The organism is Synergistetes bacterium HGW-Synergistetes-1, assembly GCA_002839185.1.
Taxonomy (GTDB): domain Bacteria; phylum Synergistota; class Synergistia; order Synergistales; family Synergistaceae; genus Caenicola.
The window spans coordinates 1-57,671 of record PGXO01000009.1; the positions used below are offsets into that span (position 1 = coordinate 1).

Below are 57,671 nucleotides of genomic sequence, written 5' to 3' on the forward strand. Positions count from 1 at the left end.
TGGTCGGAGAGATCCGCGCCATCAAGGTGGTGTGCTAGCCATGACAGAGAAAAAGAATGTCATCTGTCGCTGTGAAGAGATAGAGATCGACGAGATCCGCAAGTGGATCGATGCAGGCTATACAAATTTTGAAGAACTTAAGAGGATCCTCCGCGTAGGCATGGGACCCTGCCAGGGCAGAGGCTGCCGCGACATAATCCTTCGCGAGCTCTCCAAGGCAACAGGTAAACCAGTAGCAGAGCTTCTGCCTGGAGTTATCAGGCCTCCGGTGAAACCGGTCAAAGCCAAACTATTGGCCGAAGATAACGAATAGGAGGTAGGGTGCTATGACTGTAAAAACAGCGGATGTAATTATAGTAGGCGGAGGAGTTCACGGAGCATCCACCGCGTATGAACTGGCAAAAGCCGGTGTAAATGTAGTTCTTTTTGAAAAGGAATATCTTGGTTCCGGCGGTTCAGGCCGCTCAGCGGCCGGTCTTCGCCAGCACTTTGGAACGGAGACCAACCTCCACATGGCCAAATACAACCTTCAGGTTTTCCCGACACTTGAGGAAGAGCTTGATACAGGTATGTCACTTGAGTTTACTCAGTGGGGATACATGTGGGTAGCATATGCAGATACAGTTCTTGCTCAGCTTCAGAAGAACGTAGACCTGCAGAGAAGCCTGGATATCCCTTCAGTCATGATGAAGCCTGATGAAGTCAAAGCCCGTTGGCCGTATCTCTGCATGGACGGTATCATCGGCGTTGCATTCTGCGGCGATGACGGACACATCAACCCTCAGACGCTGACTCTCTCATATGGTCACGCTGCCCGCAGACTGGGCGCAACAGTTAAGACATATTGCCCGGTAGTGAAGCTTCTTGCAGAAAACGGCAAGATAAAGGGTGTAGTTACAGAAGACGGTGAAGAGTGGCATGCTCCTAAAGTCCTTCTCTCTGCAGGACCATGGTCAACACCATTGGCAGCAACTATAGGCGTGGATCTTCCCGTTTATGCAGAACGTCACAATCTGCTCATAACAGAGCCAGTAGAAGTTTTTGACTGTCCGATGGTCCTCTGTCTTGATGACGGCGCATATTTCAAGCAGTGCCCGAACGGAACTTTCATGTTCGGTCGCGATGACCAGGATGAACCGCACACAACAGAGTGCTCAAACAGCGCTAAATTCCTTGAAGGCGTAACAAAGAGCGTTCTTAAGAGGATCCCTGCACTCAGCGGAGTCAGGGTAGTTCGACAGTGGTCAGGTCCTTACGACAACACCCCCGACCATAATGCGATAATCGACTGGACACCCGTAGAAGGCCTGCTCGTCAACTGTGGCTGGAGCGGTCACGGACTTCAGTTCGGACCCTCCGGCGGACGAGTCTGCAAAGAACTCCTTATGGGTGAAAAACCATTTGTAGACCTTTACCGTTTCCGTCTTTCCAGATTTGCCGAAAACGACCTTTTCTTCGAGCCGGCATTCATCTAATATCAGCACAAAAAATAAATACATCAAGGGACGGACATCTCGTTGTCCGTCCCTTGTTTTCTGTCTTGCATTTTATTTCACAAAGTGGTATAACGTGTCGCGGACTCTCTTGCGCTGAGTCTGAAGTGACCCTTTTTAGTTATTAAATATGGATATTACATCCTGCTGTATAAGGGGCAAAAATCAGAAATGGACCGTCGCAGCGTTGGTGTTTTTGTTAATAAATTAATATTTGCAGTTGTGATAGGCATTTTTGTATTTGCCTCCTACTCTATATCTGCCTCGTTGGCCTTTATGGTCCCTTCAGAATTTGGTCGCGATCAGAACTGTTCATCCTTACCTTCGCACTTTATGCCGACTGGCACTCCGAACTTTCCTGACACTCCCTTATCACCGAATCCGGATGAGGATGAACTGCCCGCTGCTCTGAGAAGCTTCTGCGAAGCGTTCTGCAACACGGGAACATTCAATTTCAGGGCGAGAAATAAAACTGTATCTCAGTTAGAAGCGGTTTTTTTGACGTCCCCTGACGGCAGTTGTCCACCTCCATCAATTCTTGAACTTAACTTTTACGGGTCAGAACACATTTGCGCAAAAGCCTTTTACAGCGTTAAAACCACACGTAAATTGGAATAAACTACCTCCAACGTTCATTTCTCTTCAAATTGACATGTCTGCTCTGTAGGGGGAGACATGGATCCTGTGCCGGCCTCCGGAAAGAAAGACTATCCTAGCGATGTTTATAGGACAGCCGTTTCATGCCTGCACCTTTCTTTTTATCTGTTTAACGGTTGGAGGTAATCGAAATGTCCGAAATCGTTTCAATGAGTTCCAATTTCACCGGGCCCATAGGGGCCCTGGTGATGTCGTTTATAGCAATGAGTATAGTTTTTCTTGTGATAGTAGGATTGATGCTCGTGATGGTAGTTACACATAAACTTGTGAATGCCTCGTTGTCGGTAAAATCTTCAAAAAACAGCATCAAGGAGAGCAACTGAGATGGAACTCTATCTTAGCGCTCTTAAGGGAGTAGTCGATCAGTCCGGAATCATCGCCCTAAGCGGCGGAAACCTGGTAATGCTTTTTGTCTCATTTGTCCTTCTTTACCTGGCAGTAGCCAAGGGTTTTGAGCCTCTCCTCCTCCTTCCGATAGCTTTCGGGTGTCTTCTTGTCAACCTGCCGCTCTCAGGAATAATTGACGAAGGAGGTTTCCTTTATTTTGTGAAATTTGGAATAGATCACGAGCTATACCCCATAATAATTTTTATGGGGATCGGCGCTCTGACAGACTTTGGTCCCCTTCTTGCAAACCCGGTGACATTTATGCTGGGTGCTGCAGCTCAACTTGGAGTTTTCGTAGCTGTGATCGGGGCCATGTCCATGGGTTTCACCATCCAGGAAGCTGCAGGTATAGGAATAATTGGAGGGGCAGACGGCCCCACTGCGATCTACCTCTGTGCCAAACTGGCAAAGGATATCCTGCCTGCTGTTGCAGTAGCTGCATACAGCTATATGTCATTAGTTCCTCTTATTCAGCCGCCGGTGATAAAACTTCTGACAACAAAAGAAGACCGTGCAATAAAGATGCAGCAGCTTCGCCCTGTTTCACGCAGCGAGAGGATACTCTTCCCGATAGTATCCACTATGGCCTGCGGGCTTATCCTTCCGGCATCTGTCCCTCTCATAGGTATGCTGATGTTTGGAAACCTGCTTCGCGAGTGCGGATGTACAGAAAGATTAAGCCTTGCGGCGCAGAACGAGGTCCTGAACGCCACTACTATCTTCCTTGGAATATCGGTCGGTGCGACTATGAATGCCGAATCCTTCCTAAGGATCGAGACGATAATGATAATTTGCCTTGGATTGGTAGCTTTTATTTTCAGCACAGCCGGCGGGGTCATCTTTGGACAGGCGATGAAGGTTTTTACAAAGGGAAAGGTCAACCCGATAATCGGTGCGGCAGGTGTCTCAGCTGTCCCAATGGCGGCCAGGGTCTGCCAGAAGGTCGTTCAGAAAGAATTTCCCGGATCTTACATCCTTATGCATGCAATGGGACCGAATGTAGCAGGAGTAATTGGTACAGCAGTAGCAGCCGGAGCAATGCTCACATTACTTTCAAGGTAAAACGGTTTTTCTATGTGCTTAATTGAAATATTGCTTTGCACTGCGACTGCGCTCGCATTGTCTTTTTTTGCATCATGGTCTGTGCATTTGCAGCCTGGTAGGAAGAAAGACCCAAAATAAGTTCACAAGTGTTGATTAATATTATCCGGCAGGCTTTGTTCCGAATAACGGAAATGAAGATACTGCCGGGTATTTTTATGTCAAAAACGAGCATGTATAATTAAAGGGAATAAAATAATCTTATAATTACTTGCATAATGCAGTCATTGGAATTATAGTCAAAACGCATTCAAATAATTCTGTAGAGGTGAGAGCCAATGCATGAAAAAGGGATCGAAACTTTTTTGGCTGTTTCTATGTCCAGGACGCTTGGAAAAGCAGCTGAGCTCTTGAATGTTACACAATCTACAGTTAGCTATAATCTTAACGAGCTGGAAAGCGAAATGGGCATGATGCTTGTTGACCGCCAGAAAGGAATGAAATCGATCAGCCTTACACCTGCAGGGGAGAGTTTTTTGCCACTCGCATTAAAATGGCAGGAGGTCAGCAGGGAGATCGGGAACGCCCGTAATCCAGGCTCTGCCTTTTCACTTGCAATAGGAGGTTCCGAGACAGTAAACTACAGACTTCTGCCAAAAGTATACAAGGACCTGCTTGAGCATGAGCCTCCTGTTTACCTCAGGTTGTTGACAGACCCCACCGACAAGATGTACCAGGCAGTTGAAAGTCGCGCCATAGATCTTGCCATTGTCCTCCATGAGGAGACGACAAGGTATGTTCAGATTGTTCCTTTTTTTAAGGAAAGCCTAGTGGTTGCCCGAATACCGAACGATGATGAAAATGTATCAAATGTCATCCAACCCGAGTTTTTGATGCCGGAGCTTGAATTCTATATCGAATGGAGCGGCGGATACCGCCTGTGGCACGACCATATCTGGGACCCGATTAGAACTGCCAAGATGAGGCTTGATTCTGTAAATCTTGTAGGTTCGTTCATGGACAAGCCGGGCCAGTGGTGTATGGTCCCTTGTTCAGCTATGGAAGAACTTAAAATAGGAAATGAGAGGATAGTATTTCAAAGGATCTCGGAAGATCCGCCCGAGCTGGTCTATCATAAAATAACACACAGATATCCAAGGGCCAGCGCACTTCCGGGACTGTCGATATTTGATGAAGTCGTTCAAGAACATGGATTTGGATCAATATAAAACGGAGTGGTATAATTGGATCTCTCATCTTTAATAGATCACACAAATTTGGATCCAGCAGCTAAAACAGATGATATTTTGAGGCTTTGTGATGAGGCTTCGGAGTGGAAATTCTCATCAGTCTGTGTCAATCCATGCTATGTGTCTCTTGCTTCAGAAAGACTTAAGGGCAAAGGTGTCAAAGTTTGTTCTGTCGTCGGTTTTCCTCTCGGAGCGAACACTATGTCATCAAAGGCTTACGAGGCCGAAAGAGCATATCGGGACGGGGCCGCAGAAATTGATATGGTGATGAACATCTCACATGCTAAGAACGGATCGTATGATCTGCTCAGAGAAGATATCGCAGGGGTCGTAAGTGCGGTCCCTCACTGTAAGGTCAAAGTTATCCTCGAAACCTGCCTTTTGGAAGACGATGAAATAATAAGAGCCTGCAGTGAGGCAGTCAAAGCAGGTGCACATTTCCTCAAAACTTCGACAGGGTTTTCATCCGGAGGGGCAACAGTCAAACATGTTGAGCTTATCAGGCAAAGCCTTCCCCCTGAAATAGGAGTTAAAGCGTCGGGGGGGATAAGGGACAGAGAAAGCGCAGAGGCTATGATAGCAGCGGGAGCAAACAGACTGGGTACGTCTCGTTCTGTTTCAATATGTAAAATAATATCAAAACAGAACAACGATAATTTAAATAGTCGGAAATCTTAGAGATATCTTGACAAATAAAATTTAATAAGCGAAAATCAAGGCCGTTTGTGCAAAAAACACAGCATATGCAAAGTCTCCACAAGGGAGGAATTTTCAGTGAGTGAAACAGAAATAAAAACAGCGGAAGTGGCGCAGGAAGTAAATCAGCAGATCGATCTTGACGATCTTATGCGCAAGTATGATACAGAAGCGCGTTTTAGAACCCTGGAAGGGTGGCAGTCAAAACTTGTAGCTTTGATAGCTATTGGGATGTCGTGTTTCCATTTCTATACATCAGGTTTCGGCCTGCTTCTGGCTCAAAAGCAGGGAGCGGTACACCTTGCCTTTACTCTATGTCTTGTCTTTCTTCTCTATCCGGCAAGCTCCAAGCAATCAAAGACGAGCGGGATCCCCTTTTATGACTTTATACTTGGTGCTGTCGGAGTGGCTTCAGCCATGTATCTTGTCGTTTTTTTCAACGAACTGACGACAAGGGCCGGACTTCCTACACAGACTGACCTTATTATGGGCTTTCTCCTTATAGTGACACTGCTGGAGGCTACCAGGAGGATATCAAACCCGGTACTGCCATGTCTGGCTATAGTAGCTCTTTTGTACTGCTACTTTGGCCGTTCACTTCCTGAAATGATAGCCCACAGAGGTTTTTCGGTCCCCCGTATCGTTAACCATATGTTTCTGGGAACAGAAGGGATCTTTGGCACACCGCTGGAAGTATCTTCGACCTTTGTATTTATGTTCATCCTTTTTGGATCAGTCCTTGAAAAAACTGGTCTGGGCAAATTTATTATTGACCTATCAATGGCTTTGGCGGGTTGGTCTACAGGTGGTCCTGCAAAGGTCGCAGTCGTCAGTTCAGGACTAATGGGGACAGTTTCAGGTTCTTCCGTAGCAAACGTTTGTACGACTGGTATGTTTACAATACCTCTTATGAAAAGCGTCGGATATGAACCGCACTTTGCGGGAGCAGTTGAAGCAGTAGCTTCAACAGGTGGACAGATCATGCCTCCTGTCATGGGAGCAGGTGCATTTATTATGGCGCAGTTCCTGGGAGTCCCGTACATCGAAGTTGCCCTTGCCGCTGTGGTTCCCGCACTCCTCTATTATTTTGCTGTCATGGTCCAGGTACACTTTGAAGCAACAAGACTCGGGCTTAAAGGAATTCCATGGGCGCAGCTCCCTCCGCTTTGGCCGCTCCTTAAATCAAAAGGATTCCTTCTTATCCCGCTCATTGCGATCATCTATTTTCTCCTTGCTGGATTTACCCCCCTTAGGGCTGCCTTCAACGGTATTCTTGTGAGCTTTGCTCTTTCGTGGCTTAACAAGGAAACCAGATTGACACCGGCCCGTATTCTGGAAGCATTCCAATCAGGCGCAAGGGGTGCTATAGGCGTCGCATGCGCATGTGCTACTGTCGGAATGGTAGTTGGTATGGGTACGCTGACTGGGCTGGCTCTTCGCATAGCAAACGCGATAGTGACTCTTGCAGGCGGAAGCAAGATACTTACTCTCTTTTACACCATGCTTGCAAGCATCATTCTGGGAACGGGCCTTCCGACGACCGCAAACTTCATAGTTACGAGTACCATGGCGGCCCCTGCGTTGTTTAAGCTGGGAGTCCCGCCCATGGCGGCATATATGTTCGTCTTTTACTTTGGTATAGCAGCCGACCTCACTCCTCCGGTCGCTCTTGCTGCATACGCAGGATCAGGTATTGCGGGCTCGGATCCGATGAAGACAGGGGTAACTGCCTTCAAGCTTGCTCTGGCAGGATTCCTGGTTCCCTATGTCTATGTCTATAATCCAATGCTTCTCTTTATTGACGTAGTGCCTTTGCAAATGATCCAGGCAATATTTACGGCTCTTCTTGGGGTATTTCTCCTGGCCATGGCTACGATAGGATTCTATAAAGCTCACATGCCTTGGTATCTTAGACTGCTTGCGTTCTGTGGGGCATTGGGACTGCTGATACCTGGTACACTATCCGATCTTGGAGGAATAGCAGTATTAGTTCTTATATTCTTCATCCAGACAGCAAAGGCAAAGATGATAGCGAAAAAGAAAGAGGCAGAAACTTCTCAATTAATATAGGGAAAACTGTCCAAACAGTATAATGATTTGTATTAATACTGATTTTTCAAAAAAATTTTTCTATTATAATTAGGTTGTTTCCGAACTGAACTCAGTTCGTTCAACGCACATAAAATCATTATAGGGAGGAACAATTAATGAAGAAAGTATTTATCGTAACACTTGTAGCGCTTCTTGCAGCATTTTCATTTACAGCAGTAGCTTCAGCAGCAACATACATGTCAGTCGCGACAGGCGGAACCTCCGGCACCTACTACGCAGTAGGCGGAGCACTTGCAGCAGCGGTAACAAAAGATGGGAAGATCCAGTGCACGGCGGAGACAGGAAACGCGTCAGTTGCTAATGCCAACCTTATCGCCACTAAGGGTATTGAGATCGCGTTTGTACAGAACGACATCACCTTCTGGGCGGTAAATGGTCAGCTCATGTTCCAGGGCAAACCCCTCAAGAACATTCGCGCGGTCGCTTCCCTCTATCCTGAACATGTACAGGTAGTTATCGCGAAGGATTCCGGAATCAAATCGATCAATGACCTTAAAGGCAAACGCGTAGGCGTTGGAGCCCCGGGGTCAGGCGTTGAAGGTGACGTTCAGGCGATCTTTGGAGTTGCAGGACTTACCTACAAAGATCTTAAGCAGGCAAACTTCCTCGACTTCGCAGCGACGGCAAGCCGCTTCAAGGACAACCAGATCGATGCGGGTTTTGTTGTTGCCGGTTTCCCGACAGCAGCTATCATGGACCTCACAACGACCAAGGACGTAGGTCTTCTCAACTTTGACAAGGCTTTCCTTGACAAACTCCACAAGCAGTATCCCTTCTTTGTTGCCAGCAAGATCCCCGGCAAGACATACAAGGGTATAGACAGCGACACGGTCACCCCTGCAGTTATGGCTATCCTTATCACCCACGCCGATGTTCCCGAACAGCAGATTTATGATTTTGTAAGCTCAATGTTCAAGAACCTCGATGATATCGCAGCAGTACACGCAAAGGGTAAGGAAATCACACTCAAGGGCGCTCTTGACGGACTTACAGCTCCTCTTCACCCCGGCGCAGCGAAGTTCTACAAAGAGAAGGGACTCATTAAGTAAGAGTTCTTTCAGCAACAGTTCAATAGTAAAGGTCCCGCGTTTTTGCGGGGCCTTTTTATTTTAACCTGTGGCAAAAAGCATCTGGTATACTCTATCCAAGACGTAACCTTGGAGAGAGAGCAAATGTTGAGCCGGATCTATCAAATGAAGGCTTTTATGGCTCTTGGGGCCATAAACTTTCGAATATTCATTTTTGGACAGTCTGTCTCCCTTGTCGGCACATGGATGCAGAGGCTTGCGATGAGCTGGCTTGTATTGAGGCTCACAGGTTCTGCCACAGGACTTGGTCTTGTTGAACTTTCAAATCAGGCCCCGATACTTGTGACGGGTTTTTTTGCCGGTTCCATCCTGGACCGTTACGACATGAAAAAGATCTTGATAATCACCCAGTCTCTCTGTATGATCCAGGCACTTTCGCTTGCTTTTCTTGATTTCACAGGAATTATCAGATATTCACAGGTTCTCTTTTTAAGTTTCTTTTTAGGCTTGGTCACTTCGATCGACCTTCCCGCAAGGCAGTCCTGTGTGGTCCGGATGCTTGACAGGCCTGATCAGCTGAACAGTGCCCTGACGATAAACTCTGCAGTTTTTAACCTTGCCCGCCTTATTGGCCCTGCTTTTGCAGGTTTTGCACTTCAGGCAGTCGGAGAGACCATGTGCTTCTTCCTGAATGGAATCTCTTATATAGCAGTCATATTCTCGCTTACCCGTCTTAAAATAAAAAAAATCGAGGTGTCGGTCGGGCAGAGTGGGTGGAAAAGCTTCAGGGAAGGGCTGGATTATACGATGAAATTTGTTGCGCTCAAAAGAATACTTTTGACATCGGCCCTCTTTTTCTTTCTTTGTTTTCCCTTTACGACACTGCTTCCCTTTTTCGCCAAAAATGTCTTTAACAGTGATGCTTCCATACTGGGGTTTTTCCTGGGTTCGGTTGGATTAGGTGCTATTTGCGGAGTCATTTACCAGGCCAGCCTGGTTCCGGTGAGCAAACTTCATATAAGGGTCATCTACAGCGTAGGCATGTTCGGGCTTGGCCTTACAGCCTTTTCGCTTTCCAGATCGATAGAACTCTCCTGTGCGTCACTTACCGTTTTAGGTTTCGGAATGTCAACAGGCTCGGTATGTTTTAATACTTTAGTCCAAAGCATAATAGAAGAAGAAAAAAGGGGGCGTGTAATGAGTCTCTATACTGTTGGTAACATTGGTATCGGTCCTTTGGGATCATTGACTGCCGGTGTTTTAGCCGATATTTTTGGAGGTACGTTTTCCGGGCTGGTTTTTGGCGTTGGAGCAATTCTACTTGCTTTTTGGATGAAATATAAATTGAAAACGATCGAGCCATCTGTTCTTATGAAACTCAGAGAAAAGGGACTTGCCGATGTAGTATAATTCAACGGTGCAAAAAAATATCCGATACCGCAGAAAGGCTAAAAAATGCTTTTTTCTTTTTTTATCACATTTATTTCCGGCATCTCGTTTTTGGTCCTTGTTTTGATGATATCTTTGCTTTTGATAGGGGCAGAAAACGTACTCTACGACATCCATGGCACGGATGCTTCCTTGCTTGCCCCTTACAGAAGGTTCCTGGCTGGACGCTGCTCAGATAAGTGCCCGCCTCCTTTGCTTTATGCATCCTGCCTTTCTCTGCTTATGATATTTCTATTTATACCTATGGGATCCCTTCCCCAGTTCGTGGAAACCGAGGGGGACTTCGTCATTATGATATTCCTTCTTTTGGCATCACAGGGGTTCTATATCAGGGGGATGAAAATTTTTTCAGGAGAAATATATCAGTCGTTTGACAGCAAAGAGCTCTTCGTCCTCTCCAAACTGGCGGTGACACTGATAGCCATGGGAGGAACGCTTTCATGGTATGCCTTGAACAGGGGCATGCCCGGCAGTATTTTCAGTCTTGAAACTTTTACTGCAACTTCTCTCTGGACTGTCACAGGACCATGGGGGAAACTTGGTACTGCGATGTTTCTGCTGCTGCTCGCAGTAGTCTCGCCATCAAGGGGAGTTACGAAGTCAAGGATCGTGGACAACGTCCAGATACCTGAGATATTTGACGCGATACGTTCAATGCTTGCGCCTGCGATGATAGTCTCGGTCTTTTTCCCGATGCGCCTGGGAATATTTCTGGGACTGATCGGTTTCAAAATGTATCTTGTTGATTTTGTTCTTTTCTGGATAAAAGTGATGCTTGTGCAGTTAGTATTGATACCTTTGGCAAGCAAAGCCTTCAGAGGGGCAGCTGAAAAATGGAGGGAAAAACTGGAATCTCTTCCTGAAATAATGATAGGTGCTTCAGGAATAGTCTTTTTTATGCTTGACCTTTATATTTGATCAGCGTGAGCCGCCTTCCATGGGAGGAACTCCCATCGGAGCCCTTCCCAGGATACCCGTTCTGTAGAATCTTGCTGATATCAGAGGCATTTTAAGTATCCGTACGATCAGGCGCTCTCCCTCGAATATTTCAAAAAAATTCCTTCGTCCAAATGGCTCAAGTGTCACCTGGTTCCGGCCGATATTTTTATTGCCGACCCTGTAGTAGTATTCTTTCCATGACATCCTTCCTCCCTGAAAGACCATCCACTCACCGTTGTCAATGAATCTGCCGTATTTTGGTCTGTCAAAAGGAAGTCCCGCGTTTGTCGACCTTACCCTTTCTTCCCATGTCCAAAGGAGGCCTTTTGCGACTTTGTATTCGTCCTCAACAGGTGTCAGTTCGACTGAGTGTATGTAGCGTGTTGTGAATTTGTGTCCAAGGGAGACAGGAGACTGGAAAATGAGTCGACCTTGATGGTCTTCCATTTGGAAAACATCCACACGCCATCCTGCAGCAGCAGTCAAGAAGAGTATGGGCAAGGATAAAATGAGCAATACGCAGTGTGAAATGTTCTTCATCATCTAACCTCCGGAGACTAAGGTAACATCTGTGATCAAAGTTGTCGAGCTCTGGTGATCCAGAACTTTGATCTTGTGTATGTCAGAAATATGTGGACTTAAGGTAATGTTATTATTAAATATAATACAAATGGATATATTGTAAACTATGTAGTATTATATATGTAATCTGCGAAGGAGGTAGACAAATGAGAGAACTTTTTATACCTGAAACAAAAAATCCCCCGGCAAAGGTAAAGGACCTGGGGCTCATCAGCCTTGTAATGGAAGGCGCAGGTGTTTTTAACGCAAAAAGTGGGGAGATAATACTCCTTCCTATTGGCAGGAGTACTCTAAACAGTATTTCTGAAGACCTCGCTGATGCTCTCCTTGAAAAAAACGGGATACAACATATAGACTGCAGCGCTTCGGATGAATCCGTCCACTCCCTTGCTGAGCGCTATGTAAGGGAATATGGAGACAAAGCGCTCTCCTGGATGGCTATCTCAGGAAGAAAGTTAAAGCTTTGGGGATGGGCGAGTACAGAAGAAGATGTGAAGATGAAGACAGGGATGGCTGTGGACACTATCCGCTCTATCATGGAGCGTTACATTCCGGATTTTGACTATCTTCTTGAGGTAAGCGCAGGTACTATAAACAAAATGGCAGGTGTCTGTTCAACGAACAAAGGGTCGCTTTATGAAATGGAAGGTCTGACTTGCCCCGGATCCGGTTATTATTACCATGATGACTCTGCCTTCATATATGCGACTGAACCGGTGAACTCGAATCAGGAAGAGGAAGAGGTAAAAGATGTCCATACTCCGGGGGCACACACTATTCCCCTTCTTTGTGAACAGCTTTGCCTGGACCCCAAACAGACGCTAAAGGCTATGCTTTACACTGTCATTTTGCCGGATGGGAAAAAGACTCTTCTATTTGCAATGATCAGGGGAGACAAGAATATAAGCATAAACAAGCTGACTGCCTATGTAGATTCAAAATTCAAAGGGGCATCCTTCAGAAAGGCCGAAAACGGGGAAATTGTCTCATCCTTTGGTGAGGTCGCAGGTTTTTGCGGACCTATAGGAGTCCCCGATGGAGTTCAAATGGTCGCTGACAAGTCGCTCGTGGACGGCAAAAACTTCGTGGTCGGCGGCAACAGGCCGGATTATCACAGGACAGGCTGCTGCTGGGGCAGGGATTTCAAACCTGATGTTGCAGACCTTTTGCTATTTGAGGAATCAATGCTATGCCCTGAAAACGGAACTCCTTTGACGCCGGTGCAGTTAAGGAAGATCTGTACTGTGGAGTGTTACGGCTCGGAGATGAGAGGCGAACCTGTACTCTCATCCAGGGACAGGGACGGAGAACACAAATGGCCATACAGATGGAAGGCTGAGGTGTCTTTGGAATCCCTCATACTCTCTTTCTACGAAAAAAAAGAAAAACGCATCAATGATGCGATCTTTAACGACAAGTAGATCATAAAGATAAGGCAGTTCATCTCTTCAGGACCGAATGCGCAGGGCCCGGCCGGTCCTGCGTTTTTTGTTCTGCTGGGCAGACATTTTGGGCTTAAGTTTGGAATGATTTATTGCGGACCTGCTCCGGGCAAGTTATACTCTTAAGTATGGGGAGTGTTATCTTTGGCTGAGGGTATGAAAAAAGTACTGGAAAAACTTATTGAAGATTATGGTCTCTGTATCCTGGAGGATCCGGACAGGCTCTCTCAGTTCCTCGAAGCGAGGAACCCGGGCGAGAGCGCTCCCAATTTCAGGTTGACATTTGCCCTGCGCTATATGATCAAATCAGGATGGTCTGTAAACTCAAAGATCAGCAATAAAATTGAGACGCACTTCAGTGCGAAACTTTCAGAGCATCTCGGTTTTACTCACGAAGAGGCGGAGGATGTATTGCTTACGCTGAGGCATGTCATAAGGGAAGAGCGTGCAGAGTGCAGATCTGAAGAGGAAGGCTCTGATGATCTGGTTGCAAGGCCTGGAAATCTGAGAAGGATAGCAGGCGGGATATCGAATAAACCGAGGACGATGTGGATCAGAAAGAAATCATTCTACAACGGCATCGTTCTGATTGCTGCATTATTGGCGATAGTGGTTCTCTTTTTCCAGATAGGAAGCCAGCGGAACCCCGTTGGGGACGAATTCAGAGTAGCTTTTTTCGCTCCCATGAAAGGCAGCGTGGCACAGTCGAGCCAAAACCAGCTGAGGGCTGCCCAGCTCGCAGTCGAACAGATAAACAAACAGGGCGGAGTAAGGGGCTACAAGATCAAAATAGTAGGTTACGACCTCCCCCACGGCAGCTCTGAAGCAGAGGAGAGTATCAGGAAGGTCATGAAGGACGAGAGCATACTTGTCATGATAACACCTGCGTCACAGGAAAAGGCCCAGCTAATGTCAAGAATAGCGGATGACATAAGCGTTCCGTTGGTGATAACCGCCTCAGACCTGACATCTGGAGCCGTTATGAAGGGTGAAAAACCCTATCTTTATGCTTTTCGCATAGCTAATGACACTGATGCCAGAGCAAAAATGCTGGCGTATTTTGCGGTACAGGGGCTTTCAAAGAGGGAGATAGCCTTTCTTTACGATGCTAGTGACGAAACGACCCTCATGCTCCATGAATCGGCTCTTAGATGGGTAAAGATCTTTGGGGGGAAGATCACAGCAGATATCAGCGGTCAGATGAATGGAAATGCCGACCACAGAGCGGCCATGGAAGCGATCGCCAAAAGCGGAGCCGAGGTGCTGATAATTCCCGGAAAACAGATAAACATCAGATCTCTCGTCAGGTTTGCAAGGGATGCCGGTTACAGAGACACAGTGCTGGCAGAAGGTTACACTGAAAATATGGCTGTGGGAAGTGACAGTGCGTTTTTAGGCAGCTGGTGGGTCAATGAAGTCTCGGACCTTGACCCCCAGATACGTTCTGTATTGAAAGATTTCAGGACCCTTTACAATGAGAATTGCCCGCCTTCTGATGTGGAATCAGCCATACTGGCATATGATGGAGTCATGTGGATAGCAAATGCGCTCTACAGCGCATCAGGCTACAGGGGAGAGGCAATAAGGCATGCCCTTCTTTCTACCAGGAATTTTCCTGCAGCCCACGCTACGCTGACGATAGATCCCAGGACCCACGGTCCGCTCAACAAGGCCATGGCAATAGTCTTCTGCCCTAACGAAAAGGGCATTTTCCAGAGAAGGGTAAGAACAAAAAATATAGATTGACCATGGAAACAACAAAGTATCATAATAAGAAATCTTGAAATAAGGCAGTAGGTATAATGGTTCTCCTATCCTGAAAATTACTTTTATATTTTATATATTTTGGAGTTGGTGTTATGGAGACAAAAAAGCAGGAAAGACTTGAGGAAAGATTCGAGTCTGCGTGGAAAAACAGAGAATCTGAAGACTGCCTTTGGTGGGATGGCAACTGGTGGTCATGGAACAGGCTTAACAGCCTTGCTATTGACTGCGAGGAAAAATTAAAAGAAGCAGGTTTTCAAAAAGGACAGAGGATCGCTTTCATCCTGCCCAATTCTCCAATCGTTATTGCACTATCCCTTGCTTGCTGGAAACTGGGAGGGGCTGTTGCTCCTGTCAATGCCAGAGCCGGTCATGAAAATCTGAGAGGTACCCTGCAGGTACTGGATCCGGCTGCAGTCTTTGTTTCTGATGGAAATGAACTTTCAGGCTACGTCTTTGAAGGGACGAAGTTCGGCATCTTTACGGTGACTCCCGAGAAACTTATCCACCAATTCAAATGTGTAAAAGGAATACAGGAAAAGGAAGATCACGCGGTCATATTTTCAACATCCGGGACATCGGGCAGACCGAAAGCAGTTCCATGTACCCACTCAAATCTGCTTTCAAATATCGATCCGATCAATAAACATGTCCCCGGACTTCTGGACAGAGATTCGATAATTCTAAACGTACTTCCTAACTTCCATTCCTTTGGCTTTAACATGTCAGGAATGCTTGCACTCATGAGCGGGTGCAGACAGACGCTGCTGCCGGGTTTTGTTCCGGTAGACCATACGATCGATGCAATTAAGGCATCTGGAGCGAACTGCATAATTGGTGTTCCGACGATAATGGTATTCCTTCTGGGGGCACTGTCCAAAAAGGGAGAGCGTCTGAGCGGCATAAAATTCGTGATAACAGGCGGAGACAGACTGAACGTGCAGATGAACTTAAGGAGCAAAGAATACCTCGGAACAGGAATACTTGAAGGCTATGGACTTACTGAGTGCTCGCCTGTCGTAGCTGTCGGTCACAGCGCCGACGACTGCAGACTTGGAACAGTGGGACAATTTTTCGATACTTACGAAGTGCAGATAAGGGACAGGAACGACAGGATACTCGATATGCACGAAGAGGGAGTGCTCTGGGTCAAAGGGCCCTCTGTGGTATCCGGGTATTTCAGGGACGAGGTCAACACAAGCGAAAGATTCGTGGATGGATGGTTCAACACAGGTGATGTGGTCCGTGTAGATAAAGATGGCTATGTACAGATAGTCGACAGGGCTACGGACATAATCATAGTAAGCGGTTTCAACGTTTATCCCCAGGAGGTTGAAAACGTCCTGTGCAAACATCCCGTTGTTCAGTCTGCAGCCGCGGTAGGAGAGAAAAACAGACTGGCTGGAGAGATAGTTAAGGCATTTGTCATACTGAAAGATGGGAAAGATACTACGGAGAAAGAACTTATCGACTACTGCAAGAAAAACCTTGCTCATTACAAAGTGCCCCGCAGGATAGGTTTTCTTGAAGAATTCCCGATATCTGCAGCAGGAAAAGTTCTTCGAAGAGAATTAAGGAAAATAGAGATAGATAAATAAGAGAGAAGGTTTTCGGGTTTCCGAAAACCTTCTCCCTTTATTCGTTCCACTCGACAAGTTTGCCGGGGTTCAGGATGTTATCAGGGTCGAAAGCAAGCTTGACCCTTTTTATCAGCTCAAGGTGATTTTTGTCGAGGAATAGTTTCATGAATCCTTTTCTTTTAAATCCAATTCCGTGCTCGCCAGAAAGAGTTCCTCCCATTTTGATAACAGCGGAGTAGATTTCCTCCTGTACTTTGCGGAGGACTTCATGCCAGTCCTCCGTATCGGGTCCTATTACAGTGCAGTGCATATTGCCGTCACCGGCATGACCGTATGCCACCCATTCCAGATCCCTGTCAAGACAAACTTTTTTTATCTTTTCCAGAAGGTCTGGGACCTTGTCTATGGGTACAGCCAGGTCCTCTTTTGTATATCTGCTGTAAAAGAATGCAGTTGCCTCCGGTATTGCCTTGCGGGTCTGCCATATCCTCTCTTTTGTGCTTCTTGTGTCAGCAACATAAACTTCACTTGCCCCGTTTTCCTTTGAAAGAGCACCTATCCTTTCGTACACCCTTTCCAAAACATCCTGATCATTTTCTTCAAGCTGGATTATGAGAGCTGCTCCGGCATCGCTGGCGGGCACTGGATTGTTCAGGTATCTTTCGACGAGTTCCAGAGCCTTTTTGTCCATGAATTCTATCGAGGCGGGAACTATGCCTCCCTTTTTGATTATCTGAGGAACAAACGCTATGGCAGTTTCAGGATCCGGGAAGGCCGCAAGCAGGTCTACGGAATGTCTGGGAAGGGGAAGAAGTTTTAGTACGGCTTTGGTGATTATCGCCAGGACCCCTTCAGATCCGGCCATCAGGTGTGTAAAATCCAGCCCTGTTACGTCTTTGCGTCTTTTTCCGCCAAACCATGTCGCTGTTCCGTCTGCCATCACTACTTCCAGTGCAAGCACCTGCGCTCCTGTTGCTCCGTACTTTATAACTTTGTTGCCGCCTGCGTTTTCTGCGATATTTCCGCCAATGAAGGAGGCATCACCGCTGCATGGATCCCCTGCGTAAAGGAGGTCGTGTCTTGCTGCGAGTTTACTTATCTCTGATGTCACTACTCCGGGTTCAACTGTTACAGTAAGGTTTTTCTCATCGAGCTCGATTATTTTATTCATCTTTTCAAAGGACATCACTAAACCGCCGAATGCGGGCAGGGCACCTCCCGAAAGTCCGGTCCCAGCACCCCTGGGGGTAACAGGTATCCTGTTGGCTGAAGCTATTTTCATTATTTCTGAAACGTGAGCGCTGCATTCAGGAAATACGAGTGCTTCCGCCCTGTATTCGCCCTCGTATGCGGAAGACGGCACCTCATCGTGCGAATATGAGATCAGTTTTTCTTCATCGGAAGATACGTTCCTATCCCCTATGGCTGATCTCAGCATGGATAATATTTTTATATCGACTTTGTTGTATGAAAATAAAGCGCTCATCAACATACCTCCGAATCACTTAAGTCATGTTAGCCAGGATGCTTAGCTTATCAGCTATAATAGCATCATTATATAGGCAGGGAGGTGCGTCTGTTGAAAAAAGAAAACGAGAGCAGTGTCATCCATGGTCTGAGTCTTGCAGGAGAGACAGACATCTATCTTTTTCGTGAAGGAAGCCATTGCAGACTTTACAATTTTCTCGGCGCACACAGGATGGCATACGAAGGAAAAGATGGAGTCCTATTCGCTGTCTGGGCACCTAACGCTGCGGAGGTCTCTGTTATGGGAGACTTCAATTCATGGAACAGAGACAGTCACAAACTTGCGCCAAGATGGGATTCATCGGGAATATGGGAGGGTTTTGTTCCTGGCGTTCCAAACTGGTCTTCCTACAAATACTCCATAACGACCGATAAAGGAAAAATACTGGACAAAGGCGATCCTTTTGCCTTTTTGTGGGAAACTCCCCCTGATACGGCTTCAAAGATCTGCCCTGATCCATCATTCAAGTGGAGCGACAGTGGATGGATATCATCAAGAGGAGAAAAAAACGCCCTTTCATCTCCTCAGTCGATCTATGAGATGCACGCAGGATCCTGGAGAAGGACCGAGGAAAACGAATATCTCTCCTGGCTCGGACTTGCGGAGGAACTGCCGCCCTACCTTGTTGAAAACGGTTTTACCCATGTTGAATTTCTTCCTGTTATGGAGCACCCTTTTTATGGTTCCTGGGGATACCAGACAACAGGCTATTTTGCTCCGACAGCCCGGTACGGTTCGCCGGACGATTTCAGAAAACTCATAGATTCTCTACACAAAGCAGGTATAGGAGTAATACTGGACTGGGTGCCGTCTCATTTTCCTGCTGATGCTTTTGCACTTGCAAAATTTGATGGAACGGCCCTTTTTGAACACGAAGATCCAAGGAAAGGATTCCATCCGGACTGGAAAAGCTGCATATTCAATTACGGAAGGAACGAGGTAAGGAGCTTCCTTCTTTCGTCCGCCCACTTCTGGCTGGATAAATACCATGTTGACGGCCTGCGTGTGGATGCTGTTGCCTCAATGCTCTATCTTGACTATTCCAGAAAAGAGGGAGAATGGATCCCCAACCAATACGGCGGGAATGAGAACATAGAGGCTATTGATTTCCTGAAAAAACTCAACGAGACAATATACATGGAATATCCTGATGTGCAGGTGACTGCAGAGGAATCTACATCCTGGCCCATGGTATCGCGGCCTACTTGGCTTGGCGGCCTTGGCTTCGGGTTCAAATGGAACATGGGCTGGATGAACGATATCCTGCAGTACATGTCCAAAGACCCTGTCTTCAGACAGTATCATCACAATAAGCTGACGTTCGGCATGTGGTATGCATATTCCGAAAGCTTTGTTTTGCCCCTTTCCCATGACGAGGTGGTTTATGGCAAGGGATCCCTATGGGGTAAAATGCCGGGTGACAGTTGGCAGAAAGCGGCAAACCTCAGGCTCCTCTTTGGTTGGATGATGGGACATCCGGGCAAAAAGCTTCTTTTCATGGGAGACGAGTTTGGCCAGGAGAGGGAATGGGACCACAATATCAGTCTGGATTGGCACATTCTGGGCGACGATCTCCACAAGGGGATACTCCTATGGTTCAAAGATGTAAATAATTTTTACAAAAAAACACCTCAGCTCTGGGAACAGGATTATGATCCTGCCGGCTTCGAATGGATAGACAGCGGGGACTTGTCCTCAAGTGTGGTGTCATTCCTCCGCCGATCAAAAAATGGGAACGAAGCAATGTTTATTGGAAACTTTACTCCCGTAGTAAGGAACGGATACAGGATAGGAGTGCCAAGAAATACTGTCTGGCGCGAAGCTTTGAACAGTGATTCTTCTCTGTACGGCGGATCAAACATTGGAAATCTGGGCGAAATAAAAGCAGAAAAGATATCGTTCCACGGCCGCCAGTACTCGATAGAAGCGACCCTGCCGCCGCTTTCCTGCCTGGTGCTTCTGCCTGAAGTGACTGACCAATAGATAAAGGAAAACCGGAGGTAAGGTTTTTGGATAGAAGAAGCGGAGTTTTGATGCATTTATCCTCTTTGCCCGGACCGTTTGGAACAGGAGGACTTGGAAGCAGCGCCGAACGTTTTGCTGATTTTCTCATGAATTCAGGATTCAGAGTATGGCAGGTTCTTCCGACTTCGCCGATAGATGGTTCTTCCTGTTATTCCCCTTACAGCAGCAGATCTGCTTTCGCAGGCAGTCACATCTTCATAAGCCCCGAGAAACTGGCTGAAGATGGGTTTTTAGATGCGGAAGAGATTGAAAAATATCATTGCACCGGTCCGGAATGTATTGCTGACCACGGCTATTCGACTGAACAGCTGAAAAATTTGATCAGACTCTCCTGGCTGCGTTTCAAAAATGAGCCGGCCAGATACGTTGCTTTTGCAGAAGACTACCGTCTCTTTGTTGAAAAAGAGGGATACTGGCTCAGGGATCATGCCCTTTTCACAGTGCTGAAAAAAGATTTTGAAGACCTGTCATGGAATAAATGGCCGAAAGAATTTGTCCTGAGAGATAAAGATACACTTGAAAACTACTCTTCCCAAAAAGAGAAGAGTGAGGAAATTCAGCTGATCTGCTTCGAACAGTTCATTTTTGACAGGCAGTGGAAAGCCTTCCATAGATACTGCCTTGACAGGGATATCAGATTAGTGGGAGACATCCCTATGTTTGTCGCTTTTGACAGTTCGGACGTATGGTCAAATCAGGAATATTTTGACCTTGATCCTGAGGGGTACCCGAATAAAGTTGCTGGGGTACCGCCCGACTATTTCAGCGCCAACGGACAGAGATGGGGGAATCCTCTTTATAACTGGGAGACGATGCGAAGGGACGGCTTCAGCTGGTGGACAGCCAGATTCAGGAAAGCGATCGAGCATTTTGACCTCATAAGGATAGATCATTTCAGGGGGTTTTCTGCGTGCTGGGCAGTGCCGGCAGAAGAAGAAACGGCTGTAAACGGGGAGTGGATCGAAACCCCCGGCAGAGAGCTTCTTGAAGCCCTCTCTGAAAATATTAGGAAAGACGGCATGGTTGAATTGCCGCTCATAGCAGAGGATCTTGGCATCATTACAGACGATGTCAGAGATCTTATGGCTGACTTCGGGCTTCCGGGAATGAAAGTCCTCCTGTTTGCCTTTAATGGTGATGTTGGGTCCAGCCCTTATGCACCACATAACCACATTCCCGGGTCTGTCGTTTATACCGGCACCCATGACAACAACACAGTCAGGGGATGGTGGGAGAGCGAATCGGATGAGCGGTCAAGATCGCTTATCTCAGAATACACAGGACGTGACATCAACAAAGAGAATGTTTCGGAAGTATTTACCATTATGGCGCTTTCATCAACATCGAAGCTTGCGATAATCCCGATGCAGGATATACTTGGACTTGGCGATGCTTGTCGGATGAACGTGCCTGGAGTTGCCCAAGGCAACTGGCTCTGGCGTATGAGCAGGGCTGATCTCGAAGCATTGACCTGGGCTGATTCGGATACAACGGTCCGTTTTAGAAGACTCAATTCCCTTTTTGGAAGATAGCAGAGGAGTTTTTTTAGGTATGGGGTTCTCAGAACAGAGACTTTATTATGCAAAAAAAGATAACGACCGCAGGGAATTCATTTTTTTTCTACTTTTGTTCGCCGTTATTTTCATCAAGTTTTATTTCCTTGAATATAAAATATCCATGCAGGTAACAAGATATCCTGCCTCTGCTGCTTCGTCTGCAGGAATAGTCCTCTGTCTCACTGTTGCGGTCTCTCTCTTCTGGAGGAAGCTTAGGGCTTTTTCTGCTCTTACTGTCGATTTTCTGATCTCGCTGCTTGCGGTAACAGATCTGCTGCACCTGCGTTATTACTCGGACATGTTCACCTTCATGAACATCGGTCTTTCCGCACAGGTGGGAGAGATCGCAGATTCTGTGGCCGCTCTCATACACCCCTCTGACTTCCTCTATTTTGCTGATATCCCACTATTGATCTTTTATATATATATCTCGCGAAAATTCAGATCAGTTCCCTTTTTTAAAAAAGTTGGCATAAAGCGCTTTCTTGTCTCTCTGCTGCTGATCATTGTAGGAGCGCTGCCGGTAGTGTACAGGTTCTGGTCTTACGAGAAAAGGATGCCGGACGTGCTGAGTTCTATGTGGGACAGGCCAGCTGTCAGCAACAATATCGGTGCACTGACATACCATCTTGCGGATGTTAAAAACGCGGCAGGGCACTTTTTTTTCAGGGAGAAGCTCTCTGATTCACAGATCTCCGAAGTGAAAAATTTTTTTAATGAAAAGAAGAGAGGAAGATCACCTGGATATCTAAACGGTTCCGCGAAGGGCAAAAACCTTATCATAATCCAGGTCGAATCCCTCCAGCAATTTGTGATAGACCTGCGTATAAACGGAGCAGAAGTGACACCGAACCTCAACAGATTCGTAAGGGAATCCGCATATTTCAGCGGGATATACAGCCAGACTGCCTCCGGAAACAGTTCTGACGCTGAATTCATAGTCAATACCGGACTCTATCCATCTGCGTCAGGAGTAGCATATACGAGGTTTGCAGGAAACCGGTATGAGGCTTTGCCAAAGGTTTTGGCTGACATTGGATATATATCGTTAGCGCTTCACGGGGACAGACCGGGATTCTGGAACAGGCACAGGATGTATCCTTCTATGGGATTCAGCCGTTTTATAAGCAAAAAAGACTTCATAGTTGATGAAAACATCGGAATGGGCCTTAGTGATGCCAGTTTCTTCAGGCAGAGTCTCGATATTCTTGATAAGACGCAAAAACCTTTTTACGCTTTTCTGATCACCTTGACGAGCCACTACCCATATAACTTCGAAGAAATTTTCAAAGAGGCGCAACTTAACACATCGCCGTTTGAGGGAACGCTGATGGGCAACTATCTTACGTCGATGAAGTATTTTGACGACAAGTTCGGAAGTTTCATTGAAGGGTTGAGGAAAAATGGACTTTTGGACAGCTCTGTTATAGCTTTGTACGGAGACCACACAGCTATTCCTGGCTGGGACAGGTCGAGCCTCGAAAAACTTCTAGGCAGAAGCCTAAAAAATGACTGGGAATGGAAATACATGCAGCGTATACCTCTTATGATAAAGATCCCGGGTATCCAGGACCCCTCGGAAGATAATAAGGAAACAGCAGGTCTCATAGATCTGCCTGAGACTTTTGCAGATCTTATGGGTTTCGAATTCAATGCAGGATTCGGAACGAGCCTTTTTGATAAAGACAGAAGTGAGCCGGTAATATTCAGGAACGGTTCATTTATAACAGGCAATGTCTTTATAGAGCCCTCGTCAAGAAGTGCAAGAGAGATGCCTGAGGGCAAAGTTCTTGATTACGGCAAATATGCTCCAATGGCCGAGGAAGTTAAGAAACGTCTCAGATACAGCGATATGATACTTGAACATGACCTGGTGCCTGAGATTGTGAGGGAAGATTGAAAAAATGCGGATCCTGCCGGTAAAAGAAATGGAATGCCGTGAAAAGGAACTGAGGATCTTGATCCTGATGACACTGCTGGTATGGATCAAATTTTTCATTGTAGATTACATGATCGCGGATGTCCTCAACTGGCCCTCTTTCGGGACAATGAAGATCCATCCTGCAAGGCACACTCTCAGGGCCCTTGCTGTTGCTGTCCCCTCTCTTGGAGCGATACTTTCGGTAATGATACCTGTTTCCCTGGTTCCGGCTAAATACAGGGGCAGGACTCTGCTGATCATTGACGCACTCTTTTCGATCCTTGTACTCACAGATGTGCTCTTTATCAGATATTACTCAGATATCTTCATATTCCACGATATACTCCTTCTTCCGCAGACAGGGCTGATCGCCAAATCCATATGGTCGCTGCTCAAATTGTGGGACGTGCTGATTTTCGCCGACATCCCGATAATGATCTGGCTGCTCAAAAAAGAACGCATAACTCTATGCTTTGAACAGGTCACGGTGAAAAGGATAGGAGTCTCGCTGCTTATATTTTTTTTTGCGGTCTTTGTGCAGATCGCCGCAGGGTACAGGCTCAGAGAACAGAGACCAAACATAATGAGTGCTATGTATGACAGACTTTCAGTCTGCGCTTGGGTAAGCGCAGCCTCTTTCCATTGGGGGGATGTGATCTCCCTTACCGTCAGGGCATTTGAACCAGGTTATGTCCCGCAGCAGAAGATCGATGAGATGCGCGGATGGTTCAAAGGCAGAGTAAAAACAAACATGATTTCACCTGCCAAAGGCAAAAACCTGATCATGATACAATGCGAGGCCCTCCAGCAGTTTATTGTCGGAATGAAGATCAACGGAACAGAAGTCACTCCTAATTTAAACCGTTTTGCCGAGAACTCCCTATATTTTCCAAAGACCTGGGATCAGACAGCAGGCGGCCTGAGCAGCGATTCGGAATTCATGGCCAACACTGGTTTTTTCCCATCCGCATCTGGTGCTGCCTACACTAGGTTTGCAAACAACAGCTACAATTCTCTGGCGAAAACACTTAAAAAAGAGGGTTACAGGACTTTTGTTGTCCAGGGAACCTTCAGCTCATTCTGGAATTGCCACAGGATGCATCCAAAGCTCTATTTTGACAGGCAGTACAGCCGCAATACCTTTCCAAAAGGAGAGGTCCTAGGTCTGGGACTGAGCGACAGGGCCATTTTCACCGAAGCGCTTAACATTTTTAAAATGACCCAAGAACCTTTCTATGGATTCATAGTAACGCTGAGCAGTCACCATCCGTACAACTTCGAAGGCCTGGATGACGGAACTTTTCCCTTGCCTGATGAGATGAGAAAGACCCTGCTTGGTGACTACATCATTGCAATGAACTACTTTGACAGGGAACTTGGCAGATTTCTGGAGGGTCTGAAGACCTCAGGCCTGGATCAGAAAAGCCTGATAGTGCTGTACGGGGATCATCCCGCGGTGCCTATAGCATATAAGGAAGAAATGGAAAAGCTGACAGGAAAGAAGATCGAAGAGTCGATAGAATGGAAGGATACAAGGAGGGTGCCGCTGATATTCCATATCCCCGGTGCTAATGGAAAAAAAGGAACCGTATTTACAGATACCGGACAGATGGATATAATGCCGACGGCTGCTGGACTGCTGGGGATAAAAATAGGTACATATTTTGGAAAGGACCTTTCTCTTGATAACGGTCCGTACCCTGTGATTTTCCGTAACGGTTCATATATTATTGATGGGGTATTTGTAGAGCCTGCCGTCAATAGAGCCACAAGGACAATTACGCATGAATTAATAGATGCTTCAGAATATGATGAAATTACTAAGGAAGTTGATCTCATACTGAGCTATAATGACACTATTCTCGAAAAAAATCTTATAAATGATATTCTTGATTAAAGGGTAGGTATTTAAAGCCTTCACCAAAGACAATAAATTTTTGAAGGTCTTTTTTTGTGCTCTTTCGCAGGAGGAATGAAATAATGGAAGGTTCACAGGAATTAGTATACTGGTTTATATGGTGGGGATGGTGGATACTGCAGTTTGTCCTCTATTCTCTGCTTGCGCTCCTGATGTGCGATGGAGCTTATCAGATAATAGTAAGCATAAGGGGGTTCTGGAACCAGAAAGAAATGTCACGGGCAAAACGCTATCGCAGGTTCGTCGTGCTTATTCCGGCACATAACGAAGCCCAGGTCATATCGCCCCTTCTTAAAAGCCTGGCTGAACAGAACTACCCCAAAAACTGCTATACAGTATATGTATCGTGTGACAACTGCCAGGACAATACTGCCGAACTTGCCCGCATGAGCGGTGCGGTAGCCCTGGAGCGTTTTGATAAAGAGCGAAACGGCAAGACCTGGAATGTCAGGTGGGCACTGGGCCAGCTGCCGATGGATAAAGCGGATGCCCTTGCCATGTTCGATGCTGACAACCTTGTCGATGTCAACTTCCTTATGAATATGAACAACTACATGGAGCTCCATCCTGAGGCAGAGGCTATACAGGGCGTGTTGGACGTTAAAAATCCGGACGATAACTGGCTGACGAGATCTTATGCACTGGCTTACTGGTTTTCAAACAGGTTCTGGCAGCTTGCGAGGGGGCTCTGGGGACTCTCATGCACACTTGGCGGGACAGGTCTCGTTATCAGGGCTGCGACCCTTGAAAGGATCGGCTGGAACCTCGAAAGCCTGACAGAGGATCTGGAAATGTCCACAAGACTAATCCTATCGGGCAGCAGGGTGCACTGGAACGACGCAGCGGTAATTTATGATGAAAAACCACAGAGCATGGCTATTTCAAAGCGTCAGCGAACGAGATGGATGCAGGGCCATTACTGGGTGTTTTGGCACTACGGGAGAGATGCACTGAAGTCTTTCTTCGTAACGAGGAGGCTTCAGTACCTCGATCTCTTCCTCTATCTGCTTGCCCCGGCTAAATCATGTTTGGGAATAATAATAATGATAGCGGGTATGGCATATACTCTTATAAACAATATGGTCCTTTTTCCGACCGTGTCCGAAAGCACTCCCCAGACGATGATCGACTGGGTGCTATTTTTCGGACTTCCGATATTTTTCATAATCGCCTTCTGCCTGATATGCGTGATAGTAGGTCCTTCAATGCACGAGAAAAAATTTACGCTGAAATATGTGAAGGATACCTTTGCATATTTTTGGTTCGGGCTTACATGGATACCGATAATTTTCAAGGCCGCCTTCCTGGCAAAAGATCAGGGAACATGGGTAAAGACAGAACATACCAGGGGGATCTCCCTGGAAGATGTGGCAAAGAAATAGAGGATGAAGGATACAAAAGATGTTTAGGGGGACGCCAAGATAAAGACACAGTTCGAACTATTGACAGTCAGACGATTCCTCCCGCTTTTCCTTACACAGTTTTTCGGGGCATTCAACGACAATTTGTTCAAGAATGCCCTTGTCATACTGATCACATTCAGGCTTGCAGATGAATATGGACTGAACGCACAGTTGCTCATAACCTCCATCGCAGGTCTCTTCATACTTCCTTTTTTCCTTTTCTCTTCGACAGCCGGACAACTTGCTGACAAGTATGAAAAGTCCTTCCTTATAAGGATCATCAAATTTATAGAGATAGTGCTGATGGTACTCACCGCGGCTGCCTTTACCTTTTTGAACCTTTGGGGCCTGATAATACTCCTCTTTTTTATGGGAGCCCAGTCGGCCTTTTTCGGACCGCTGAAATTCAGCATACTTCCCCAGCACCTGAATGAAAACGAACTTGTTGCAGGCAACGGACTTGTAAGCGCAGGCACATACATAGCAATCCTCTCGGGGACTCTATGCGGTGGCCTCTTTATACTCCATCCCGCCGGTAGGACATTTATCTCAGCGGGAGTAGTAGGTGTAGCTATCTTGGGTTTTATCTCTAGCCTTCTGATACCAAAGGCAGAACCCTCCGTTCCCCGAATGAATATAGACTGGAATCCTTTCAGGTCAACGATGGACATAATCTCCTATGTGAGGCCGAACGTGATAGTTTTCAGGTCGATCCTGGGCATCAGCTGGTTCTGGTTTCTGGGTTCAGTCTTCCTCTCGCAGTTCCCTACTTTTTCAAAGGACATACTGGGAGGCAACGAAGAGGTATCAACGCTCTTCCTTGTCGTATTCTCTGTTGGCGTAGGTCTTGGTTCGACCCTTTGCAACAGGCTCCTTAAGGGAAAAATCTCTGCCAGACTGGTCCCATTCGGTTGCATAGGCATGACGGCTGCCACTCTTCTGCTTTATTTTTTCAGTCTGACAGTGCCAAAGACAGGCGAGCTTGCGGGTGTAATGGAGTTTATATCAGAACCGGGTTCTTGGGGAGTGATATTTTCTTTCCTCATGCTTGCAGCTTCGGGAGGCATCTTCAGCGTTCCCATGTATGCTCTGATGCAGTCCAGGAGCTCTGACGAGCACAGGGCAAGGGTCGTCGCCTGCCTCAACATAACAGACTCTTTTGGAATGGTGCTTTCTGCTGTTTTTGTAGCTTTGATGCTGATGTTTAAGATATCGATAATCAATATTTTCCTTATAATTGGTATTGTCAATCTTTTGATAACACCTCTACTGAGCAGACTGGCGAGGGATGAAGATGGTCACTGATATTGAAATGCGAAAAGAAATTATAAAGACAGGCATCCTCCTTTCAGAAAAGGGCCTGATACAGGGCACAGGAGGCAACATAAGCTGCCGGACAGAAAAAGGTATTCTCATAACACCGAGCGGGATGGACTACAGTGCCCTGGTCCCGGAAGATCTGGTGCTTTTGGACCACGAAGGAAAAGTAGTTGAAGGCGCAAGAAAACCGTCCATAGAAAAAGAGATGCACATGAAGATATACCAGTTGAGAAAAGACATAAACGCTGTGATACACACGCATTCCGTATACGCCACGGTACTGGCCGCCGCCAGGCAGCCTCTTTGCCCGATCACGGACAATCAGGTTGCTCTTTTTGGTGGAACTGTACCTGTTGCAGACTATGCTCCGATAGGAACAGAAGAGCTTGCTCAAAGCGCTGCCCGCTCTCTTGCAGGGGGAAGCGCAGTCCTTCTCTCAAACCATGGCGCCCTGTGTGTTGGTAAGGATCTGGACGAAGCCCTGATGAGATGTGAGATGCTTGAGGTCTTTTCAAAAATATACATCCTTGCCAAATCTGCAGGGGGTGGAGTAGTGCTATCTGACGAGCAGGTCAGATGCGAAGCTGATGATCTAAGGAAAAGATATGGACAGAACAGATGATCTGATGCTGTGACAGCCCTTGCAGAAACATTCGCATCGGAGCTATAATACATGGACAATTGAATATTCGGGGAGCTTGCATGGCAGGCTGAGAGGAAGTAATCGACTTCGACCCTGGACCTGATTTGGATAATGCCAACGTAGGGAACGCACTAAATTGCAAAATTTAGCGGGAAGCGCGGAGATGGCGTTTCCCGCTTTTTATTTTGAGATGGGGGAAATGATATGGAAGATAAACAGGGAACGACAGTATTTGGAAGTGCGCTTATATGGTTCGGAGCGGCTGTATCGATTGCGGAGATATTGACGGGGAGCCTTATTGCACCGCTCGGTTTTTCGAAAGGAGCAGCTGCTGTCGTCATAGGTCATATAATCGGCTGCATACCTCTTTATCTTGCAGGCCGCATAGGGGCAGAAACCGGAAAAAGCGCGATGGAGACTGTTAAAATTTCTTTCGGTCGAAAGGGTTCTATCTTTTTTTCCGTGCTGAATGTGACTCAACTCGTCGGCTGGACAGCGGTGATGATCATAGGCGGCGGCCGGGCAGTTGCAGTCATTGCAGAAAAGTACACAGGGACATACAATTCTTCTCTCTGGTGTGTGGTGATAGGATTCCTGATAATAGTATGGATAAAAATAGGAATAAAAAACCTCGGAAAGATAAACACTTTCACTATGGCAGCCCTTTTTTCTCTTACAGTACTTCTCAGCTTCATAATATTCAAGGGAGACACTGCAACTGCGACTGTTGGCAGCATGAGTTTTGGGAGCGCTGTTGAGTTGTCGGCGGCGATGCCGCTTTCATGGCTGCCTCTGATCTCAGACTATACGCATAACTCCTCAAACCCACGCAAAGCATCACTGGTAAGCGTGCTGGTATATTTTGCCGGCAGCACGTGGATGTACATGATAGGTCTGGGAGCCTCGATCTTCACGGGAGAGAGCGATATCGCCAGGATCATGCTGAGCGCCGGCCTTGGAGTGGCCGCGGTATTCATTATTGTGATCTCGACAGTGACTACCACTTTTCTGGATGTATATTCCGCAGGAGTGAGCTTCAGCAGCATAACGGACAAGGTAAGCAGCACGACTACTGCCCTTATTGCATGTATAGCCGGTACTGCTCTCGCAGTTTTTACTCCAATAGAACAGTATGAAAACTTTCTTTTCCTGATAGGGTCTGTTTTTGCCCCGATGATATCAATACTCATAACAGATTTCTTCATCCTGAAGAAGGATCACTTCAGCGATAGCCTAAATATTTCCAACTTTATCCTTTGGATCGCAGGATTTGTTCTTTACAGAGGGTTCATGGCGATGGAGACAGTTTTTGGAAACACACTGCCGGTAATGGCAGCAGTAATAGTACTTGCCACTGCGGCAGGCAAAGCAAGAGAGCTTATTTCAAGAAGCTGAAAGCAGAAAGGAGAATAAATATGTTTGCCGAAATTATAAATAAAGTCAGGCTGGACTGCCCTCTTGTCCACTGCATAACCAACTATGTGACTGTAAATGACTGCGCCAATGTACTGCTTGCCTGCGGAGCTTCCCCTGTGATGGCGGATGACGAGCGCGAGGCAGAAGAGATCGTATCGATCTCTTCTGCTCTTGTGATAAACATAGGTACTCTTAACAGCAGGACGATCCCCTCCATGTTCAAAGCAGGCAGGAGGGCAAACGAACTCGGACGGCCGGTGATCCTTGATCCTGTTGGCGCGGGTGCCTCCTCGCTGCGTACTGCAACGGCAATGGACCTGATAAGGGAAATAGATTTTGCTGTCATCAGGGGAAATATTTCAGAGATAACCGCCATAGCAGGAGGGGAGTCAAAAACACGCGGAGTTGACGCGTCCGACCCGGAACTTTTGGATGGCGATCTGCCTGCAGATGTCATCTCCCTGATCCTGAAGCTCAGAGAAAAAACTGGGGCTGTGATCACTGTAACCGGTCCAAAAGATATAGTCGCCGGGGAAAAAGATCTATGCATAGTCAGAAATGGCCATCCCATGATGTCAAAAGTCAGCGGCACAGGGTGCATGCTCTCTGTCATTACAGGTGCCTTTTGCGGGGCAGCCCCTTCAGATATCGCTGTTGCTGCAGCTTCCGCAGCGGGAATGTTCGGAGTGGCGGGAGAGTTTGCTTTTGAACGGCTCAATTCCGAAGGCGGAGGAACTTCTACCTACAGGTCATACATCATAGATGAAGTAAGCAAAATGACCCCGGAAAAGATGAGGGAGGCTGTAAAAATTGAGATTAGATAAAAATTCATTAAAGCTATATGCCGTAACTGACAGAAAATGGCTGAAAGGGAGCTCTCTGGAAGAAGAGGTAGAAAAAGCTGTGAGGGCCGGTGTGACTATGGTGCAGCTCAGGGAAAAGCACATGGAATTTGCAGAACTGGTAACCCTGGCAAAAAAAATTGGAGCTGTAGTCCATAAATACAATATCCCCCTGATCATCAACGATGACATCGAAGCTGCATTGGCATCAGGCGCTGATGGTGTGCACGTCGGGCAGGATGATATTTGCGCATCTGAGGCAAGGCAGAAGATCGGCAGCTCTATGATACTCGGGGTATCCGCCGGAACAGCAGAAATGGCTCTTGAAGCGGAAAGATGCGGGGCTGATTACATAGGAGCAGGCGCTGTTTTTTCAACATCAACAAAAGAGGATGCTAAAATAATGTCCTTCGATGAACTCAAAAGAATTTGCGATTCTGTCTCCATACCGGTGGTAGCAATAGGCGGCATTACTGAAGAAAACATAATGGAGCTTTCGGGTTCAGGGATAGCTGGAGCAGCAGTTGTATCGGCGATATTTGCCAAAGAAGATGTCATGGTATCGTCTGCAAGACTGTTGACCCTTATTGAAAAAATGCTGTCGAGCAAATAAGGCAAAAGGAGAGATCGAAATGATCAGAAAGGTATTAACGATCGCCGGTTCCGACTGCAGCGGCGGAGCGGGCATTCAGGCAGATCTCAAAACGATGACAGCCTTCGGTGTCTACGGAATGAGCGTTATCACTGCACTGACAGCGCAGAATAGTACAGGGGTTTTCGGAATTATGGAGGTCGACCCTGAGTTTACGGCAAAACAGATAGACGCGGTTTTTACGGACATCCGGCCAGATGCTGTCAAGATCGGCATGGCAGCGAATTCATCCCTGATAAGGATCATATCAAAGAAACTTAAAGAGTATGAGGCTGTGAATATTGTGATCGATCCTGTAATGGTATCGACCAGCGGAAGCAGGCTCTTAAGAGATGACGCGGTGAGATCACTAATAGAGGAACTGATACCTCTTGCCAGGGTCATAACTCCCAACATATATGAGGCTGAAGTTCTTAGCGGCATCAGGATCAAAGAAAGAGATAGCATGACTGAGGCGGCACGAATGATCGCAGAAAAAACAGGGACAAGTGTACTTCTGAAGGGGGGACATCTTGTCGACAGGGCGGACGACCTTCTCATAACACGCGAAGGATCAGAGATCTGGTTTTACTCTGAGAGGATAGACAATCCCAATACTCATGGCACCGGATGTACTTTGTCATCTGCAATAGCATGCGGGCTTGCATCGGGTCTTTCTTTGGAAGAGAGTGTTCTGGCTGCAAAAGAGTACATCTCGGATGCGTTGAAAAGTGGACTGGATCTGGGCAGGGACAGAGGTCCCCTTGATCATTGCTGCAGGATCAGAACAGTCAGAGAGTAAATAAAAAAACCGGAAGCGAAGGCCTCCGGTTTTTTTATATCATCGTGATGTAATTATTACTGAGAAATTGCGCTGACAGGGCAGGTAGCAACACAGGCCCCGCACTCTACACATGTGTCGGGATCTACCTTTGCTTTGCCATCATTCATACTGATCGCTGATGTCGGGCAAACGCCTACGCATGCCTCGCAACCTACACAAGCATCCTGATCAACTACTGCTTTAGCCATTGTAAGAAGTCCTCCTTAGATTATGTTTCAAAAGTATTTTTGCGGAAAACTGAAACCCGCACCTGCGTATTCTATATTGAAAAAGAAAATGCATCAACCTTTTTTGTGAAATAAAGAGGTATTTTGTTATATGAAAAAATCTACCTGCCTATTTTATCAAGCCGCGGCAATATGAAATAAATCAGCGTCATAGAGATGACAGCCTCAGGGATAACAACGCTTGCATTGTAAAGAAGTGAGTAGAGCCATACGTTCATACCTTCCGGTGCGTACTCGGAAAAAAAGATCGCACCTGAGAGGACTGATGCAGAAAGATTCAAAAATGCAGCAGCAGCTACCCCAAAGTACCTGTTTGTCCTGAAAAAACCAGCAGCGCCCAAAAGGGCACTTGCTACAGGATAATCCAGCAGCGCTTGTAGAGGATGGACGACGTATCCTCCCAAAAAGAGTCTCAGGAGTCCTACGGTAAGTCCTGCTGATATTCCTGCCGTTCCTCCTCTTCTTATTGCAAAAATAAAGATCGGGAGCATCCCCAGGCTGACAGAGCCTCCCTGAGGAAGGGCAAACAATTTTACAAACGAAAGCGCTATAGATAATGCAACACAAAGGGATCCTTCGACCAGGATCTTTATTGGTACATTCATAATCATACCTCCAAGGCGCAACATTGTGCAGCCGGAAACACAGATATTATAATATGGTTTCGATACTGTCAAACAGCCAATGCAGCTGTACATTATAAAATAATTACCTATTTTGGATATTTCTGTTTTGTGAACTAAGGAAGAGGTCAATGTCAGGAAAGGTACGTCCTCTCCGGTCCCTTTATACGTAAAGTTCAGCACTGTCCAGCTTTTTCTAATTATATACCTTGCAGATATTTGTTCAAAGCAGATCCTTATTGAACGTGCAAGAGTAGACAGATTACTTGTTAAGGTAGTAGAATTACTTATACGGGTAAAAATAAAAGTACCCATTTCATTTGCTGCATCATACTTTATGCCAAGCCGCTTTTGACGGTTATTATTTCGAAAGACGGAGGTGGTTTATCGGTAGTTCTCTTTTCACAAGCTTTTGTTTATTCCTGCGACTGTTTTTTTTATTATTTTTTTCAAAAATTGAAAGGGGAGTTGTCTTATTATGGAGCCTCGTAAACCTTCACTGGCGTTGACTCTTGCATTGTTTTTAACAGTAGCGGCAATGATCGCGGCCAGTGTCCTGGTATGGGAAGTCGATATTCACATTACACTTATCCTTGGCGCAATGCTTACAATTGCGATCGGAGTTGCAGTTCTCAAGTATGATTACGCCACAATTGAAAAAGGCATTATTGATGGCATAATGACAGGCATGCAGGCCTGTCTCATCCTTTATACGGTTGGCCCGCTTATCGGGACCTGGATACTAAGCGGAGTAGTACCAACCATGATTTACTACGGACTGGCTATTCTTAACCCGTCAATTTTCCTTTTTGCCACACTGCTCATATGCTCTGTCGTATCACTATCTACCGGTACATCATGGGGGACCTCAGGAACTGTCGGTATCGCCCTTATGGGGATCGCGCTTGGTCTTGGCATCCCAGCTCCTCTCACGGCAGGCGTAGTTATTTCAGGAGCATACTTCGGCGACAAAATGTCTCCGCTCTCTGATACGACTAACCTGGCACCGGCTGTTGCCGGAACCGACCTTTTCCAGCACATCAGAGCCATGGTGTGGACCACCGGGCCAACTTACATCATCGTTGCTGTTATCACGATCGTAATCGGTTTCCGTTATGCAGGCGGAGAACTTGATGCCGCGAAGATCGCTGCCATCCAGGCACTTATGAGAGCTGAATTCTGGATCAACCCAGTAACGCTCATTGCGCCTCTTGTTGTTATTGGACTTTCCGCTGCACGTAAACCGGCCCTGCCAAGTCTGTGGGCAGGTATCTTTGTGGCTATTGTCATTGCCCTGGTCAATGGTTCAGGAATTGGCGAAATTTTAAATATCATGCAGTACGGCTATGTGCCCACAGTATCAGCCTCTATAGCCGGTGCAGGAGAAGATGCGGCTGCTCTGGCCAAAGTTCTTGCAGAGAGCAACATCACTGTCGCTCCAGATATTGCTCTGGAAGCAGCGAACGACATCGTTAAACTTATGGAACGCGGCGGTCTGCAGTCTATGAACTGGACGATCTCACTCATCATCTGCGCATTCACATTTGGTTTCTCTATGGATACATGCGGTTTCCTCAAGGTCATGCTTGAAGCTATAATGAAACCTATCAAGTCAGTCGGTGGAATGGTAACGGCGACCATCCTCTCCTGCTTCGTATGCGATATTTTTCTTGGTGACCAGTATCTGTCTATAGCGATGCCGGGAACGATGTTCAGATCTGCTTATGAGGAGAAAGGGCTCCACCCTAGGATGCTCTCACGTTCGCTCGAGGACGCAGGTACTCTCCTGTCTGTTCTTATCCCGTGGAACACTTGCGGTGCATACCATACTACGGTTCTTGGTGTGCCGACGCTTGAATATGCTCCATATGCGTTCCTGAACTACCTCAACCCAATAGTAGCAATCCTATTGACCTACATGGGTATTGGTATTGCATGGCGCGGCAAAGAAGGCGAACCTGTAATTTCAAAGACGCGTCCTGCGAATCTGGTTTAGCAAGATAAGAGCAGTTTAAATTGCAGGGAAAACTGCCGGAATTTGAAAATCTCCTGGTCTCAAGATCAGGAAGGACCACCAGTAACTATAAGACCGCGACCTTTGCAGCAATAGGCATCTATCTTATAGGAGGCACTCTCTGGAGATATTATTCTCTTGGCATTACAGATAAGGTGCTGCCAAACATCATTCTGGGTTTTGCAAGTTTCTTTGTTCTCAAGTATCAGAAGCTTGTATACTTATCCCCGATAGGAATGGTAAAGGAGACGCACACCTGGATAACCCACCACCGAGAAGTGATGAAGTGGGAAGAAATAAAATTTATCACTTTGATGCACAAAAGGGTAGAGACCATGGTATTTCTGGAGAGGGACAGCTTAGGGTGGAAAGTGCTTTTTGAGCGGGATCAGGTGGAAGATCTCAAGAGAATTTTTAAGCAGTATATCCCGGATATTGAGATCAACGAGATAGACCGGTAGTTTCAAACACAGAAGCAGCCCCCCGATAACTAAGGTTTCGGGGGGCTGCTTTTATCTTGCCATATAAAATCAGCTATTTATTTGAAGTGTTTTTTTACCGCTTCTGCAACATTCTTTCCAAGCAGTCTGCACTGATCGAGATCTTCCTCTGTAGGACATGATTTGACTTCGATCGAAGGCTGTATAAGGGTCCAGTCCCCGCTCTGTTCAGCAAAGAGCTGGAGTTCTGCCAGGGCGCCTTTGCTCCAGCTGTAGGAACCGCATATGCCAAGGATCCTGTTTTTCATCATTTTGTTTGAAAGGGATCTGCAAAGAGCTGCCATCGGAGGATAAAGTTCCGTATTGTATGTACAGCTGCCCAATACCAAGCCCTTGTACCTCCATATGTCCGCTACCATGAATGAAAGGTTGTCCCTTGAAACATCATGTACGAATACGTCTTTTATTCCGGCCTCTGATATCGAACGGGCGATGGCGTCGGTCATGAATTTGGTATTTCCATACATGGAACCGTATACTACCACGACTCCTTCATCGGTATCATGCCTGCTCCATTTGTCATAAAGATCTACTATGTGCTTCGGGTTAGTCCTGTGTATAGGTCCATGTGCCGGGCAGATTATTCTTGGATCGAGAGTCCGTACCTTTGCTATAGCTTTTTGAGTCGGTGAAGCGTATCTTCCGACTATGTTGGCAAAGTAACGGAGTATTTCATATTCATAGTGGATCATATCGAGTTCGTCATCGAATATTCCGCCCTCAAGAGCGCTGAATCCACCAAAGGCGTCCGTTGAAAAGAGGACTTTTTCAGTTGTATCGTAGGTTACCATGCTCTCAGGCCAGTGTACCATCGGTATCATTGCAAAAGTCACCTTGTGGTGCCCCAGGTCCAGGACATCCCCCTCTTTGACCTCAATTATGTTTTCAGTGATATTGTAAAAGGCGTCGATCATTTCCACAGTCTTTTTGTTTCCTATGATCTTCATCTCTGGGTAGAGGTGGCGAAGCATCCTTATGGAACCGGAGTGGTCTGGTTCCATGTGGTTTACTATTAGGTAATCTATTGTCCTTCCTGCCGGTAGGACGGAGGTGAGCCTTTCTATGTAGTCGGAAAGGTTGCCACTTTTAATAGTGTCGATTATCGCAATTTTGTCATCGTTGATCAGATAAGCGTTGTAAGATACTCCCTTTGGAAGAGTCCAGAGACCTTCGAAGAGATCGGTCTCGCGATCGTTCCCGCCTATCCAGTAGATATTTTTTGTTATTTTTATCGCTTTCTGCATAGCCATACCTGCCTTTCATGATTATTTGTATTTACATGTATTTGATAATGATACAGCAACATCAAGGATAGGATAAGATAGCAAAAAATCAAACTAAAAACATTACAAATAAGACCAAGTAATAATTTTCAAACAAGAAAGATTATTCTGACATTTCATGATGCTCATTTTTTAATCAAGGCTTAATCAATTTTTTAGCGCCTAAAAGAAGGTGAAACACTTCACGTGAATGCAGGCTTCAAAGTATTTTACGTTTATTTACAAAAAAGCTTCCATAATCGATATATTTTTCCGTTTGATCAATATGTCTGAAATGACCTGTCAAATGTTGCAATTTTCGTAAACCTGACTGATAATAGTACGGTGTGATTTTTTACAACCCAAATTAAGTGTGCAGGTGATCTGAAAAAAACGGTCACGAAATGTTTCATAAGGAGGCGGAGTAAGTGTTTGACCCAAAACAGCTCCAGGAAGTGGCAGAAGGCAGCACGTGCTATGAATCATCAGTAGCTAAGACTTTGGCGAAAAACCCTGAAAGGAAGGAAAACTTCACAACAGGTGGAGGGATACCCCTCAAGAGAACATATACCCCAGAGGATCTTGAAGGTCTTGATTACTCAAAGGACCTTGGCTTTCCAGGACAGTACCCCTATACAAGGGGAGTTCAGCCAACAATGTTCCGCGGCCGTTTCTGGACGATGCGCCAGTATGCCGGCTTTGCAACAGCAGAAGATTCCAACAGACGCTATCGTTATCTTCTGAGTCAGGGGACGACCGGTCTTTCAGTTGCATTTGACCTTCCCACCCAGATAGGATACGACTCAGACGACCCAATGGCGATCGGAGAATGCGGAAAGGTCGGAGTAGCGATCGACAGTCTTGCTGATGCGGAGATCCTTTTTGATCAGATACCGCTCAACAAGGTCTCAACATCAATGACGATAAACGCACCTGCATCTGTCCTGCTTGCCATGTACATAGCGGTAGCAGAGAAACAGGGCACCCCGATGAATGAACTTTCAGGGACCATCCAGAACGACATCCTGAAGGAATACATAGCCAGGGGAACATACATCTTCCCTCCCAAGCCGTCGATGAGACTCATCACGGACATCTTTGAATTCTGCAGCAACAACATACCCAAGTGGAACACGATCTCGATCTCAGGCTATCATATCAGGGAAGCCGGATCGACAGCCATACAGGAAGTTGCGTTTACTCTTGCAGACGGTATCGCTTACATTGAAGCAGCCATTAAATCGGGGCAGGATCCGAACGTTTTCGGGAAGCGCCTCTCCTTCTTCTTCAACTCGCACAACGATTTCCTCGAAGAAGTTGCGAAGTTCCGCGCTGCACGCAAGATCTGGGCGAAGATCATGAAGGAACGTTTCGGCGTAACAGACAAGGGCGCCCAGATGCTCCGCTTCCACACTCAGACAGCAGGATGCACCCTCACAGCACAGCAGGCGGAGATCAACATCGTTCGCGTAGGCATCCAGACAATGGCAGCCGTATGCGGAGGAACACAGTCCCTCCACACCAACAGCCTCGACGAAGCACTTGCCCTTCCGACAGACAAGTCGGTCCGCATTGCTCTCCGCACTCAGCAGATCGTAGCCTATGAATCAGGCATCACCAACACGGTAGATCCTCTTGCAGGCAGCTACGCTGTTGAAGCTCTCACCAAAGAGATCGAAGATGGTGCCTGGGAGTACATCAACAAGATAGATGAGATGGGCGGAATGATGACTGCTATTGAAAAAGGATATCCCCAGAAGAACATCCAGGATGCCGCATATCAGTATCAGAAGTCGATCGAATCAGGCGACCGCATTATCGTCGGCGTCAACAAATTCCAGGTCGAAGAAGACATGTCTGAACGCAAACTCCTTAAAGTTGATGCAAGCGTTGGAGTCAACCAGATAAAGAAACTCCGTGCAATGAAGGAAAACCGCGACAACGTAAAGGTCAAGGACTGCCTTGAAGCAATACTCAAGGGAGCGCAGGGCGAAGAGAACCTCATGCCCCTTATCCTTGATGCGGTCCGCCATTATGCAACAGAAGGCGAGATATGCGGAGTTCTTCGCGGAGTGTTTGGCGAATACAAGGAAAACGTGGTTCTTTAGGATCTCTAGAGAGCTGATAAGGAGGAAAAAAAGATGGACCGTAAAATTCGCGTAGTTGTTGCGAAACCTGGACTTGATGGCCATGACCGCGGCGCAAAGGTCGTTGCCAGAGCATTCAGAGACGCAGGCATGGAAGTAATATATACAGGACTTCGTCAGACCCCAGAGCAGATCGTAGCCACCGCTATCCAGGAAGATGCAGACGCCATTGGAATAAGCATTCTTTCCGGAGCTCATGAATATTGTTTCAAGACGATCATTGATCTCCTCAAAGAAAAGAATGCAAGTGATATCATAGTTTTCGGTGGAGGAGTTATCCCAGAGTCAGACTATCCTACGCTTCTGGGATTCGGAGCCGGAGCCATATTCGGTCCCGGCACACCCACAACAGAGACAATAGCCTGGCTTGAAAAGGCAGTCGCTGAAAAGAGATCGAAAGAGGCATAGGTCATGAAACCAACAGTTATCGACCACATCGGAATAGCAGTAAAAAACATCGATGAATCTCTCAAGCTCTGGGAAGCCACTCTGGGTATCAAATGTCATGGTGTGGAAGAAGTTGTCGAACAGAAGGTAAAGACAGCATTTCTGCCCCTAAAGGATACTGAAGTCGAACTTCTTGAAGCCACAAGCCCCGAAAGCCCCATAGCAAAGTTTATCGAAGCAAAGGGCGAAGGAATTCACCACATGGCTATAAGAGTAGATGACCTCGAGGCAACACTTGCGGAACTTAAGGAAAAGGGTATTCGCCTTATCGATGAAAAACCGCGCCTTGGCGCTGGCGGTGCAAAAATCGCCTTCATCCATCCCAAGGCGACCGGAGGCATTCTGCTCGAACTGAGCGAACGCTAATATAGGGTTAAGAAGGACCCCCGTGTTGTATATGCAGCACGGGAGTCCTTGCTAAAAAAGTACCGAAAGTTCCAGAACATCAAGGAGGTTAGTAGTAATGGCGGACAAGACGATTGACGAACTGTGCGCAAGTCTCGTAGAAAAACGGGAAAAGGCCGCACAGGGCGGTGGAGCAAAGGCCATTGCCAAACAGCACGAGAAGGGCAAGATGACCGCACGTGAGCGGATCGAAGCAATTCTCGACCCAGGTAGCTTTGTTGAGATCGATGAGTTTGTTGAACACCGTTGTGTAAACTTCGGTCTTCAGGACACAGTTTTTCTCGGAGACGGCGTGGTTACCGGGTATGGAAACATTGACGGGCGTATCGTATATCTATTTAGCCAGGACTTCACAGTAATGGGCGGTTCCCTTGGCGAAATGCATGCGAAAAAGATCTGTAAAGTACTCGATCTGGCCCTTACCAACGGAGCTCCCTGCATCGGTATCAACGATTCAGGCGGCGCGCGTATCCAGGAAGCGGTAGATGCCCTTTCCGGATATGGAAACATATTCTTCAAGAACGTCAAGGCAAGCGGCGTTATCCCTCAGTTCTCCATAATAGCCGGTCCATGCGCAGGAGGAGCTGTTTACAGCCCTGCTCTTACCGACTTCGTGTTTATGGTCGACAAGATCGGTATCATGCACATCACCGGTCCTCAGGTCATCAAGGCCGTAACAGGAGAAGACGTTACTTCAGAGCAGATCGGCGGAGCCAGGGCACACAACGGAACCTCGGGCTGCGCACATTTCTTCGCGAAAGATGAAGCCGAGTGCTATGCACAGGCGAGAAAAGTTCTTAGCTATCTGCCCAGCAACAATATGGAAGAGCCTCCATTCATAGAAACAGCTGATGATCCGGCAAGAATGGATCCAGCCCTTCGTGAGATGGTCCCAACCAACTCCAACAAAGGGTACGATGTCCGTGATGTCATCAAAAAGATCGTTGACAACGGAGACTTCTGCGAAGTCCAGGAAATGTATGCCCGTAACATCGTTACCGGTTTTGCGAGAGTAGGCGGAAGATCGATCGGTATCATTGCAAACCAGGCTAAATTCATGGCCGGATGCCTTGACATAGATGCTTCTGACAAAGCAAGCCGTCACATACGCATATGCGATGCATTTAACATTCCGATCGTTACATTTGAAGACGTTCCCGGATATCTCCCCGGACTCAACCAGGAAATGGGCGGTATAATACGTCACGGAGCCAAACTGCTCTATGCTTACAGCGAAGCCACAGCCCCGAAGATCACGATAGTACTTCGCAAGGCTTACGGCGGATCATATCTTGGTATGTGCAGCAAAGACCTTGGAGCAGATGTTGTCCTTGCATGGCCGCAGGCACAGATAGCAGTCATGGGAGCCGAAGGTGCGGCGAATATCATTTTCCGTAAAGATATCGAAGCAGCAGAAGACAAAGAGGCTATGAGAGCTCAGATGATAGATGAATACAAAGAAGCCTTTGCGAACCCCTATTGCGCAGCAGCCCGCGGTTTCGTTGACAGGGTCATTCTTCCGGAAGAGACCAGGCCGGCACTTTATCAGGCTCTTGTAATGACAGAGTCTAAGTGCGAGCTTCGTCCGAAACGCAAACATGGCATCCTGCCTAACTAAGGGGGAGAATTAAATGACTCAGAGCGCAGTAGCTGCCCATTTTACAGGTGTTGGCGGCGGACTTGTTATGTCTCTGATAGCTTTCAGCATCGTGTTCATCGTCATTATGGGTCTCATGTTCATAATGATGGGAATGAAGCATGTCTGCAGAGCTATCGACGGATGCAAAAAAGCACCCGTAAGTGCACCTGCAGCACCCTCTGCACCGGCATCACCCGCTGCAAAAGCGGTAGCCGTTCCTGCAGTTGGAGATGACGGAGAACTTCTGGCCGTTATTTCAGCAGCAATTGCAGCTATGTGTGGAAGTGCAGCAAGAGTGGTATCTTTTGCCCCTGCAAAAGCCCCTGCGGGATCCAGCTGGAAATTTATTGGCAGGATCCAGAACGCTGAAGGTTTTCAGGACTAACAACAAACTTTTACATAATATTTGAGGAGGTTTTTCTCTGATGGCACGCAAGTACAGAGTTACAGTAAATGGTAAGGCATACGACGTAGATGTAGAAGAGATGGGAGCAGGAGCACCGGCAGCAGCACCTGCGCCTGCAGCAGCCCCTGCACCGGCTGCCGCCCCAGCACCCGTAGCGGCAGCAGCACCCGCAGCAGCTCCTGCACCGGTAGCCGGCGGAGCCGGTTCAATCGAAGCTCCGATGCCCGGAAAGGTACTAAAGATCCTTGTTTCGCAGGGAGCTCCCGTCACAGCCGGCCAGCTTGTTCTTATCCTTGAAGCAATGAAGATGGAGAACGAGATCTATGCGCCTACGGCAGGAACAGTCACTCAGGTTGGCTGTAAGGAAGGAGATTCTGTCAATACTGGCGATACTCTCCTCGTTATCGGTTAGTCTGCGTTAGCAGCACTTTCCAAGGAGGGAAATTAAATGGATCTATATATGACCGCGCTAAAAGGCGTTATAGAACAGTCAGGGTTTGTAGCCCTTAACACGCCAACATTGATCATGCTGTTGGTCTCGTTTGTACTGCTCTACCTCGCCATAGCAAAGGGTTTTGAACCTTTGCTCCTGTTGCCTATTGCTTTTGGATGTCTGCTTGTCAACCTGCCTCTTTCAGGCATCGTTGATCCGGGCGGATTTCTCTATTTCGTAAAGTTCGGTATCGACCATGAGCTCTACCCAGTTATCATATTTATGGGCATAGGCGCTTTGACTGACTTTGGACCGCTTCTCGCAAACCCGATAACATTCCTGCTCGGTGCAGCGGCACAGATAGGCGTATTTTTCGCTGTTATCGGCGCTATGTTTATGGGCTTTACTATTCAGGAAGCAGCAGGTATTGGTATCATTGGCGGAGCGGACGGACCTACAGCAATTTATCTTTGCGCAAAGCTCGCAAGACATATTCTTCCTGCCGTTGCAGTTGCTGCGTATAGCTATATGTCGCTGGTCCCGCTTATTCAGCCGCCTGTCATCAAGCTTCTGACGACTAAGAAGGACCGTGGAATCAAGATGGAACAGCTCCGCCCTGTAACAAGGACAGAGCGTATTCTTTTCCCGATCGTTTCGACTATGGCCTGCGGACTTATCCTTCCTGCATCAGTTCCTCTTGTTGGGATGCTAATGTTCGGCAACCTTCTTCGCGAATGCGGATGCACCGAACGCCTTTCGCTTGCGGCACAGAATGAAGTGCTCAATGCCACAACGATATTCCTCGGAATTTCAGTTGGTGCGACAATGAGCGCGGAATCATTCCTTACTGTCGCGACACTTAAGATAATCGCATTGGGACTTATCGCGTTTATCTTCAGCACAGCAGGAGGAGTACTTTTTGGACAGCTTATGAAAGTGCTTTCGGGTGGAAAGATCAACCCGGTAATTGGAGCTGCAGGTGTTTCGGCAGTTCCAATGGCTGCACGCGTCTGCCAGAAGGTCGTATCCAAGGAGTTCCCCGGAAGCTACGTCCTTATGCACGCAATGGGTCCCAACGTTGCCGGTGTTATTGGAACAGCCGTGGCCGCGGGAGCTATGCTTACCCTACTTACTAAGTAAGCTGAGCACCGGCAATAAGCAACGCTAACTTCACAGCATTCGAAAGAGGCCGCTCGGCGTATTTAAATACGCCTACGCGGCCTCTTCCTTCATGTTGCATCGTTATCGCCGCTTCTTGCCGGTGCTCAGAACGTTATCTCAATAAGCAAGGTTACTTGAACTATCCATTAAGAAACTTGCTTGAATATGATCGATCACCGAATAATTATCATATGTTAAATCTGAAATTCATAACAGTATCCGATAAATACTGATATATTTGGTTATAATGTTATAGATTTGATCATTTTGTCTGGAGTGTTGATTTTGCACGATAAAGAAGTTTCGCTGCTCTCTCCTCTATTTTTAAGACTTTTTATCCCGTTTGGTCTGGGTTATTTTATATCGGTCCTGCTTGGCAGCGGCAACGCTATTATGTCTCCCATACTTGTGGAAACATTCTCGCTCTCTCCTTCTGATCTGGGGTTTATGACATCAATTTACCTCATATCTTTTGGAGTGGCCCAGTTTCCTCTTGGGGTCTGGCTCGACCGCTATGGGGCAAGGAAGACCCTGGCGCCCTTCATGCTCTTTGCCGTAGCCGGCGCCCTGGTATTTGCACTCTCTCAGAATATTGGACACCTCATATTATCCAGGGCCCTTACCGGGATAGGCCTTTCAGGATGCCTGATGGCCGCATTCAAAGCATATTCAGACTGGCTTCCCTCAGAACGCCTTCCTCTTGTTTTCAGTCTCGAATGCCTTACAGGCGGGATAGGGGGGATGGTCGCAACGAAACCGATCGGATATGCAATAAGTCTTTTTTCATGGAGATATACTTTTATATTTCTGGCATTTATTACGTTTCTGATATGCCTGTCCATATGGTTCGTGACTCCAAGGGACGGGCATGTTGTACCCGACCGTAAAATATCATTTGGAAGACAGCTCAAAGAGATGCTCTCATTTTTCATGGACTCGCGCTTCTGGTTTGTAGCCCCTGTGGTGATAGCCGCCCAAAGTGTAATGTTTGCGTATTTATACCTGTGGGTCGGTCCGTGGATGAGGGATGTTGCAATGATGGGGAGCGGCGAGTCAGGCACATATATGATGTATGCCTTTACAGGGGCTGCTGCCGGGTATTTTCTGAACGGCATACTTGCGGATCTTTTCATGAAAAAGGGTTGGCTTTCATGGGAAAAGATGTATTTGTATTCCGGAGTTCTCTTAACACTGGTCCTTGCTTTCATAGCTATTGAAAACGGAAGGGCTTCTGCGATCCTCTGGGGGATCGTTATGTTCCTGTCCACTATGACCATGATCTCCTTTCCCCTTATGAGAAAGCTCTACGCGAGCAGTGAAGTGGGCAGGGCACTCTCTCTTCTCAATTTCACGATTTTCCTCATGTCCTTCATATTCCAGTGGTTCATTGGTGTAGTTCTTGACTTTTACCCCGTTGTTGATGGACGCTTCTCAGCACAGGGCTATCAGACAAGTCTTGCTGTTATTGTTGTTCTAAATATGGCTGCAGTTACCCACCTGTACTTTGAACTTAGAAAACGCCGTATAATATAATTAATTTTTTCATCAGTCCTGACCGACATTATTTTTCGCTATCTCATCTGTATCCCGTTGTGCGATCAAAAGCATGCGGGAATTGTGAGTTATAGTTTTCCTGTCTGACAGAAGTGATAAAGGAGGAGCAATATGTGCGAAAGATATGAAATAGAAGCTTCGGAGATAACCCAAATGGTTTATGACTTATCACTTAAGGCGAACAGTATCCTGCCAGAAGGCCTTAAAAAAATTATCAGTACCGCAAGTGATAGAGAAAAGATGCCTCTTGCAAAGCAGGCTTTCTCAGATATTCTTGAGAACGCAAAACTGGCAGAGGAAAAAAGCCTGCCAATATGTCAGGACTGCGGTCTTGCCGTTGTTTTTGTCGAGATAGGACAGGACCTTTGCGTAAAAGGCGGCAGCATAGAGGATGCGATAAACGAAGGTGTCCGAAGGGCATATATTGATGGCTGCCTCCGCAAGTCTGTAGTTAAAGATCCATTATTCAGAAGAGAGAACAGCGGAGACAACACGCCCGCCGTCATCCACTGGAAAGTCTGCTCAGGCAGTGACATCACGATAACAGTGAGCCCAAAGGGCATGGGCAGCGAAAATATGAGCAGGATATATATGCTTAAGCCGGCAGACGGTGCCGAGGGTGTCATCAGGTCGGTCGTTGAGGCAGTAAAAATCGCAGGGCCCAATCCATGTCCGCCTATTGTCCTTGGTATCGGGATTGGCGGCAACTTTGAAACTGTTGCTCTTGCAGCAAAAAAGGCACTTCTGAAGCCGGAAGGTGTCAGGCATAACATACCTGAGTATGCAGAGATAGAAAGGGAGATATTAAAAAGGGTCAACGCGCTTGGAATCGGTCCGGGCGGATACGGCGGAATGACGACTGCTCTTGATGCTCACATTGAGACACTCCCTACTCACATAGCCGGTATGCCAGTTGCAGTCAACATCTGCTGTCACGCACTGAGGCACGCAGAAGGAACGATAGAGGGGAGGATCCTCGATGATTAAGCACCTTAATACACCACTGTCCGAAGAAGATGTGATGGAACTCAGGGCCGGTGACCTCGTCTCCCTGTCAGGCAGCATTCTTGTTGCGCGCGACGCAGCCCACAAAAGGCTGACAGAGAGCATTTCTACGGGCGAAAAAGAGCCCTTTCCTATCAAAGGCGAGATAATCTTCTATGCAGGGCCTGCACCGACGCCTCCGGGTGAAGTAATCGGCCCCATCGGACCGACGACCAGCGGCAGAATGGATCCCTACACGCCGTTTCTCCTTGAGAGAGGGCTCAGAGGGATGATCGGGAAAGGCAAAAGAAGTACTGAAGTCCTGGAAGCCATAAAAAAACATCATGCTGTGTATTTTGGAGCTACCGGAGGTACTGCGGTGCTTTTGTCCCGTTCGGTCGTCTCAGTTGATAAGGTAGCTTATGAAGAGCTTGGCCCCGAGGCTGTCCTTCGCCTTGAGATAGATAAGATGCCACTGGTGGTGCTTGCGGACTGTCACGGGGGAGATATATACGTGTCCGGCCCCGAAGCGGCAGTGAAACTGTTCCAGGCGAATATCTGAAGATAAGATAAATGAATATTTGCATGAATTTTAGTAACATGGTTAAATAGAAAATATATTTAAATACACTTAAATAATATAATAATTTCAATCTAATATTTCTAAATGGCAATATTTGAGAAATGATTGTAAGGAAAAATCTGTATTGGCATTCAATTATAATGTTTTTACTGGTCCGTACCACTGAAATAAATAAGAAAACAATTTTTACCATTGTGTTTATTAAACATGTTTGGTAAAATTGCGTAGCCGTGCTTGAAGGGATAAAATTTTTTCATATATATAAAATCATTTCATCTTCATGCTCGGAAAAATATTACGGAGGTGCTTTTTGTATGACAAAGACAGCAAGATTCTTTATCGTAATGGCGATGATCCTTGTATTCGCCGGAGCCGCGTCAGCAGCAACATTCATCAATATCGGTACCGGATCCACAGGCGGAACTTATTATCCAGTCGGTGCAGGTATGGCAAAAGTTTGGAACAGCGCTATCCCCGGGATGAAGGCAAACGCTCAGTCAACGGGCGGAACAGCACAGAACCTTGCTCTCCTTGGCAAGGGAGAAGCAGAAGTTATCTTTGCAGACGGTCTCTATTTCTTTGCATATGAAGGCAAGGGCACATTTGCAGGCAAACCCATGAAGGAACTCCGCGGACTTGTACCTCTCTACGCCGAACCTATCCATTTCCTCGTAGCTAAGGGCAGCAACATCAAGTCTATCCAGGATCTTAAGGGAAAGAGAGTCTCTGTCGGAGCAGTCGGAAGCGGTACCGAAGTAACCGTACGCACACTTCTGAAAGTTGCTGGACTTGACCCCGACAAGGACATCAAGCCTGAGAACCTTGGACTTTCAGACACAGCCGGAGCATTTGCTGACAAGAACATCGATGCAGCACTCACAGTCGGAGCCCTCGGCATCGCTGGAGTAGTTGAGATCACAACCCTTGGCACAGCAGAATTCCGCGACATTCCTGCAGACGTTATTGCCAAGCTGGGCAAAGAGCTTCCTTATTACCTGCCATTTGATATCCCCGCAAACACATACAAAGGCCAGACCAAGCCCGTTAAGGCTCTCGCAAGCTGGAACGTCCTCATCACAACCGAAAAGCTCGGCGATGAAGATGCTTACAAAATGACGAAGGCACTCTACGAGCACAAGCAGGATATCCTCAACATCTCGACAAGACTTGCTTCCATGTCTCCTGAGAACCTCAAGTATATCCAGGTCCCCCTCCACAAGGGAGCACTGAAGTACTACAAAGAAATTGGAGCAGTAAAATAGAACGCTCTGAGATTGTCAGTTGATCATAATCTTTTAATAATTTCATACGGGGGAAGGAAACTTCCCCCGTATATCACGACCAGGAGGCAATATATATGAGCACTATTGAAAAAGATCAGAATCATAGTCTTCTAGACGAAGTTTCTATTGATGAATCGAAGATAAACGAACTGATAGAAAAATACGACGCAGAGAGCCGTTACAGAAAACTTACCGGACTGCAGGGCAAATTCATCACAGCATGGCTTTGTGCCATGTCCCTTTTTCACCTTTACACTGCAGGAATCGCAACGATGCCTATCACAATACAGCGTGCGATCCACCTTACTTTTGCTATCGTTGCAGTCTACATTCTTTTTCCTGCAGGAAGAAAAGGATCGAAAACATCGACTCCGATATACGACTGGATACTTGCAGCCTTAGCCGGAGGAGTTATCGGATACATAATCTTCTTTTTTAACGATATCGCTAGGCGCGGAGCGGAACCGCTTCCATATGAAATATGGCTGGGCATAGCAGCAATAATATTGGTCCTTGAAGCAGGCAGAAGGGTAGTTGGAAACGTTTTGCCCTGCATGAGTATTTTGTTTCTTCTATACTGCCACTTTGGCTATATGGTCCCTGGAATGTTCCAGATAAGGGGATATACTCTCAGCAGGATCATTCAGCACATGTACCTGACCCCGGAAGGAATATTTGGATTAGCCCTTGGGGTTTCCGCCACATTTGTGATCGTCTTCATAATCTTTGGGGCCTTTCTCTCTCAGAGCGGTGGTGCAAGGTTCTTTAATGAGCTTGCGCTGGCTGTTGCAGGAGGGACGCCAGGCGGTCCCGCTAAAGTTGCGGTAGTAGCATCAGGCCTTCTAGGGACGATCAACGGTTCCTCGGTAGCCAACGTAGCAACGACCGGCACATTTACTATCCCTCTTATGAAAAGGGTAGGATATCCGCCGCACTATGCAGGAGCCGTCGAAGCATGCGCATCAACAGGAGGTCAGCTTATGCCCCCGATCATGGGAGCGGGTGCATTCATAATGAGCGAGTTCCTTGGCATCCCTTACCTGACCATTGCAGCGGCTGCGATAATTCCCGCTTTTATATACTACACTGCAATATTCACAAATGTACATATAAGGGCCCGTAAAGAGAACTTTAAGGGACTGCCAAAAGATCAGCTTCCGGTAGTGAGAGAGGTAATGAGACGTGACGGCCACCTTCTCGTACCTGTCATAGTAATAATCATCACGCTGCTGATGAAATATACTCCGCTTCGCGCAGGATTTATCGGTGTCGTATCTGTAATTATAGTAAGCTCGCTTAAACAGAACACGAGGATGAGCATAAAAGACCTTGTCAAAGCTCTTGAAGAAGGTGCCCGCGGCGCACTTGGCGTTGCACTTGCCTGTGCTTTGGTGGGTTTCGTTGTAGGAACATCTTCGCTGACATCGCTTGGGCTTACGATTTCCAACAACATAATCGACATCTCAGGAGGCAATCTGCTTCTGACGCTTATCATGGCCATGGTTGCATGTCTGGTGCTCGGAATGGGACTTCCTACGACCGCGAACTATATCGTCTGCAGTACGATAATAGCTCCTGCCCTTATAGGCATGAATGTGCTTCCTCTTTCAGCGCACCTCTTTGTCTTCTACTTCGGCATAATGGCTGACCTTACTCCGCCTGTCTGTCTTGCGGCGTTCACTGGAGCGGGCATAGCTGGGGCAAGCCCTGCAAAAACAGGATTTACCGCCACAAAAATTGCGCTTTGCTCATACATAATGCCATACATGTTTGTTTACAATCCAATGATACTGCTGCATAACGTAGTTGTTTACGAACTGGTAATACTTGTAGTATCGGCGACACTTGGTGTAATAGTGCTTGCCGGGGCTCTTGAAGGCTGGTTCTACCGTACTCTTAAGGTTTATGAACGTCTCGTTATGGCAATATGCGCTCTTGCCGCTATCCACCACAGTATGACGCTGAGCCTGATCGGCACAGCGGGGATCATCCTTGCCATGTTTTATCTGAGGCAGACTAAGCCCAAAGAAGTTTTGACGGTGTAGTTTTAACTAACTTATCAACTGTATTGGCGCTCCCTGTTCATGGGGGCGCTTTTTTATTGTATACTTGGCGGTAGAAACGGGGGGAAGTCTGTGAATCCAAATTACATGGTACTTTTTGCTGTCCTTGGCGGAAGCGCCATCGGCCATAAGTCAGGGTTCCCCGCTGGAGCACTGGTTGGCGGTCTTCTTGTGGGGCTTGTCATCAAAGCGGTCATGCACATGGGGCTCGACCCTAAAATAGATTGGCTCTCGTGGGTATCACAGGCACTTGTAGCTTATGTCCTTGTGAGGGGCAGCGACTTCTCTTCCATTGCTGAAATACCAAGATATCTGCCGGCAGCTATCGCTTACAGCTTTTCCCTTCTAATATTCACCCTGGGACTTGCATGGATCTTTTCAAGACTGTGCAAAATGGATTTTCTGACCTCTCTTTTTGCAACGACCCCCGGGGGGCTTACAGGAATTGCAATAGTAGCGGTAGACATCGGAGCAGACCCGACTATTTCGATACTTTTCAACATATGCAGGATAGTGACAATACTTATCGTGGTGCCAATAATTGCCAATATTATCGTCAGATATTGATAATAATATATAAATGATCCGCGCAAAAGTGTGATCTTTCGGGAGAGGTAAGAGTATGAATAATAAACAGTCCTTTATCTGGTCCGTACTATCGGCGTTCAGAAAAATAGTTATGATACTTCCTCATAATGCAGCAGTCATGCTTGGTGGTTTTGTTGGTTCCCTCATACCACTATTCACGCGAAATAAACTGAAGGAAGCAACTGACCGTTGTGCCAGGGTGCTGGGCATACCTCGCAAAGATGCTTCCAGGATAGTAAAAAGAGCGTATAGAAATTTTGGTAAATCAACAGCGGAATTTATAAGGATCCCGGTAATGGCTTTAAAACTCGATGATATAGTCACAGTTAACGGAGAAGAGAACCTTCGTGAGGCCTATGATGCCGGAAAGGGAGTATTTGTAGTTACCGCCCACATTGGGAACTGGGAATACGCCGGGGCCTGGTGTGCACAGCACGGATACCCGATGAATGGCCTGGGAACAGATCAAAGGGATGGAAGGATCACCGAACTGATAACAGAATTAAGAAAGGCCGGGGGGATGAAGGCACTTGGCAAGGCTTCAGATCTTAAGGCTATGATAAAGGCGCTCCAGTCAGGCGAAATAATTGCTGTACCTGTGGATCAGGATGCTAAAAAAGCAGGCATAGTTTCTCCGTTCCTTGGATATCCTGCAAGTACTCCGATAGGAATGGCAAAACTAGCCGACAAGCTCGGGTGCGCTGTCGTCCCGGCATACTGTGTCAGATGGCTTGACACGCAAAAGCTTGAACTCCACTTTCTTCCTGCCCTCAAAGGCAGTGATGGGAAACCCTATGGCAAGGATCTTCAGAGCAGCATAGACGACTGCAATCAGATCATCTCCGAGTGGATAAGAAAATATCCTGACCAGTGGATGTGGATGTATCCAAGATGGGAATCTGTCGAAAGGGGTGATTTCGATTAAGTGCGGGATAGATCCGGGTCGCCATAAGATAGGAGTAGCATTTACGGAAGGTGACAGACTGCTTTTTTCAGCGATAATACCCAAATTATCAGAGGAAGTTTTATTGTTGTCGCTTAAAGAGGGAAGCTGGGATGTTCTTGCCCCATGGAAAAAAGAGGGTGACCTGAGATCTTTGGAAGGCAGAAAGCTTGAAAAGATCTGCCTTGGTAACGGCACATCTTCAGAAGATTTGAATAAACTCCTTAGCAGTATCTGCAAGCTTGAGATAACAGACGAATACGGCACCACTCTTAAAGGACGCGAGCTCTACTGGAAACTCCACCCGCCAAAAGGGTTATGGAAGCTGGTACCTACATCACTTAGAACTCCTCCCAGAGATATTGATGACCTTGCTGCCTGGGCGATAATAAAATAAGACCGTAAGCTTTACGCTGTCTCCGGTCCCATCAAAGAAAAACCCGCAAATCCTGTGTCTGATTTATTGACACAAAAAATGCGGGCTGTTTGTCATGAAGATCCGTCTTGATTATTTTTTCTTCTTCTTTTCTACTTCTTCTTTTTTGTTCCCAGACAGCTTCGCAAGGACATCCCTGTAACCGTCTGAACCGTACTCAACAAATTTTTTGACCCTGCTGATGGTTGCAGTGCTTGCTCCCGTGGCCTGAACTATCTGCGGATATGACATTCCTTTCAGAAGCAGGCTAGCCACCTGAAGTCTCTGTGCAAATGCTCTAATCTCTGAAAAAGTGGCGACATCCTCCAGGAAACGATAAGCTTCTTCCCTGTCAGTAATGGCCACAATCGAGTCACAAAGCTGGTCGGTAAACTCATCTTTCCACTCTAAAGCCATGATTATGCCCTCCCTATAGTAATGTGCTAAATACTTGCAATGTACGCTCTAAGAATACGATAAAATGGTAAATTGTCAAGAGAAGTAAAACATTGCAAATTAATTTGCTCTAAATGTAGAGATAAATGTTACAATAACCTGCACAGCAAAGCGCTGAGTGATGATATTTATCAAAGTATCAACGATGGAGGTAACCGGATGGCTAAGAACATTACACCCAAGGAACAGGATTTTTCACAGTGGTATCTTGACGTAATACGTGTTGCAGAACTGGCGGATTATGCGCCGGTCCGCGGATGTATGGTCGTCCGACCTACCGGTTACTCAGTATGGGAACTCATCCAGAAACATTTTGACGAGGCTTTCAAAGAGACCGGACATGTAAATGCATCGTTCCCTCTCTTGATCCCTAAATCTTTCCTGGAGAAGGAAGCAGAGCATGTTGAGGGTTTTGCTCCCGAGTGTGCAGTAGTTACCCACGCAGGGGGAGAAGAGCTTGAAGAACCGCTGATAATAAGGCCTACCTCGGAAACAGTCATAGGGTATATGTACAGCAAGTGGGTCCAGTCATGGCGCGACCTGCCCATCCTGATCAACCAGTGGTGCAACGTTATGCGCTGGGAGAAAAGGCCCAGGCTCTTCCTTCGTACTTCTGAGTTCCTCTGGCAGGAAGGCCATACAGCACATGCGACAAAAGAAGAGGCAGTCGAAGAAACGCTTCTGATGCTCGAGGTATATAGAAAGATCATGGTAGATGAACTCGCCCTCCCTGTACTCCCCGGAGAAAAAACAGAGGGAGAGCGTTTTCCGGGTGCAGACAACACATATACCTGTGAGACGATGATGAGCGACAAAAAAGCGCTTCAGGCCGGGACGAGCCACTATCTGGGGCAGAATTTCGCCAAAGCTTTTGACATTAAGTTCCAGAATAAAAACGGGGAAATGGATTTCGCCCATACGACAAGCTGGGGAGTATCGATGCGTCTCATCGGAGCACTTATAATGACCCACTCGGACAACGACGGGCTGGTTCTGCCTCCAAGAGTAGCTCCGACAAAAGCTGTCATAATACCGATCTCAACCGACTCAGCCAAATTTGATGAAGAAATAGTGCCGAAGGCAAAAGAGCTTCAGGCAATACTGAACAAGACACTCTGCGGACGTTTCGTACAGGTGGACACACAGCAGCACCTTCGCCCGGGCGATAGGTTCTTCTTCCATCTTCAGAAGGGAGTCCCGCTTCGCCTTGAACTTGGAGAAAAGGAATTTGCAGCCGGCAAGGTCAAAGTCGTGAGAAGAGACACCGGGGAAAAGATGGAGATAGGCTGGGAAGACCTCGAAAAACGCATCCCTGAACTTCTTGTCGAGATACAGAAGAACCTATTTGACAGAGCGCTGAAATTCAGGAAAGAGAACACATACCAGGCTGCAGACATGGCTCAGTTCAGGGAAGTTCTTGAGAGCAAAGGCGGATTTGTTGAAGTCTTCTTCGACGGAAGCAAAGAAGATGAAAAAGCCATCAAGGAAGCAACAGGGGCCACTCCCAGATGCTATCCGCTAGAATACTCCGAAGAGCGGGGCAAATGCTTCTACACCGGAAAAGAGGGAGCCCGTAAAGCCATCTTTGCAAAGGCTTACTGATCCGGGAGAAACAGCAGATCTGATACTAATGCATACGAAATGGGAGGCTCAGTTAGCCTCCCATTTTTAGTCTAAAAATTCTCTCATTTATAGATATTTTTTGACTCAGTACTATTTGCCAACACAGAATTGTGAAAAGATCGTATCCAGCAGGTTTTCCGTGGCATCGATGCCAAGCAGCTTTGCGAGCTCTGACCTTGAATCTGAAAGACAGGTTATTGCAAGATCATTTCCAAGACCTTCCGAGACAATTTTTAGCGTTTCCCGCAGGGAAGTCAGAGCAGCAGAGAGGCACTCTATTTGTCTGGAAGTGACTCCGTATCCTCCTGTGACCTTTATGCCCCCCGTGATCTCGTTGACCATTATGTCCTTCAGTTCTTCTATCCCGTCAGACTTAAGGGCTGAAACAGATACTATCCGGCTTAAAGGAAAGCTCATTTTCAACTGATCAAGGGATATTTTCTGCGGCATGTCACTTTTGTTGAGCACGACAATGTGCTTCATTGAAGAGACTCGCCTGCCGAGTTCCATGTCTTCCGCAGTCAGTTCATCTCCCGCGTCTATGACCCACACACGGAGGTCCGCTTCTGTCATCGACTTTATCGACTGGTTCACACCGATGCACTCGACCTCGTCCATGGTCTCACGTATGCCGGCAGTGTCAATAATCCTGATAGGGATTCCTTTGTGGGTGAATGTCTCTTCTATTCTGTCTCTCGTTGTGCCGGGTACGGAGGTCACGATCGCCCGGTCTTCCTTCAGAAGAGCATTGAGAAGGGATGATTTGCCGACGTTTGGGCGTCCAATGATGGCTGTCTTTATACCTTCCCTCAATATAAGTCCGGAACGGCAGTCTGCAAGCAGCGCTTCTCCCGCTGAGATCAGATCTTCCAGTCGTTTCTCTGAGTCTGTTTTTGTTATGTATCCTTCGTCTTCCTCCGGGAAATCGAGATCTACTTCCAGGAATGCGGCAAGTCCTGTAATATCGTCAAGAAAAGACCTGAGTTTTTCTGCGAACGATCCCTGCAGGGTCCGTGAAGAGGCGTAGAGTGCTTCGTCGCTCTCAGCCCTTATCACACCAAGCACTGCTTCTGCCTGCGGAAGGTCGATCCGTCCGTTCACAAAAGCCCTCCGTGTAAATTCTCCGGGCTGTGCAAGCCTTGCTCCCATTGAGCAGAGCTCTTCCATGCATTTCTGAGCGGGCAGCAGACCGCCGTGGCAATGGATCTCAACACTTTCTTCCGCTGTATAGCTTGCCCCTTTATCAAACCTTACGGTAAGCACCTCGTCAAAGAACTCCCCTTTGGATGAACGAAGTCTGCCAAGGGTGAGGAAGCGTGCCGGCTGTTCGGCAAGTTTCTTTTGTCCGGTAAATATTTTATCGGCGAGCAAGACTGAGCCTTCTCCAGAAAGCCTTACGACCGCTATCCCGCCTTCGCCCCATGCTGTGGCCAGCGCTGTGATTATATCCTCCATGAGATCACTCACTCTCTGCGACCTGTTCCTGTTTTAACTTTACAGTGACGTCCTTTTGTTATCTTTGCATTATCACCATTATAATCTTCGATCAACGATTCTATCAATGATTGCCAAATTTCGGAATGAAGGTCTTTGGGAAAGAAAAAAGCGGCCTCTGATGAGGCCGCCCAATATTTATTGCCGGAGTTTTCTGCTAAAGTGCTTTTATTGCTGCGCCTAGACGTTTTGCGCCCTCTTCGAGTTCTTCCGGCTGTGCGAAGGTGAAGCATGTACGCATGAAGTCAAGTCCTGAACCGTCAACGAAGAAGGAGGGACCTGTTACGAAGGCAACTCCATGCTCTATCGCCTTCATGAAGAGTGCAGTTGAATCGATGCCGGGTACCTGCAGCCAGAAGAAGAAACCACCTTCCGGTGTATGGTAAAAGGTATTGGATGGCAGGTATTTTTTAAAGCCGGCTTCCATCGCATCGCGTTTTTTGCCGTAGTGGGCGATTATCTTGGGGAGGAATCCGTCAAGATGGCCAAGCCTGCAGTACTCATAGACCAGTGCCTGAGCGACTACGCTTGAGCAGAGGTTCGTTCCTTGCTTGATCATGACCATTTTCTGCATTAGTTCGGGGTCTCCGACGATCCATGCGACTCGTGTCCCGGGTGCCAGTATTTTGGAGAAGGAACAAGCGTAAACGACTCTTCCGCTCTGTTTTTTATCCATCGAGAAAATGGTCGGTACGTGATTTCCTGTGTAACGAAGGTGACCGTATGGGTCGTCTTCGAATATGATCAGGTCATATTTTTCAGCTATATCAAGAAGTTTAGCCCTGCGGTCCTCAGAGAGTGTTGATCCGGATGGGTTCTGGAAGTTGACGATAGTGTAGATGAACTTGATCCTGTGTCCATCCTTGCGTCCCTGTTCGATAATTGCCGGTAGCATGTCAACGCATAATCCGTCTTTATCACACGGGACTGAGAGGAATCGCGCGCCGCGGTTTCTCATGGCGTGGATCGCTCCTGGATACGTGGGGCCCTCTACTATGATCGTGTCTCCGTCATTTAGGAGAACGCTGCAGAGGAGGTCCATTCCTTCCTGTGAACCTGTGCTGATGAGCATCTCTTCAGGTTTTGTTTCACGGCCCATCCTTGGGGCCATCCATTTTGCGATGTATTCTTTGAGCGGCATATATCCGTCCGTAGCACCGTATTGAAGGACATCTTTGCCTTCGCGGGCCAGGATCGCAGAGGCTTCAGAAAACTCCGCTACAGGGAAAACTGCAGGGTCAGGGTTGCCGCCTGCAAAAGAGATCATACCGGGGGTCTTGGTATACTTCATTAGTGCCCTTATCGGCGAAGGTTTGACATTAAGCGCTATATCCGACAGCCTTGCATTCCAGTTTACTGAACTCATAGCAAAAATCCCTCCAAATAAATATTCATAACACATATATAGCCTTTCTTTCATGTGAAAGAGGCCACATTGTCATTATACACAAATAATCCAGATTGTCACCGATAAAAATGATATATCAGCGGTACGAACAACGTTTTGCCCCTTTTAATAGTTCGCCTGAACGTCTATTATTGGAGTGTTGATTTTTAAGCGAACATGCTTCGGAAGGAAGATAAATATGTCAGATGCACAATCCATACTAAAAAACAGCCAGGAGATCCGCAAACTTGCCCCTGGGAGCTCGTTCAAGGCGATCTTTGTCGTATCCTCATTCTTTCAGAAAAACGACAAAAACGGGAAACCTTATTATGAGATGGCTGTAACCGACTCATTCGGTACGCTTGAGGCTAAGATATGGTCCGATGCAAGTTGGTTCAACAGATCTGACTCCAACATGGAGGCATCATCGACCGCACAGAAGCTTGAAGATGAAAAGCTGAGATCTGTTGCAGGTTGCACGGTAGGAGTAGACGGTAAAACGACAGAATTCAGGGGGCAGACACAGTTCAACTTTAACAAGGTCACACTCCTTGACCAGGATAAATT

51 protein-coding genes and 1 riboswitch (1 of these 52 running past the window's edge) are annotated in these 57,671 nt (G+C 47.0%); of the genes, 43 read left to right on the forward strand and 8 right to left on the reverse strand.

Annotated elements, in window-relative coordinates; genetic code table 11:
- The first annotated feature begins 40 nt into the window (after window positions 1-40).
- The 10 genes from CVV54_08150 (at window position 41) to CVV54_08195 (ending at window position 11,031) form a co-directional block, all read left to right on the forward strand.
- Window positions 41-313: a (2Fe-2S)-binding protein gene (locus CVV54_08150; GenBank protein ID PKL03890.1), complete on the forward strand. Its 273-nt coding sequence runs from the start codon at window positions 41-43 to the stop codon at window positions 311-313.
- Between the two features lie 13 nt (window positions 314-326).
- Complete coding sequence (locus tag CVV54_08155; GenBank protein PKL03891.1) at window positions 327-1,475, forward strand: FAD-dependent oxidoreductase; 1,149 nt, start codon at window positions 327-329, stop codon at window positions 1,473-1,475.
- An 806-nt stretch (window positions 1,476-2,281) separates the two neighbouring features.
- Window positions 2,282-2,473 (forward strand): hypothetical protein, encoded by a 192-nt coding sequence (locus tag CVV54_08160; protein PKL03892.1) that lies wholly within the window; start codon window positions 2,282-2,284, stop codon window positions 2,471-2,473.
- Window position 2,474: 1 nt separating this feature from the next.
- A complete protein-coding gene (locus CVV54_08165) occupies window positions 2,475-3,599 on the forward strand; it encodes a glutaconyl-CoA decarboxylase subunit beta (protein ID PKL03893.1) in 1,125 nt (374 codons plus the stop codon).
- Between the two features lie 317 nt (window positions 3,600-3,916).
- On the forward strand, window positions 3,917-4,807 hold the full coding sequence (locus CVV54_08170) for a hypothetical protein (GenBank protein ID PKL03894.1): 891 nt from the start codon (window positions 3,917-3,919) through the stop codon (window positions 4,805-4,807).
- 15 nt (window positions 4,808-4,822) lie between these two features.
- The gene (deoC, locus tag CVV54_08175; protein ID PKL03895.1) at window positions 4,823-5,506 is read left to right on the forward strand and encodes a deoxyribose-phosphate aldolase; all 684 of its coding nucleotides are present in this window, start codon (window positions 4,823-4,825) and stop codon (window positions 5,504-5,506) included.
- Between the two features lie 168 nt (window positions 5,507-5,674).
- Complete coding sequence (locus CVV54_08180; GenBank protein PKL03956.1) at window positions 5,675-7,594, forward strand: C4-dicarboxylate ABC transporter permease; 1,920 nt, start codon at window positions 5,675-5,677, stop codon at window positions 7,592-7,594.
- Between the two features lie 137 nt (window positions 7,595-7,731).
- A complete protein-coding gene (locus tag CVV54_08185; GenBank protein PKL03896.1) occupies window positions 7,732-8,685 on the forward strand; it encodes a C4-dicarboxylate ABC transporter substrate-binding protein in 954 nt (317 codons plus the stop codon).
- A gap of 123 nt (window positions 8,686-8,808) precedes the next feature.
- A complete protein-coding gene (locus CVV54_08190) occupies window positions 8,809-10,074 on the forward strand; it encodes an MFS transporter (GenBank protein PKL03897.1) in 1,266 nt (421 codons plus the stop codon).
- A gap of 45 nt (window positions 10,075-10,119) precedes the next feature.
- The gene (locus tag CVV54_08195) at window positions 10,120-11,031 is read left to right on the forward strand and encodes a hypothetical protein (GenBank protein ID PKL03898.1); all 912 of its coding nucleotides are present in this window, start codon (window positions 10,120-10,122) and stop codon (window positions 11,029-11,031) included.
- Here the strand turns inward: CVV54_08195 and CVV54_08200 are convergent, their stop codons facing one another.
- Window positions 11,032-11,595 (reverse strand): hypothetical protein, encoded by a 564-nt coding sequence (locus tag CVV54_08200; GenBank protein PKL03899.1) that lies wholly within the window; start codon window positions 11,593-11,595, stop codon window positions 11,032-11,034.
- A gap of 185 nt (window positions 11,596-11,780) precedes the next feature.
- On the opposite strand from CVV54_08200, the gene CVV54_08205 reads away from it, so the two are divergent.
- The 3 genes from CVV54_08205 (at window position 11,781) to CVV54_08215 (ending at window position 16,438) form a co-directional block, all read left to right on the forward strand.
- Entirely contained in the window at window positions 11,781-13,055 is a 1,275-nt protein-coding gene (locus CVV54_08205; GenBank protein ID PKL03900.1) for a hypothetical protein, read from the forward strand.
- Between the two features lie 165 nt (window positions 13,056-13,220).
- Window positions 13,221-14,822, forward strand: coding sequence for a hypothetical protein (locus CVV54_08210; protein PKL03901.1), 1,602 nt, complete (start codon window positions 13,221-13,223; stop codon window positions 14,820-14,822).
- A gap of 113 nt (window positions 14,823-14,935) precedes the next feature.
- On the forward strand, window positions 14,936-16,438 hold the full coding sequence (locus tag CVV54_08215; GenBank protein PKL03902.1) for an AMP-dependent synthetase: 1,503 nt from the start codon (window positions 14,936-14,938) through the stop codon (window positions 16,436-16,438).
- Window positions 16,439-16,475: 37 nt separating this feature from the next.
- Here CVV54_08215 and CVV54_08220 read toward each other — a convergent pair whose 3' ends face one another.
- Window positions 16,476-17,906, reverse strand: a complete 1,431-nt coding sequence (locus CVV54_08220; GenBank protein PKL03903.1) for an FAD-binding oxidoreductase — start codon at window positions 17,904-17,906, stop codon at window positions 16,476-16,478.
- Window positions 17,907-17,999: 93 nt separating this feature from the next.
- Between CVV54_08220 and CVV54_08225 the strand changes: the two genes are divergently transcribed.
- From CVV54_08225 to thiD, 11 genes are all read left to right on the forward strand, one after another.
- Complete coding sequence (locus CVV54_08225; protein ID PKL03904.1) at window positions 18,000-19,931, forward strand: 1,4-alpha-glucan branching enzyme; 1,932 nt, start codon at window positions 18,000-18,002, stop codon at window positions 19,929-19,931.
- A 26-nt stretch (window positions 19,932-19,957) separates the two neighbouring features.
- Complete coding sequence (malQ, locus tag CVV54_08230) at window positions 19,958-21,505, forward strand: 4-alpha-glucanotransferase (protein ID PKL03905.1); 1,548 nt, start codon at window positions 19,958-19,960, stop codon at window positions 21,503-21,505.
- A gap of 19 nt (window positions 21,506-21,524) precedes the next feature.
- On the forward strand, window positions 21,525-23,429 hold the full coding sequence (locus CVV54_08235) for an LTA synthase family protein (GenBank protein PKL03906.1): 1,905 nt from the start codon (window positions 21,525-21,527) through the stop codon (window positions 23,427-23,429).
- 4 nt (window positions 23,430-23,433) lie between these two features.
- The gene (locus tag CVV54_08240; protein PKL03907.1) at window positions 23,434-25,347 is read left to right on the forward strand and encodes a hypothetical protein; all 1,914 of its coding nucleotides are present in this window, start codon (window positions 23,434-23,436) and stop codon (window positions 25,345-25,347) included.
- 83 nt (window positions 25,348-25,430) lie between these two features.
- Window positions 25,431-26,750, forward strand: a complete 1,320-nt coding sequence (locus CVV54_08245) for a glycosyl transferase family 2 (GenBank protein ID PKL03908.1) — start codon at window positions 25,431-25,433, stop codon at window positions 26,748-26,750.
- 39 nt (window positions 26,751-26,789) lie between these two features.
- Window positions 26,790-28,076: an MFS transporter gene (locus CVV54_08250; GenBank protein ID PKL03909.1), complete on the forward strand. Its 1,287-nt coding sequence runs from the start codon at window positions 26,790-26,792 to the stop codon at window positions 28,074-28,076.
- Window positions 28,060-28,713, forward strand: coding sequence for a class II aldolase (locus tag CVV54_08255; GenBank protein PKL03910.1), 654 nt, complete (start codon window positions 28,060-28,062; stop codon window positions 28,711-28,713). The genes CVV54_08250 and CVV54_08255 overlap by 17 nt, the downstream gene beginning before the upstream one ends.
- Window positions 28,714-28,773: 60 nt before the next feature.
- A riboswitch (TPP riboswitch) is annotated at window positions 28,774-28,878 on the forward strand.
- A 60-nt stretch (window positions 28,879-28,938) separates the two neighbouring features.
- Entirely contained in the window at window positions 28,939-30,129 is a 1,191-nt protein-coding gene (gene cytX / locus CVV54_08260; GenBank protein ID PKL03911.1) for a putative hydroxymethylpyrimidine transporter CytX, read from the forward strand.
- Between the two features lie 20 nt (window positions 30,130-30,149).
- On the forward strand, window positions 30,150-30,974 hold the full coding sequence (locus tag CVV54_08265) for a hydroxyethylthiazole kinase (protein ID PKL03912.1): 825 nt from the start codon (window positions 30,150-30,152) through the stop codon (window positions 30,972-30,974).
- Window positions 30,961-31,605 carry a thiamine phosphate synthase gene (gene thiE, locus CVV54_08270; GenBank protein ID PKL03913.1) on the forward strand — a complete coding sequence of 215 codons (645 nt, stop codon included), beginning with the start codon at window positions 30,961-30,963 and terminating at the stop codon, window positions 31,603-31,605. The genes CVV54_08265 and thiE overlap by 14 nt, the downstream gene beginning before the upstream one ends.
- A 19-nt stretch (window positions 31,606-31,624) precedes the next feature.
- Window positions 31,625-32,425, forward strand: coding sequence for a bifunctional hydroxymethylpyrimidine kinase/phosphomethylpyrimidine kinase (thiD, locus tag CVV54_08275; GenBank protein ID PKL03914.1), 801 nt, complete (start codon window positions 31,625-31,627; stop codon window positions 32,423-32,425).
- 56 nt (window positions 32,426-32,481) lie between these two features.
- Here thiD and CVV54_08280 read toward each other — a convergent pair whose 3' ends face one another.
- Window positions 32,482-32,655 carry a ferredoxin gene (locus CVV54_08280; GenBank protein ID PKL03915.1) on the reverse strand — a complete coding sequence of 58 codons (174 nt, stop codon included), beginning with the start codon at window positions 32,653-32,655 and terminating at the stop codon, window positions 32,482-32,484.
- A 140-nt stretch (window positions 32,656-32,795) separates the two neighbouring features.
- A complete protein-coding gene (gene thiT / locus CVV54_08285; protein ID PKL03916.1) occupies window positions 32,796-33,299 on the reverse strand; it encodes an energy-coupled thiamine transporter ThiT in 504 nt (167 codons plus the stop codon).
- 496 nt (window positions 33,300-33,795) lie between these two features.
- Between thiT and nhaC the strand changes: the two genes are divergently transcribed.
- Together nhaC and CVV54_08295 are read left to right on the forward strand one after the other, a co-directional pair.
- Window positions 33,796-35,313 (forward strand): Na+/H+ antiporter NhaC, encoded by a 1,518-nt coding sequence (nhaC, locus tag CVV54_08290; protein ID PKL03917.1) that lies wholly within the window; start codon window positions 33,796-33,798, stop codon window positions 35,311-35,313.
- Window positions 35,314-35,333: 20 nt separating this feature from the next.
- A complete protein-coding gene (locus CVV54_08295) occupies window positions 35,334-35,792 on the forward strand; it encodes a hypothetical protein (protein PKL03918.1) in 459 nt (152 codons plus the stop codon).
- 77 nt (window positions 35,793-35,869) lie between these two features.
- Here CVV54_08295 and CVV54_08300 read toward each other — a convergent pair whose 3' ends face one another.
- Window positions 35,870-37,075, reverse strand: coding sequence for an FprA family A-type flavoprotein (locus CVV54_08300; protein ID PKL03919.1), 1,206 nt, complete (start codon window positions 37,073-37,075; stop codon window positions 35,870-35,872).
- Window positions 37,076-37,521: 446 nt separating this feature from the next.
- On the opposite strand from CVV54_08300, the gene CVV54_08305 reads away from it, so the two are divergent.
- From CVV54_08305 to CVV54_08375, 15 genes are all read left to right on the forward strand, one after another.
- Entirely contained in the window at window positions 37,522-39,201 is a 1,680-nt protein-coding gene (locus tag CVV54_08305; protein PKL03920.1) for a methylmalonyl-CoA mutase, read from the forward strand.
- A gap of 33 nt (window positions 39,202-39,234) precedes the next feature.
- Window positions 39,235-39,648, forward strand: coding sequence for a methylmalonyl-CoA mutase (locus CVV54_08310; protein ID PKL03921.1), 414 nt, complete (start codon window positions 39,235-39,237; stop codon window positions 39,646-39,648).
- 3 nt (window positions 39,649-39,651) lie between these two features.
- A complete protein-coding gene (gene mce / locus CVV54_08315) occupies window positions 39,652-40,053 on the forward strand; it encodes a methylmalonyl-CoA epimerase (GenBank protein PKL03922.1) in 402 nt (133 codons plus the stop codon).
- Window positions 40,054-40,150: 97 nt separating this feature from the next.
- Window positions 40,151-41,710, forward strand: a complete 1,560-nt coding sequence (locus CVV54_08320; GenBank protein PKL03923.1) for a methylmalonyl-CoA carboxyltransferase — start codon at window positions 40,151-40,153, stop codon at window positions 41,708-41,710.
- A 13-nt stretch (window positions 41,711-41,723) separates the two neighbouring features.
- Window positions 41,724-42,116 carry a sodium pump decarboxylase subunit gamma gene (locus tag CVV54_08325; protein PKL03924.1) on the forward strand — a complete coding sequence of 131 codons (393 nt, stop codon included), beginning with the start codon at window positions 41,724-41,726 and terminating at the stop codon, window positions 42,114-42,116.
- Between the two features lie 40 nt (window positions 42,117-42,156).
- On the forward strand, window positions 42,157-42,549 hold the full coding sequence (locus tag CVV54_08330) for an acetyl-CoA carboxylase biotin carboxyl carrier protein subunit (protein ID PKL03925.1): 393 nt from the start codon (window positions 42,157-42,159) through the stop codon (window positions 42,547-42,549).
- Window positions 42,550-42,585: 36 nt separating this feature from the next.
- The gene (locus CVV54_08335; protein PKL03926.1) at window positions 42,586-43,710 is read left to right on the forward strand and encodes a glutaconyl-CoA decarboxylase subunit beta; all 1,125 of its coding nucleotides are present in this window, start codon (window positions 42,586-42,588) and stop codon (window positions 43,708-43,710) included.
- 306 nt (window positions 43,711-44,016) lie between these two features.
- Window positions 44,017-45,264 carry a hypothetical protein gene (locus tag CVV54_08340; protein PKL03927.1) on the forward strand — a complete coding sequence of 416 codons (1,248 nt, stop codon included), beginning with the start codon at window positions 44,017-44,019 and terminating at the stop codon, window positions 45,262-45,264.
- 132 nt (window positions 45,265-45,396) lie between these two features.
- Window positions 45,397-46,272 (forward strand): fumarate hydratase, encoded by an 876-nt coding sequence (locus tag CVV54_08345; GenBank protein PKL03928.1) that lies wholly within the window; start codon window positions 45,397-45,399, stop codon window positions 46,270-46,272.
- Window positions 46,265-46,831, forward strand: a complete 567-nt coding sequence (locus CVV54_08350; protein ID PKL03929.1) for a fumarate hydratase — start codon at window positions 46,265-46,267, stop codon at window positions 46,829-46,831. Before CVV54_08345 ends, CVV54_08350 begins: the two co-directional genes overlap by 8 nt.
- 335 nt (window positions 46,832-47,166) lie before the next feature.
- Complete coding sequence (locus CVV54_08355) at window positions 47,167-48,114, forward strand: C4-dicarboxylate ABC transporter substrate-binding protein (GenBank protein ID PKL03930.1); 948 nt, start codon at window positions 47,167-47,169, stop codon at window positions 48,112-48,114.
- A gap of 95 nt (window positions 48,115-48,209) precedes the next feature.
- Window positions 48,210-50,180, forward strand: a complete 1,971-nt coding sequence (locus tag CVV54_08360; protein ID PKL03931.1) for a C4-dicarboxylate ABC transporter permease — start codon at window positions 48,210-48,212, stop codon at window positions 50,178-50,180.
- A gap of 105 nt (window positions 50,181-50,285) precedes the next feature.
- The gene (locus CVV54_08365; protein ID PKL03957.1) at window positions 50,286-50,765 is read left to right on the forward strand and encodes an ammonia monooxygenase; all 480 of its coding nucleotides are present in this window, start codon (window positions 50,286-50,288) and stop codon (window positions 50,763-50,765) included.
- 55 nt (window positions 50,766-50,820) lie between these two features.
- On the forward strand, window positions 50,821-51,711 hold the full coding sequence (locus CVV54_08370; GenBank protein PKL03932.1) for a lipid A biosynthesis acyltransferase: 891 nt from the start codon (window positions 50,821-50,823) through the stop codon (window positions 51,709-51,711).
- Window positions 51,698-52,126, forward strand: coding sequence for an endonuclease (locus CVV54_08375; protein PKL03933.1), 429 nt, complete (start codon window positions 51,698-51,700; stop codon window positions 52,124-52,126). The genes CVV54_08370 and CVV54_08375 overlap by 14 nt, the downstream gene beginning before the upstream one ends.
- A 111-nt stretch (window positions 52,127-52,237) precedes the next feature.
- On the opposite strand, the gene CVV54_08380 is transcribed toward CVV54_08375, so the two are convergent.
- Window positions 52,238-52,561, reverse strand: coding sequence for a DNA-binding transcriptional regulator (locus tag CVV54_08380; GenBank protein PKL03934.1), 324 nt, complete (start codon window positions 52,559-52,561; stop codon window positions 52,238-52,240).
- Between the two features lie 198 nt (window positions 52,562-52,759).
- Here CVV54_08380 and CVV54_08385 point away from each other — a divergent pair, with 198 nt between their 5' ends.
- Window positions 52,760-54,202 carry a proline--tRNA ligase gene (locus CVV54_08385; protein PKL03935.1) on the forward strand — a complete coding sequence of 481 codons (1,443 nt, stop codon included), beginning with the start codon at window positions 52,760-52,762 and terminating at the stop codon, window positions 54,200-54,202.
- 111 nt (window positions 54,203-54,313) lie between these two features.
- Here CVV54_08385 and trmE read toward each other — a convergent pair whose 3' ends face one another.
- Together trmE and CVV54_08395 are read right to left on the reverse strand one after the other, a co-directional pair.
- A complete protein-coding gene (trmE, locus tag CVV54_08390) occupies window positions 54,314-55,678 on the reverse strand; it encodes a tRNA uridine-5-carboxymethylaminomethyl(34) synthesis GTPase MnmE (GenBank protein ID PKL03936.1) in 1,365 nt (454 codons plus the stop codon).
- A gap of 196 nt (window positions 55,679-55,874) precedes the next feature.
- Complete coding sequence (locus tag CVV54_08395; GenBank protein ID PKL03937.1) at window positions 55,875-57,083, reverse strand: PLP-dependent aminotransferase family protein; 1,209 nt, start codon at window positions 57,081-57,083, stop codon at window positions 55,875-55,877.
- Window positions 57,084-57,303: 220 nt separating this feature from the next.
- On the opposite strand from CVV54_08395, the gene CVV54_08400 reads away from it, so the two are divergent.
- Window positions 57,304-57,671, forward strand: partial view of a phosphohydrolase gene (locus CVV54_08400; protein ID PKL03938.1) — the beginning only. Its footprint extends 658 nt past the window's final position; the window shows 368 of its 1,026 coding nt (coding positions 1-368); it begins with the start codon at window positions 57,304-57,306; its stop codon lies beyond the right edge, outside the window.

Excerpts from the sequence above, each read along its gene's own strand:
- CVV54_08385 (PKL03935.1), top strand. The coding sequence starts at position 52,760 with ATGGCTAAGAACATTACACCCAAGGAACAGGATTTTTCACAGTGGTAT.
- CVV54_08330 (PKL03925.1), top strand. The coding sequence starts at position 42,157 with ATGGCACGCAAGTACAGAGTTACAGTAAATGGTAAGGCATACGACGTA.
- CVV54_08240 (PKL03907.1), top strand. The coding sequence starts at position 23,434 with ATGCGGATCCTGCCGGTAAAAGAAATGGAATGCCGTGAAAAGGAACTG.
- CVV54_08335 (PKL03926.1), top strand. The coding sequence starts at position 42,586 with ATGGATCTATATATGACCGCGCTAAAAGGCGTTATAGAACAGTCAGGG.
- CVV54_08255 (PKL03910.1), top strand. The coding sequence starts at position 28,060 with ATGAAGATGGTCACTGATATTGAAATGCGAAAAGAAATTATAAAGACA.
- CVV54_08195 (PKL03898.1), top strand. The coding sequence starts at position 10,120 with ATGCTTTTTTCTTTTTTTATCACATTTATTTCCGGCATCTCGTTTTTG.
- CVV54_08380 (PKL03934.1), bottom strand. The coding sequence starts at position 52,561 with ATGGCTTTAGAGTGGAAAGATGAGTTTACCGACCAGCTTTGTGACTCG.
- CVV54_08365 (PKL03957.1), top strand. The coding sequence starts at position 50,286 with ATGGTACTTTTTGCTGTCCTTGGCGGAAGCGCCATCGGCCATAAGTCA.
- CVV54_08355 (PKL03930.1), top strand. The coding sequence starts at position 47,167 with ATGACAAAGACAGCAAGATTCTTTATCGTAATGGCGATGATCCTTGTA.
- CVV54_08220 (PKL03903.1), bottom strand. The coding sequence starts at position 17,906 with ATGAGCGCTTTATTTTCATACAACAAAGTCGATATAAAAATATTATCC.
- CVV54_08360 (PKL03931.1), top strand. The coding sequence starts at position 48,210 with ATGAGCACTATTGAAAAAGATCAGAATCATAGTCTTCTAGACGAAGTT.
- CVV54_08370 (PKL03932.1), top strand. The coding sequence starts at position 50,821 with ATGAATAATAAACAGTCCTTTATCTGGTCCGTACTATCGGCGTTCAGA.
- CVV54_08185 (PKL03896.1), top strand. The coding sequence starts at position 7,732 with ATGAAGAAAGTATTTATCGTAACACTTGTAGCGCTTCTTGCAGCATTT.
- CVV54_08245 (PKL03908.1), top strand. The coding sequence starts at position 25,431 with ATGGAAGGTTCACAGGAATTAGTATACTGGTTTATATGGTGGGGATGG.
- CVV54_08265 (PKL03912.1), top strand. The coding sequence starts at position 30,150 with ATGTTTGCCGAAATTATAAATAAAGTCAGGCTGGACTGCCCTCTTGTC.
- CVV54_08280 (PKL03915.1), bottom strand. The coding sequence starts at position 32,655 with ATGGCTAAAGCAGTAGTTGATCAGGATGCTTGTGTAGGTTGCGAGGCA.
- CVV54_08325 (PKL03924.1), top strand. The coding sequence starts at position 41,724 with ATGACTCAGAGCGCAGTAGCTGCCCATTTTACAGGTGTTGGCGGCGGA.
- CVV54_08200 (PKL03899.1), bottom strand. The coding sequence starts at position 11,595 with ATGATGAAGAACATTTCACACTGCGTATTGCTCATTTTATCCTTGCCC.
- CVV54_08235 (PKL03906.1), top strand. The coding sequence starts at position 21,525 with ATGGGGTTCTCAGAACAGAGACTTTATTATGCAAAAAAAGATAACGAC.
- CVV54_08345 (PKL03928.1), top strand. The coding sequence starts at position 45,397 with ATGTGCGAAAGATATGAAATAGAAGCTTCGGAGATAACCCAAATGGTT.
- cytX (PKL03911.1), top strand. The coding sequence starts at position 28,939 with ATGGAAGATAAACAGGGAACGACAGTATTTGGAAGTGCGCTTATATGG.
- trmE (PKL03936.1), bottom strand. The coding sequence starts at position 55,678 with ATGGAGGATATAATCACAGCGCTGGCCACAGCATGGGGCGAAGGCGGG.
- CVV54_08215 (PKL03902.1), top strand. The coding sequence starts at position 14,936 with ATGGAGACAAAAAAGCAGGAAAGACTTGAGGAAAGATTCGAGTCTGCG.
- CVV54_08310 (PKL03921.1), top strand. The coding sequence starts at position 39,235 with ATGGACCGTAAAATTCGCGTAGTTGTTGCGAAACCTGGACTTGATGGC.
- thiT (PKL03916.1), bottom strand. The coding sequence starts at position 33,299 with ATGAATGTACCAATAAAGATCCTGGTCGAAGGATCCCTTTGTGTTGCA.
- CVV54_08205 (PKL03900.1), top strand. The coding sequence starts at position 11,781 with ATGAGAGAACTTTTTATACCTGAAACAAAAAATCCCCCGGCAAAGGTA.
- CVV54_08320 (PKL03923.1), top strand. The coding sequence starts at position 40,151 with ATGGCGGACAAGACGATTGACGAACTGTGCGCAAGTCTCGTAGAAAAA.
- CVV54_08395 (PKL03937.1), bottom strand. The coding sequence starts at position 57,083 with ATGAGTTCAGTAAACTGGAATGCAAGGCTGTCGGATATAGCGCTTAAT.
- mce (PKL03922.1), top strand. The coding sequence starts at position 39,652 with ATGAAACCAACAGTTATCGACCACATCGGAATAGCAGTAAAAAACATC.
- CVV54_08160 (PKL03892.1), top strand. The coding sequence starts at position 2,282 with ATGTCCGAAATCGTTTCAATGAGTTCCAATTTCACCGGGCCCATAGGG.
- CVV54_08165 (PKL03893.1), top strand. The coding sequence starts at position 2,475 with ATGGAACTCTATCTTAGCGCTCTTAAGGGAGTAGTCGATCAGTCCGGA.
- thiD (PKL03914.1), top strand. The coding sequence starts at position 31,625 with ATGATCAGAAAGGTATTAACGATCGCCGGTTCCGACTGCAGCGGCGGA.
- CVV54_08350 (PKL03929.1), top strand. The coding sequence starts at position 46,265 with ATGATTAAGCACCTTAATACACCACTGTCCGAAGAAGATGTGATGGAA.
- CVV54_08190 (PKL03897.1), top strand. The coding sequence starts at position 8,809 with ATGTTGAGCCGGATCTATCAAATGAAGGCTTTTATGGCTCTTGGGGCC.
- CVV54_08300 (PKL03919.1), bottom strand. The coding sequence starts at position 37,075 with ATGCAGAAAGCGATAAAAATAACAAAAAATATCTACTGGATAGGCGGG.
- nhaC (PKL03917.1), top strand. The coding sequence starts at position 33,796 with ATGGAGCCTCGTAAACCTTCACTGGCGTTGACTCTTGCATTGTTTTTA.
- CVV54_08170 (PKL03894.1), top strand. The coding sequence starts at position 3,917 with ATGCATGAAAAAGGGATCGAAACTTTTTTGGCTGTTTCTATGTCCAGG.
- CVV54_08150 (PKL03890.1), top strand. The coding sequence starts at position 41 with ATGACAGAGAAAAAGAATGTCATCTGTCGCTGTGAAGAGATAGAGATC.
- CVV54_08180 (PKL03956.1), top strand. The coding sequence starts at position 5,675 with ATGCGCAAGTATGATACAGAAGCGCGTTTTAGAACCCTGGAAGGGTGG.
- CVV54_08155 (PKL03891.1), top strand. The coding sequence starts at position 327 with ATGACTGTAAAAACAGCGGATGTAATTATAGTAGGCGGAGGAGTTCAC.